General features: G+C 61.4%; 38 protein-coding genes, 1 tRNA gene and 1 pseudogene (1 of these 40 running past the window's edge). 25 read left to right on the top strand and 15 right to left on the bottom strand.

What is annotated here, in order from left to right:
- Both AB5Y53_RS07070 and AB5Y53_RS07065 read right to left on the bottom strand, forming a co-directional pair.
- Positions 1 to 358, bottom strand: the 5' portion of a protein-coding gene (locus AB5Y53_RS07070) for an ABC transporter transmembrane domain-containing protein (protein ID WP_368181468.1). 1,379 nt of this gene lie to the left of the window's left edge; the window shows 358 of its 1,737 coding nt (coding positions 1–358); the start codon lies at positions 356 to 358; the stop codon falls past the left edge of the window.
- 139 nt (positions 359 to 497) lie between these two features.
- Positions 498 to 3,296, bottom strand: coding sequence for a response regulator (locus AB5Y53_RS07065; protein WP_045524566.1), 2,799 nt, complete (start codon positions 3,294 to 3,296; stop codon positions 498 to 500).
- A gap of 153 nt (positions 3,297 to 3,449) precedes the next feature.
- Here AB5Y53_RS07065 and trxC point away from each other — a divergent pair, with 153 nt between their 5' ends.
- The 3 genes from trxC to AB5Y53_RS07050 all read left to right on the top strand — a co-directional run bounded on the left by trxC (position 3,450) and on the right by AB5Y53_RS07050 (position 6,201).
- Positions 3,450 to 3,890: a thioredoxin TrxC gene (gene trxC / locus AB5Y53_RS07060; protein ID WP_368181467.1), complete on the top strand. Its 441-nt coding sequence runs from the start codon at positions 3,450 to 3,452 to the stop codon at positions 3,888 to 3,890.
- A gap of 154 nt (positions 3,891 to 4,044) precedes the next feature.
- Entirely contained in the window at positions 4,045 to 5,433 is a 1,389-nt protein-coding gene (locus AB5Y53_RS07055) for a DASS family sodium-coupled anion symporter (RefSeq protein WP_045524563.1), read from the top strand.
- Positions 5,434 to 5,634: 201 nt separating this feature from the next.
- Positions 5,635 to 6,201, top strand: a complete 567-nt coding sequence (locus tag AB5Y53_RS07050; RefSeq protein WP_368181466.1) for a cytochrome b/b6 domain-containing protein — start codon at positions 5,635 to 5,637, stop codon at positions 6,199 to 6,201.
- A 64-nt stretch (positions 6,202 to 6,265) separates the two neighbouring features.
- Here the strand turns inward: AB5Y53_RS07050 and AB5Y53_RS07045 are convergent, their stop codons facing one another.
- The gene (locus tag AB5Y53_RS07045) at positions 6,266 to 8,740 is read right to left on the bottom strand and encodes a glycogen/starch/alpha-glucan phosphorylase (RefSeq protein WP_045524561.1); all 2,475 of its coding nucleotides are present in this window, start codon (positions 8,738 to 8,740) and stop codon (positions 6,266 to 6,268) included.
- Positions 8,741 to 9,133: 393 nt separating this feature from the next.
- Complete coding sequence (locus AB5Y53_RS07040) at positions 9,134 to 9,331, bottom strand: DUF4250 domain-containing protein (RefSeq protein WP_005323525.1); 198 nt, start codon at positions 9,329 to 9,331, stop codon at positions 9,134 to 9,136.
- Between the two features lie 235 nt (positions 9,332 to 9,566).
- On the opposite strand from AB5Y53_RS07040, the gene AB5Y53_RS07035 reads away from it, so the two are divergent.
- Positions 9,567 to 10,046, top strand: coding sequence for a cell division inhibitor (locus AB5Y53_RS07035; protein ID WP_113978767.1), 480 nt, complete (start codon positions 9,567 to 9,569; stop codon positions 10,044 to 10,046).
- Positions 10,047 to 10,119: 73 nt separating this feature from the next.
- On the top strand, positions 10,120 to 10,386 hold the full coding sequence (locus tag AB5Y53_RS07030) for a hypothetical protein (RefSeq protein WP_368181464.1): 267 nt from the start codon (positions 10,120 to 10,122) through the stop codon (positions 10,384 to 10,386).
- A 31-nt stretch (positions 10,387 to 10,417) separates the two neighbouring features.
- Here AB5Y53_RS07030 and AB5Y53_RS07025 read toward each other — a convergent pair whose 3' ends face one another.
- Positions 10,418 to 11,941, bottom strand: a complete 1,524-nt coding sequence (locus tag AB5Y53_RS07025; protein ID WP_039040872.1) for a fumarate hydratase — start codon at positions 11,939 to 11,941, stop codon at positions 10,418 to 10,420.
- Positions 11,942 to 12,151: 210 nt separating this feature from the next.
- Between AB5Y53_RS07025 and pabB the strand changes: the two genes are divergently transcribed.
- From pabB to AB5Y53_RS07010, 3 genes are all read left to right on the top strand, one after another.
- Complete coding sequence (pabB, locus tag AB5Y53_RS07020) at positions 12,152 to 13,522, top strand: aminodeoxychorismate synthase component I (RefSeq protein ID WP_368181462.1); 1,371 nt, start codon at positions 12,152 to 12,154, stop codon at positions 13,520 to 13,522.
- A gap of 43 nt (positions 13,523 to 13,565) precedes the next feature.
- Positions 13,566 to 14,132, top strand: coding sequence for a CoA pyrophosphatase (locus AB5Y53_RS07015; RefSeq protein ID WP_161469939.1), 567 nt, complete (start codon positions 13,566 to 13,568; stop codon positions 14,130 to 14,132).
- A 228-nt stretch (positions 14,133 to 14,360) separates the two neighbouring features.
- Entirely contained in the window at positions 14,361 to 15,659 is a 1,299-nt protein-coding gene (locus AB5Y53_RS07010) for a serine/threonine transporter (protein ID WP_029314600.1), read from the top strand.
- A 737-nt stretch (positions 15,660 to 16,396) separates the two neighbouring features.
- Here the strand turns inward: AB5Y53_RS07010 and sstT are convergent.
- Entirely contained in the window at positions 16,397 to 17,647 is a 1,251-nt protein-coding gene (gene sstT / locus AB5Y53_RS07005) for a serine/threonine transporter SstT (RefSeq protein WP_368181461.1), read from the bottom strand.
- A gap of 332 nt (positions 17,648 to 17,979) precedes the next feature.
- Between sstT and AB5Y53_RS07000 the strand changes: the two genes are divergently transcribed.
- The 4 genes from AB5Y53_RS07000 (at position 17,980) to AB5Y53_RS06985 (ending at position 25,224) form a co-directional block, all read left to right on the top strand.
- Positions 17,980 to 19,902: an ATP-dependent DNA helicase RecQ gene (locus AB5Y53_RS07000; RefSeq protein ID WP_368181460.1), complete on the top strand. Its 1,923-nt coding sequence runs from the start codon at positions 17,980 to 17,982 to the stop codon at positions 19,900 to 19,902.
- 572 nt (positions 19,903 to 20,474) lie between these two features.
- Positions 20,475 to 22,397: a PrkA family serine protein kinase gene (locus AB5Y53_RS06995; protein WP_010674903.1), complete on the top strand. Its 1,923-nt coding sequence runs from the start codon at positions 20,475 to 20,477 to the stop codon at positions 22,395 to 22,397.
- A 24-nt stretch (positions 22,398 to 22,421) separates the two neighbouring features.
- The gene (locus tag AB5Y53_RS06990) at positions 22,422 to 23,693 is read left to right on the top strand and encodes a YeaH/YhbH family protein (RefSeq protein WP_323908094.1); all 1,272 of its coding nucleotides are present in this window, start codon (positions 22,422 to 22,424) and stop codon (positions 23,691 to 23,693) included.
- A gap of 10 nt (positions 23,694 to 23,703) precedes the next feature.
- The gene (locus tag AB5Y53_RS06985) at positions 23,704 to 25,224 is read left to right on the top strand and encodes a SpoVR family protein (protein WP_042016549.1); all 1,521 of its coding nucleotides are present in this window, start codon (positions 23,704 to 23,706) and stop codon (positions 25,222 to 25,224) included.
- 59 nt (positions 25,225 to 25,283) lie between these two features.
- On the opposite strand, the gene fadR is transcribed toward AB5Y53_RS06985, so the two are convergent.
- Positions 25,284 to 25,997 (bottom strand): fatty acid metabolism transcriptional regulator FadR, encoded by a 714-nt coding sequence (gene fadR / locus AB5Y53_RS06980; RefSeq protein WP_010674906.1) that lies wholly within the window; start codon positions 25,995 to 25,997, stop codon positions 25,284 to 25,286.
- Positions 25,998 to 26,330: 333 nt separating this feature from the next.
- On the opposite strand from fadR, the gene nhaB reads away from it, so the two are divergent.
- Positions 26,331 to 27,905 carry a Na(+)/H(+) antiporter NhaB gene (gene nhaB, locus AB5Y53_RS06975; protein ID WP_010674907.1) on the top strand — a complete coding sequence of 525 codons (1,575 nt, stop codon included), beginning with the start codon at positions 26,331 to 26,333 and terminating at the stop codon, positions 27,903 to 27,905.
- 86 nt (positions 27,906 to 27,991) lie between these two features.
- Complete coding sequence (dsbB, locus tag AB5Y53_RS06970; RefSeq protein ID WP_010674908.1) at positions 27,992 to 28,513, top strand: disulfide bond formation protein DsbB; 522 nt, start codon at positions 27,992 to 27,994, stop codon at positions 28,511 to 28,513.
- A gap of 244 nt (positions 28,514 to 28,757) precedes the next feature.
- On the opposite strand, the gene AB5Y53_RS06965 is transcribed toward dsbB, so the two are convergent.
- The 3 genes from AB5Y53_RS06965 to uvrB form a co-directional block, all read right to left on the bottom strand.
- Positions 28,758 to 29,420 (bottom strand): DedA family protein, encoded by a 663-nt coding sequence (locus tag AB5Y53_RS06965; RefSeq protein WP_010674909.1) that lies wholly within the window; start codon positions 29,418 to 29,420, stop codon positions 28,758 to 28,760.
- Between the two features lie 147 nt (positions 29,421 to 29,567).
- Positions 29,568 to 29,825, bottom strand: coding sequence for a DUF1232 domain-containing protein (locus tag AB5Y53_RS06960; protein ID WP_010674910.1), 258 nt, complete (start codon positions 29,823 to 29,825; stop codon positions 29,568 to 29,570).
- Entirely contained in the window at positions 29,822 to 31,834 is a 2,013-nt protein-coding gene (gene uvrB / locus AB5Y53_RS06955; protein WP_368181458.1) for an excinuclease ABC subunit UvrB, read from the bottom strand. Before uvrB ends, AB5Y53_RS06960 begins: the two co-directional genes overlap by 4 nt.
- 132 nt (positions 31,835 to 31,966) lie before the next feature.
- Between uvrB and AB5Y53_RS06950 the strand changes: the two genes are divergently transcribed.
- The 6 genes from AB5Y53_RS06950 to AB5Y53_RS06925 all read left to right on the top strand — a co-directional run bounded on the left by AB5Y53_RS06950 (position 31,967) and on the right by AB5Y53_RS06925 (position 39,407).
- Positions 31,967 to 32,042: transfer RNA gene (locus AB5Y53_RS06950), tRNA-Asn, on the top strand.
- A gap of 771 nt (positions 32,043 to 32,813) precedes the next feature.
- Positions 32,814 to 34,499 (top strand): aspartate:alanine antiporter, encoded by a 1,686-nt coding sequence (locus AB5Y53_RS06945; protein WP_029314601.1) that lies wholly within the window; start codon positions 32,814 to 32,816, stop codon positions 34,497 to 34,499.
- A gap of 177 nt (positions 34,500 to 34,676) precedes the next feature.
- Positions 34,677 to 36,209 carry a transporter substrate-binding domain-containing protein gene (locus tag AB5Y53_RS06940; RefSeq protein ID WP_368181456.1) on the top strand — a complete coding sequence of 511 codons (1,533 nt, stop codon included), beginning with the start codon at positions 34,677 to 34,679 and terminating at the stop codon, positions 36,207 to 36,209.
- Positions 36,210 to 36,383: 174 nt separating this feature from the next.
- The gene (locus AB5Y53_RS06935; protein ID WP_010674916.1) at positions 36,384 to 37,349 is read left to right on the top strand and encodes a tripartite tricarboxylate transporter substrate binding protein; all 966 of its coding nucleotides are present in this window, start codon (positions 36,384 to 36,386) and stop codon (positions 37,347 to 37,349) included.
- A gap of 57 nt (positions 37,350 to 37,406) precedes the next feature.
- Positions 37,407 to 37,868: a tripartite tricarboxylate transporter TctB family protein gene (locus AB5Y53_RS06930; RefSeq protein WP_005300329.1), complete on the top strand. Its 462-nt coding sequence runs from the start codon at positions 37,407 to 37,409 to the stop codon at positions 37,866 to 37,868.
- A gap of 9 nt (positions 37,869 to 37,877) precedes the next feature.
- Positions 37,878 to 39,407 (top strand): tripartite tricarboxylate transporter permease, encoded by a 1,530-nt coding sequence (locus AB5Y53_RS06925; RefSeq protein ID WP_368181455.1) that lies wholly within the window; start codon positions 37,878 to 37,880, stop codon positions 39,405 to 39,407.
- Between the two features lie 137 nt (positions 39,408 to 39,544).
- On the opposite strand, the gene AB5Y53_RS06920 is transcribed toward AB5Y53_RS06925, so the two are convergent.
- The 4 genes from AB5Y53_RS06920 to AB5Y53_RS06905 all read right to left on the bottom strand — a co-directional run bounded on the left by AB5Y53_RS06920 (position 39,545) and on the right by AB5Y53_RS06905 (position 44,774).
- Positions 39,545 to 40,210 carry a response regulator gene (locus tag AB5Y53_RS06920; protein WP_368181453.1) on the bottom strand — a complete coding sequence of 222 codons (666 nt, stop codon included), beginning with the start codon at positions 40,208 to 40,210 and terminating at the stop codon, positions 39,545 to 39,547.
- Positions 40,211 to 41,794 carry a sensor histidine kinase gene (locus tag AB5Y53_RS06915; protein WP_043155894.1) on the bottom strand — a complete coding sequence of 528 codons (1,584 nt, stop codon included), beginning with the start codon at positions 41,792 to 41,794 and terminating at the stop codon, positions 40,211 to 40,213.
- The gene (locus AB5Y53_RS06910) at positions 41,791 to 43,002 is read right to left on the bottom strand and encodes an ROK family transcriptional regulator (protein WP_041215063.1); all 1,212 of its coding nucleotides are present in this window, start codon (positions 43,000 to 43,002) and stop codon (positions 41,791 to 41,793) included. The genes AB5Y53_RS06915 and AB5Y53_RS06910 overlap by 4 nt, the downstream gene beginning before the upstream one ends.
- Before the next feature lie 104 nt (positions 43,003 to 43,106).
- Positions 43,107 to 44,774, bottom strand: coding sequence for a methyl-accepting chemotaxis protein (locus tag AB5Y53_RS06905; RefSeq protein WP_103243044.1), 1,668 nt, complete (start codon positions 44,772 to 44,774; stop codon positions 43,107 to 43,109).
- Positions 44,775 to 44,902: 128 nt separating this feature from the next.
- Here AB5Y53_RS06905 and AB5Y53_RS06900 point away from each other — a divergent pair, with 128 nt between their 5' ends.
- The 5 genes from AB5Y53_RS06900 (at position 44,903) to glpC (ending at position 49,918) form a co-directional block, all read left to right on the top strand.
- Positions 44,903 to 45,358, top strand: coding sequence for a YchJ family protein (locus AB5Y53_RS06900; RefSeq protein ID WP_368181452.1), 456 nt, complete (start codon positions 44,903 to 44,905; stop codon positions 45,356 to 45,358).
- 220 nt (positions 45,359 to 45,578) lie between these two features.
- Positions 45,579 to 47,258, top strand: a complete 1,680-nt coding sequence (glpA, locus tag AB5Y53_RS06895) for an anaerobic glycerol-3-phosphate dehydrogenase subunit A (RefSeq protein ID WP_368181451.1) — start codon at positions 45,579 to 45,581, stop codon at positions 47,256 to 47,258.
- Positions 47,248 to 48,525 (top strand): glycerol-3-phosphate dehydrogenase subunit GlpB, encoded by a 1,278-nt coding sequence (glpB, locus tag AB5Y53_RS06890; protein WP_368181450.1) that lies wholly within the window; start codon positions 47,248 to 47,250, stop codon positions 48,523 to 48,525. Before glpA ends, glpB begins: the two co-directional genes overlap by 11 nt.
- Position 48,526: 1 nt before the next feature.
- On the top strand, positions 48,527 to 48,664 hold the full coding sequence (locus AB5Y53_RS06885; protein ID WP_158657322.1) for a hypothetical protein: 138 nt from the start codon (positions 48,527 to 48,529) through the stop codon (positions 48,662 to 48,664).
- Positions 48,665 to 48,715: 51 nt separating this feature from the next.
- Positions 48,716 to 49,918 (top strand): anaerobic glycerol-3-phosphate dehydrogenase subunit GlpC, encoded by a 1,203-nt coding sequence (gene glpC, locus AB5Y53_RS06880; RefSeq protein WP_368181448.1) that lies wholly within the window; start codon positions 48,716 to 48,718, stop codon positions 49,916 to 49,918.
- Between the two features lie 316 nt (positions 49,919 to 50,234).
- On the opposite strand, the pseudogene AB5Y53_RS06875 reads toward glpC, so the two are convergent.
- A pseudogene (locus AB5Y53_RS06875) lies at positions 50,235 to 57,668 on the bottom strand (type I secretion C-terminal target domain-containing protein); the annotation flags it as partial.
- Between the last annotated feature and the right edge of the window lie 3 nt (positions 57,669 to 57,671).

Below are 57,671 nucleotides of genomic sequence, written 5' to 3'. Positions count from 1 at the left end.
CGTGGGCCATCAGATCACCGGTGCGGTGGCGCTGGTAGAAATCCGGGCTCATGCGGGTGAAGTGGCTGAACAGCCGGTTGCGCAGCACGTAGGCGAGCCGGTAGGAGGCACCGAACAGCATGACCCGCCACACATAGCGCAGCAGGTAGATAAGCAGTCCCAGGCCAAAAAGCCCCGCCAGATAGCCGGTCAGGGTGCCGCTGTCCAGGTCACCCTTGGCGATGCCATCCACCACCCAGCCCACTACCTTGGGGGGGATCACGGTCAACAGGGCCACCAGCATCAGCAGGGAGATGGCCACCAGATAACGCCGCCACTGATCCTTGAAAAACCAGCCAAGCCGCAAAAATACGCTCACAGAGAAGTCCTTGGTCGCGGCGCGCTGCCGCGTGATCGTGAAGAGAAGCTCAATACAATCGCCCCCTGGCGGGGGCGAACGAGTGGGTCATCATAGCCTGAAGCGGGTGACTTGAGAACGATTGCTATCTTGCCCTCCCTCAGAGCCGCTTGTCGGGGGGCGAAAACGGGAAGGCGACCGACTCCTGCTGCTCCCCGGTGAGCAGGAAGTGGGAGACCTCCTCCCGGGTCTGGGTAAAGACCTGCTGCAACTGGTTGAGCTCCCCCTCGCTCAGCTCCTCCTGCAGCCGCAGCCGCCACTCCAGCTCCCCGGCCAGCAGTTGCAGGCGGGAAGCGGAGATGTTGGCCGAGACCCCCTTCAGGGTATGCAGCAACCGGCACGCCACTTCGGGCTGCTGGCGACGCAGGGCGGTGCGGATGTCCCACAGATCGTCCTTGTGCTCGGAGAGGAACAGCTTGAAGAGGATCTGCAGCGCCTCCCTGTCATGCTCCAGCCGGCGCAGGGCATCCTCCAGATCCAGCACGCCCATGAGGGCCGGCGGCTTGACCTCGATGGGCACCTTGGGCTCCCCGCCGCTGCTCTTCACCCATTGCAGCAGGTTGTTGTAGAGATCGAGCTTGCTCACCGGCTTGGTGACATAGCCGTTCATGCCGACGCCAAGGCAGCGCTCCCTGTCCCCCGGCATGGCGCTGGCGGTGAGGGCGATGATGGGCACATCGTGCTTGTCCACCATCTTGCGGATCTGGCGGGTGGCATCCAGCCCGTCCAGCACCGGCATCTGCAGATCCATCAGGATGACGTCGAACGGCTGCTCCGCCACCTGCTCCACCGCCTCGCGGCCGTTGTCCACCACGGTGACCTTGGCCTCCACCCGGCGCAGGTACTCCAGAATGAGCTGCTGGTTGACCCGGTTGTCCTCGGCCAGCAGCACCCGGGTACCACGCAGCAGCTCCCGGAACTGCTGCTGATCCCCCTGGGCCTCCGCCTGGCGGACCTTGCTGTCATGGGAGCTGCCGTTGAGCAGTTCGTCCACCTTGGCCAGCAAGGCGTTTTCGGTCATGGGCTTGGCCAGGAAATGGGTCAGTCCCATGCTCTCCATCCGCCCGTGCAGCCCCTCCCTGGACCAGGCGCTGGTCATCAGGACAGGCAGGCGCCGCCACTGGCTGTGCTGGTACATCTCGAGGGCCAAGTCCAGGCCATCCTCCTGACCCATGCGCCAGTCGAGGATGGCGAGGCGGATGTGATGCCCCTCTTCCCGCAGCACCTGACGGGCGCGGGAGAGGCTGTTGACCGTGATGACGGACGCCCCCGCCCGCCCCAGGATGTCCTTGGCCAGCTCCAGCACCAGCTCGTTGTCATCCATCATCAGGATCAGGGGCTGGTGATCGAAGAAGACCCGGCGCCCCGAGACCCCGTACACCGCTTGGGAGATGGGGATCTCGAACAGGAAGGTGGAGCCCACCCCGGGTTTGCTCTGCACGGTGATCTCCCCGCCCATCAGCCCCACCAGGCGCTGGGAGATGTTGAGGCCAAGCCCGGAGCCGCCATATTTGCGGGTATTGCCCGCCTCCAGCTGGGTAAAGGGCTGGAACAGCTGGGCCTGTTTCTCCGGGGCGATGCCGATGCCGGTATCCCGCACGCTGAAACAGACCCGCATGGGATGCTGGCTGGTGAGCGTAATGGCCACCTCCACCTCGCCCCGCTCGGTGAACTTGATGGCATTGTTCACCAGGTTGACCAGCACCTGACCGAGGCGCAGCGGATCCCCGCGCAGAAAGTCGGGCACGGCGGGAGACTTGTTGATGATGACCTCGATGTGCTTGCGCTCCGCCAGATCCGCGAACATGGCGGCGAGGGAGTCGAGCTGCTCGCTGAGATCGAAGTCGATCTCCTCCAGGGTCAGCTTGCCGGACTCCACCTTGGTGAGATCCAGGATGTCGTTGATGAGCAGCAGCAAGGTATCCGACGAGGATTTTATCTTGTTGAGATAGTCCCGCTGCTGGGGATCCAGACTGGTTTGCAGTGCCAGGGCGCTGAAGCCGATGATGGCATTCATGGGGGTGCGGATCTCGTGGCTCATGTTGGCCAGGAAGTCGCTCTTGGCCTGGGCCAGCAGCGCGGCATGGCGTGAGAGCTCGCTCAGCTTCTGGTTGCGACGCCACAGGGTCGCGGCCACCAGCGAGAAGCAGAGCAGCGCTCCCCCCAGCACCATCAGGTAGAAGCGGCTCTTGAGGGAGGAGGCCCGCTCCAGCTTGCTCTGCTTCCAGGCGGGCAGCGAGCTCAGCCCCTTCATCTCCACCACCTGATTGCGCAGGCGATGGTACTCCATCACCTGCTGATTGAACTCCTGGCCCAGCCGAACGAGGGCCGCGACCCTCGGCTGCTCGCCATAGCGGTCGAGCAGGTGCTGCTGGAGTTGCAGCAGTTGCCGCTGCTCGTTCTGATCCCAGCTGCGTCTGAGGTAGTGGTGCAGGCGCATGAGTTCGGTCAGGTCGCGGTACTGCGCCTCACCGACCGGCAGGGTGCCTTGCAACGCCTTGAGCTGGCCCTGGAAGCGGGGAGCCAGATACTCGATGGTCATCTCCATGGTGTAGAGCCTGGCGAGATCCAGCAGATAACCGTCGATGTCCCGCTGCAACGCCTGGGAGCCGGGGTCGTCCACCGACTCCGGATCCTCGTGCACCAGCCTGACGAACCTGTCCAGGTGACTGGAAAGCAGGCTCAGGCGTTGCTGTACGCTGCCATCGCTGGCCTTCTCGCGCCCCAGCAGATAGACGGTATCGGTATTGACCCGATTGAGCACCATCTCAGCCGCCACGCTCAAATCGAAGGCACGCTGCTGCTGGCTGAGCAACTGCCAGCAATAGGCAGAAAAGCCCACCAGCGATACGATGATAAGGCCAAAGACAACACGATTGCCCCGTGCAACACTCTTCATCCCGTCTCGATTCTCATGTCATGGTCGGCCATCCGGTGACATCAGGTCACGGCCGGAGGCCAACTGTGAAAAACCACTGAGTGCTATGTTACCGTTAGTCGGCGCTCTGATTGCAATAAAGATGTTGCCGGGCCATGAAATAAGGAAGCAATTATGTCACTTGTCACCACCTATTGTAGCCAATGCTTTACCCGCAACCGCCTGCCTGTCGAAAAAGCAGACTCAAACGCGAAGTGCGGCCGATGCCGTCACCCCCTCTTCGAACAAAGCCCGGTGGCGGGGCGTCAGGCCAGCTTCGATGCCCTGATCCAGTCCGACATCCCGGTGGTGGTGGACTTTTGGGCAAGCTGGTGTGGCCCCTGCCTGCAGTTTGCCCCCGTCTTTCAGGAGGTCGCCCGGGAGCTTGAGCCCCGCCTTCGCTTCGTGAAACTCGATACCGAGCAGGAGGCCGCCATCGCAGGTCGCTATGGCATTCGCAGCATTCCTACCCTGATGGTCTTCCAGCGGGGGGAGATCCTGGCACAGCGCAGCGGCGCCCTGCCCAAGAGCCTGTTCAAGGAGTGGCTGCTCTCCTTCACCTCCCCCGTCAAATGAAAATGAAATGTTTCATTTCTGTTTGATTGAAGATCCATTTTCACTTGACTCTGTGAGTCGCCACATGATTTGACCATATCCCCCTGTTTCAAACAGGGGGATATATGTAACCTCGGCATCACAACAACAACCATAAATTAACCGAGAGAACGTTATGCACACATCGGCTGTACCTCCGACTCCCCCCTCACGCTGGCTGGACATCAAGTCCGGGATCGTCATCCTGGATCTGCTCCTGCTCTGCGCCATGCTGGCATGGCTCCCGTTTGACCCCATGGTCAACAAGGGGCTGGCCATCCTGATCTTCATCGCCATCCTCTGGCTGACCGAGGCGGTGAACATCACCATCACTGCCATCTCCATCCCGGTGCTCGCCACCCTGCTCGGGGTGTTCGACATGAGCAAGTCGCTGACCGACTTTGCCAACCCCGTCCTGTTCCTCTTCTTTGGCGGCTTTGCCCTCGCTGCAGCCCTCTCCAAGCAGGGACTCGACACCCAGATCGCCGGCAAGGTGATGCAGCTCGCCAAGGGACACCTGGGCTGGGCTTCCATCGTGCTCTTCACCATCACGGCCGCCCTCTCCATGTGGATCAGCAACACTGCAACCGCGGCCATGATGATGCCGCTGGCCCTCGGCATGCTGAAAGGGCTGGACGTTCACAAGGAGCGCCGCACCCTGGTCTTCGTGCTGCTTGGCGTCGCCTATAGCGCCAGCATCGGTGGCATCGGCACACTGGTGGGCAGCCCCCCCAATGCCATCGCCGCCGCCCAGATGGGCTTGGGCTTCACCGACTGGCTGGAGTTCGGCATCCCCGTGGTGATCATCTTCATGCCGGTGGGCATCGGCCTGCTCTACTGGGTGACCCGTCCCAATCTCTCCCACCAGGTCAGCACCGAGCAGGTCACCATCGAGTGGACAGGTCAGCGCAAAGTGACCCTGGCCATCTTCCTGACCACGGTGCTGCTGTGGATTGGATCCCAGCCTCTTGCCAAGGCGCTGGGCGGCATTCCCCAGTTCGATACCCTGATCGCCATGGGCGCCATCCTGGCCATCGCCATCAGCCGCGTCGCCAGCTGGGATGACATCAACCAGAACACCGACTGGGGCGTGCTGCTGCTGTTCGGGGGTGGTCTCACCTTGAGCGCCATCCTCAAGCAGACCGGGGCCAACGCCTTCCTGGCGGAGCACCTCTCCAGCGGCCTCTCCTCCATGCCCATCTTCGTGATCCTGCTCTGCCTGGCCGCCTTCGTGGTGTTCCTGACCGAGCTGGTCTCCAACACCGCCACCGCCGCGCTGCTGGTGCCGCTGTTCGCCGGGGTGGCCGAGGCACTGGGGGTCTCCCCCATCGTGGTCTCCGTGCTGATCGCCGTCGGCGCCTCCTGTGCCTTCATGCTGCCGGTGGCCACGCCCCCCAACGCCATCGTCTTCGCCAGCGGCCATATCCAGCAGCGGGAGATGATGCGGGCCGGCCTGGTACTGAACCTGGTGTTCACCGTCATCCTGACCATGCTTGCCTATTTCATGGGGGATATCCTCCACTGAGGTTCGCCCCCTAATGCCCCTCCAAGCCCCGCATCGCCGGGGCTTTTTCTCGCCCCGAAGCCACCGCACTCCCTACCCGCGACATCACGGCGACATTAACTTGCACTTAAGAAATCGCCTCCATGATGCTGACAACGGCCATCACGCAGCCATGGCTGACGATGGCGATGATCATGAACATCACGACAAGGGGATCACCTCATGGGTAAGACGATGCAGAACAACCGTGAAATCAAGGTATGGGATCCGGTGGTCAGGGGATTTCACTGGGCCACTGTGCTGTTGTGCGTGCTGAATCTCTTCATCCTTGAAGAGGGGGCGCGCAACCACCGCTATGCGGGATATGCGCTGGCCGGACTGCTGGCACTGCGCATCGTATGGGGATTCATCGGCTCCTATCATGCCCGCTTCGCCCAGTGGCTGCCGACACCGGCCGGCGTCATCACCTATCTCAAGGAGACGATCAAGGGACGCCACCCCTACTATGCCGGTCACAATCCTTTGGGGTCCTTGATGATACTGCTGCTGTTGACCTGCCTTGTCGGCACCGCCGCCAGCGGGATCATGACCGAATACGGGCCGCTCTCCGGCACCCATCGCATGGAAGAGATCCACGAGTTCTTTGCCAAGGGGCTGCAGGTGACCATCTTCGTCCATGTACTGGCCGTCATCGCCCTGGATCGCCTGGTACGGGGCGATCTCGTCAGGGCGATGATCACCGGCAAGAAACGGGTGCCGGCAGACACCCGAGTGGTCAACAGGCCCTGAGCCTCCCTCAGCCCGACAGATGAAAAAAAACCCCGCATCGCGGGGTTTTTCACAGGAGCAGACATCAGCCGACGCTGCAGCTCGTCAGTTTCCAGATACGGTCTACGTAATCCTGGATGGAGCGGTCGGAGTTGAACTTGCCCATGGTGGCCGAGTTGATGATGGCTTTCTTCGCCCACAGGGCCGGATCCCGGTACCAGGCATCGATCAGCTTGTGCGCCTCGGAGTAGGACTCGAAATCGGCCAGGGTCAGGTAAGGGTCTCCCCCTTCCAGCAAGGAGCGCTTGATGGAGGCCAGCTCACCCGGACGACCCGGCGTGAAGTAGTCGGTATCAAACCAGTCCAGCACGGCTTTCAGTTCGGAGTTGGCGTAGTAGAAGTCATACGGGTTGTAGCCGCGCGCCTTCAGGGACTTCACCTCGTCCACATTCAGACCGAAGATGGCGCAGTTCTCGGCACCTGCCTCTTCGGCGATCTCGATGTTGGCTCCATCCAGCGTCCCGATGGTGATGGCACCGTTCAGCGCCATCTTCATGTTGCCGGTACCGGATGCTTCGTAACCTGCGGTGGAGATCTGCTCGGAGACATCCGCCGCCGGGATCAGCTTCTCGGCAAGGCTCACGCGGTAGTTCGGCATGAACACCACTTTCAGCTTGCCCTGGATACGGGCGTCGTTGTTCACCCGCTCCGCCAGCTTGTTGATGGCGTAGATGATGTCCTTGGCCAGCTTGTAGCCGGGCGCCGCCTTGGAGCCGAAGATGAACACCCGCGGATGCATGTCATAGTCCGGGTTCGCCAGCAGGCGACGGTAGAGCGCCATGATGTGGATGAGGTTCAGTTGCTGGCGCTTGTACTCGTGCAGACGCTTGATCTGGACGTCGAAGATCGCCTCCGCGCTCACGTCGATGCCGGTTTCCGCCTTGATGACCTTGACCAGCTTCTCCTTGTTGTGGCGCTTGATGGTCATGAACTGCTGCTGGAACGCCTTGTCGTCGGCAAACTTCACCACGCTGCGCAGCTTGTCGAGTTGCAGCGGCCACTCCTTGCCCACCACCTCGTTGTAGAGTTCGGCCAGTTCCGGGTTGCAGGCCAGCAGCCAGCGACGGGGAGTCACGCCGTTGGTGACGTTGCACATCTTCTCGGGCCACAGCTCGGCATACTCGGGGAAGAGATCTTCCTTCACCAGCTTGGAGTGGATCTCGGCCACACCGTTCACCTTGGAGGAGCCGATGACGCACAGGTTGCCCATGCGCACCTTGCGCACGTCACCCTCTTCGATGATGGAAAGCTTGGCCTTGATGGCATCGTTGCCCGGCCACTTGGGCTCCACCAGCTCGTTCAGGAAGCGGGCGTTGATTTCATAAATGATCTCGAGGTGACGGGGCAGTACCTTCTCGAACAGGCTGACGGACCACTTCTCCAGCGCTTCCGGCAGCAGGGTGTGGTTGGTGTAGGAGAAGACCTGATAGCAGATGCCCCAGGCGGTATCCCAGTTCAGCCCCTCTTCATCCACCAGCACGCGCATCAGCTCGGGGATGGCCACGGTGGGGTGGGTATCGTTGAGCTGAATGGCGATTTGCGCGGCAAAGTTGCTGAAGTCACTGCCATGCACCCGCTTGTAGCGACGCATGATGTCCTTGATGGAGCAGGCGCAGAAGAAGTACTGCTGGATCAGGCGCAGCTCCTTGCCGGCGTCGGTCTCATCGTTCGGGTAGAGCACCTTGGAGATGGTCTCGGCCTGGGCCTTCTCGGCCTGGGAGTCGATATAACCACCAGCGTTGAACACGTCCCAGTCGAAGAACTCGGAGGCACGGGATTCCCACAGACGCAGGATGTTGACGGTGTGACCACCGAAGCCGACCACCGGAATGTCCCAGGGCACCCCTTTGATCTTGCGACCGGCGTGCCACACCTTCTTCAGGCCACCCTTGTCACCAAAGACGGTCTCCACGTAGCCGTAGAGCGGAATCTCCTGCACCGATTCCGGGCGGCAGATCTCCCAGGGGTTGCCATATTCGCGCCAGGAGTCCGGACGCTCGATCTGGCGACCATCCTGAATTTCCTGACGGAACAGGCCGTGCTCGTAGTGGATGCCATAGCCCACCGCCGGGTAGTTCAGGGTGGCCAGGGAATCGATGAAGCAGGCAGCCAGACGACCCAGGCCACCGTTGCCAAGGGCCATGTCAGGCTCTTGTTCGCAAAGATCGGTCAGTTCCAGACCGAGTTCACCCAGCGCCTCTTCACAGACTTTGTAGAGGGAGAGGTTGTGCAGGTTGTTGGAGGTCAAACGCCCCATCAAAAATTCAGCAGAGAGATAGTGAATCGCACGAGTATCTTTCTTGAAGTGAGTCTGCTGAGTACGGGTCAGGCGCTCGTACACCTGTTCATTGACGGCGGCAGCGGTCGCTTTCCACCAGGCATCCGGAGAGGCTTTCTGTTCGCTTGTACCCAAGGTAGAACGCAGGTGACGCACGATACTCGCCTTGAGCTGATCTTTATCCAGTTGGAGATCCTGGTCTGTCTTCTTCTTGGTAGCCATAAACCATTTTCCTTCGTTACAAATAAAAAATGTCATCCCATCGGGGGGACCGGCGCTGTTGTTATCTCAGAATATGCTCCGGCGGGGGCATACTAGCTAAAGCCAAGGGTTTAAAAGTTAACGTGAGTCACACTTTAACGCATAAAAATGACAGTTTCACCATGAAAACCCTTTCCTTGAGCCAGCCTGAATGAAATATAAATTTCGTTTTAAATCATAGTGATACAAGAAAACAAAAAAGATAGTTTCATGAATAGGTTTTCAATGATTGCCTGTGACTGAAAATACGTGAAAATAACCGCCGACTAGGGCGAAATTGAAAGCGTTTTCAATTCACACCTCCTCGTCAGGTAATAAAAAGGATGCCCCAATCGGAGCACCCTTTGATTTCAATTAACCATGTGCCTTGAACTGATTGCTCATGGGGTCGTAGTGATACCCGATCTGTTGCAGACGGGTAGCCAGCTGATCTTCTGTCATGTCGTAGTAAGCCAGCAGCTCTTCCAGACCATCACACTCCAGCCGCAGCTTCTCGTTGATGATCCCGAGCAGAATGTTCGCATCCAGTCGTTGCAAGGTACTGACGTCCATCTCGCTCCCTCCTCTCCCTATACAGGACTGTATAACCATGAGCGCCGACCCGAAGTTTGTCTACAGGTTAAAAAAACACCCTGTATAAGGAAGATATAAATACCCTTTTTAATCATGTAGTTAAAATCATCCCCTGTTAATCGGCTCACACTTTTAGCCACAAATCACTTGTCACTCCTTGCGAACAGAACTACTGTATACACATACAGCATGGTTATTCATACAGGAACGACATATGAGCCAGCCCCTGAATCTTTGCCCCCCCTCCTCCTCTGCCGGTCTGATCACCACCTGGCCCACTCGCCATCAGAGCAAGATGGGACAAGAGCAGCGGCGCGGCCCTCTCCATCAGGAAGCGCCGCTGCTGGATGCCCTGGGGCAACTGAGTCAGTCCGACAGTGGCTGGATCCTGCTCGTCGCCCCGCCAGGCCTGCCCGCCGCCGCGCAATTGCAGGCCAGAGGGATCAATCCTGCCAGGGTGCTTGTCGTGCACGCCCCCAAGATCAAGAATTGGCAGCGCCTGCTGGAGCAGAGCCTGATCAATGGTCACTGTGCCGCCGTGCTGACCTGGCTGCCCGAACAGGTCGCCCTGGACCGGAGCACATTGAACACCCTGGGCCAGCGTGCCGGTGTCCTGACCCGCTTCTTCGAGCCCTCAACCCCTCTGGGTGGGGCACTGAGTTACGGCGGCCAGGATGTCTACCTGAACCACTGATCGCCCCTTCGGCGTGACAGCCAATGCGCCGGCATTGCCCACCGGGTTATCCAGGCTTCCGACCCGGGATGCCATGGCGACAAAGACAAAGCAGCACAGCAGCACAGCAGCACAGCAGCACAGCAGCACAGCAGCACAGCAGCACAGCAGCACAGCAGCACAGCAGCACAGCAGCACAGCAGCACAGCAGCACAGCAGCACAGCAGCACAGCAGCACAGCAGCACAGCAGCACAGCAGCACAGCAGCAGTAAATTTGCTCAGGCCCAGACCGTCAAATGGGGCCCGCAAAAAAAGGCGACCCGAAGGTCGCCTTTCAACATGCTGCTGTACGGGGGCTAATCGCTCTCCGTTTGCATCGAAGTCCGATTGATCAAGCCAGCTTGGTCTCCAGCTCGGCAATCTTGGCGGACCAGTAGGCCGGGCCGGTCTCGTGGATGTTGTTGCCCTGGGAGTCGACCGCCACGGTGACCGGCATGTCTTCCACCTCGAACTCGTAGATGGCCTCCATCCCCAGATCGGCAAAGGCCACCACGCGCGCCTTCTTGATGGCTTTCGCCACCAGATAGGCGGCGCCGCCCACCGCCATCAGGTAGACAGCCTGGTGCTGCTTGATGCTCTCGACCGTCTTGGGGCCGCGCTCGGACTTGCCGATCATGCCGATAAGGCCGGTTTCTCCCAGCATCATGTCGGTGAATTTGTCCATCCGGGTGGACGTGGTGGGGCCAGCCGGGCCGACCACCTCGTCACGTACCGCATCGACCGGGCCCACGTAATAGATGAAGCGGTTGGTGAAATCGACCCCTTCGGGCAGTCCTTCACCTTTTTTCAGCATGTCGGCGATGCGCTTGTGGGCGGCGTCGCGGCCGGTCAGGATCTTGCCGGAGAGCAGCACGGTATCACCGCTCTTCCAGCTGGCAAGCTCTGCCTTGGTGATGCCATCCACGTTGACCCGGCGCACATTGCCACCGGACTCACGGGTGATCTCCGGCCAGTCTTCCAGCCTGGGGGGTGTCAGCTCCGCCGGGCCGGAGCCATCGAGTTCGAAATGCACGTGACGGGTGGCGGCGCAGTTGGGGATCATCACCACGGGCTTGGAGGCGGCGTGGGTCGGTGCGGATTTCACCTTCACATCCAGCACCGTGGTCAGGCCGCCCAGCCCCTGGGCACCGATCCCGAGCTTGTTGACCTTGTCATAGAGCTCGACCCTCAGCTTCTCTTCGGTGGTCTCGGGACCACGGGCAATCAGCTCCTGGATGTCGATGTGCTCCATCAGGGCTTCCTTGGCGAGCACCGCCGCCTTCTCGGCGGTGCCGCCGATGCCGATGCCGAGCATGCCGGGCGGGCACCAGCCAGCCCCCATGGTCGGCACCGTCTTGAGCACCCACTCCACGATATCGTCGGAGGGGTTGAGCATCACCATCTTCGATTTGTTTTCGGAGCCGCCCCCCTTGGCCGCGATACTCACTTCCACCTTGTCGCCGGGGATCATGTCGATGTGCACGACAGCGGGGGCATTGTCTTTGGTGTTCTTGCGGCTGCCGGCCGGATCCGCCAGCACGGAGGCGCGCAGCGGGTTGTCCGGATTGGTATAGGCGCGGCGGGTGCCCTCATCCACCATCTCCTGGACCGTCATGTCGCTGTCCCACTGTACCTGCATGCCGATCTTGACGAAGCAGGTGACGATACCGGTATCCTGACAGAGCGGGCGATGACCTTCGGCAGACATGCGGGAGTTGATCAGGATCTGGGCCAGGGCATCCTTGGCGGCCGGGTTGATCTCGCGGTCATAGGCGGCCTTGGCGGCCTGCACGAAATCGAGGGGGTGGTAGAAGGAGATGTACTGCAGGGCGTCAGCAATGGAATCGATAAAGTCCTGTTTTCTAATGATGCTCATATCATCCTCACTGGTCCTTGTTATCGCTTGCGCGAGCAAGGGCTTCCATATGAGCCGGGCCTTCGGCAGGTGGCAAATGCACCTGGAGCCGGCAGACTGCGGCGTGTTTTTATAACGGTGTTTTTCTTAAAAATGCCGGCGGCCATGATACGCTTGACCACCCGAACCGGCTAGGGAGCCGGGCGCAAACTGTTGCCTATGTAACAAAAAATGAAACCAAGACTGCATATCCACCATTTCGACCCGCAGGCCTCGCTCCACACCTGGTTTGCCTGCCTGCAACACCAACCCTGGGCCATCCTGCTGGAATCCGCCGGCCCCCTGGGGGCTGACAACGGTTTTGACATCATCAGCGCCGATCCGCTTGCCACCCTGGAAACCCGGGGTACCAGCACCTGCCTCACCCGGGATAACCACCAGCACCATCATGACAGCGATCCCCTCGCCCTGCTCGCCAAGACCCAGCGAGCCCTGCTTGGGGAGCGCGTTGAGGATGACTCGGGATTGCCGTTCATCGGGGGAGCCCTGGGACTCTTTGGCTACGATCTGGGCCGACGATTCGAGCGTCTGCCCGCAGTGGCGCAACAGGACATCCAGGTGCCCGACATGGCGGTCGGGATCTACGACTGGGCGCTGCTGCGAAATGTCGCGACGGGACACTGGCAACTGGCCCACTGGGGTGATGAAGCCGGCCTCGCCCGCAGGCTCGACTGGCTGATGGCGCAGCGCGAACGAACCACCCTCCCCCTTCGCCTGACCGGCCCCTGGCAGAGCAACATGACGCGGGCCGAATACGGGGACAAGTTTGCCCGTATCCAGGCCTATCTGGCGGCGGGGGATTGTTACCAGATCAACCTGACCCAGCGCTTCAGCGCCCCTTATCAGGGGGATGAATGGTCCGCCTATCTCGCCCTGAGCGCCGCCAACAAGGCGCCGTTCTCCGCCTTTGTCCGCCTGCCGCAAAGCGCCATTCTGAGCCTCTCCCCGGAGCGTTTCCTGCTGCTCGACAAGCGCCATATCGAGACCAAGCCCATCAAGGGCACCCGGCCTCGCCACCCGGATCCCGCCCAGGATGCCAGGGTGGCCGAGTCACTCGCCAACGCCGACAAGGACAGATCGGAGAACCTGATGATCGTCGATCTGCTGCGCAACGACATCGGCCGGGTGAGCCGGCCGGGATCGGTCACTGTGCCGCATCTCTTTGCCGTGGAATCCTTCCCGGCGGTGCATCACCTGGTCTCCACCATTCACGGAGAGCTGGATGCGCGCTGGCAAGAAGTGGATCTGCTGCGGGCCTGCTTCCCCGGCGGCTCCATCACAGGGGCTCCCAAGATCCGGGCGATGGAGATCATCGAGGAGCTGGAGCCGGTGCGGCGCAATGCCTACTGCGGCAGCATCGGTTATCTGAGTCAGCACGGAAGGATGGATACCAGCATCTGTATCCGTACCCTGATCGCCGAAGCCGGCCAGCTGCACTGCTGGGCGGGGGGCGGCATCATCGCCGACTCCGATCCCGACGCCGAATATCAGGAAACCTACGACAAGGTGGCCCGCATCCTGCCATTGCTCGATACCCTTTGATCCCATCCGGCCCTGCGGGGCCGACACAAGGAGACCCATGGAGATGACGAGTGCCGAGCTGCTGACCCGCTTTTTGCTGCAGCGCCCCGCCCCCGCCCATCGCCTGGCACTGGCCGGGCTCAAACCTGCCGCCGTGTTGATCCCCCTGGTGGAGCGCCCCGAGGGCCTGCATCTGCTGCTGACGCGCCGCAGCGCCGCCCTGCGCCACCACCCGGGGCAGATCAGCTTTCCCGGCGGGCGTCAGGACCCGGAAGACCGGGACCTCATTCACACCGCGCTCAGGGAAACCGAGGAGGAGCTTGGCATTCCCCCCTCCCAGATCCGAATCATCGGCAGCCTCACCCCTCTCAATACCGTCTCGCGCTACGATGTGCTGCCGGTCCTCGCCATGCTCGACCCAGGCTACGGGCTGACCCTGAGCCAGGACGAGGTGGCCCAGGCCTTCGAAGTCCCCCTCGCCCACGTGCTGGATCCGGGGCAGCACATAGCCCTGAGCCTGCCAAGGGCGGACGGACGTCACACCATCTATTGGATCCCTTGGGAGCAATCTTTCATCTGGGGAGCCACTGCCAGCATGATCCGCCAGCTTGCCCAGCACATCTCGAAATAACATCTCGAAATAACATCTCGATAACATGATGAGGTGGGAAATTATCCAGTTAACATTCAAATAACACTGCATTTGATAAATAAATTTTGATTTTTTATTCTTTTGATCACATTTCCACAAGAAAGTACGGGTTTCGGCCGCACAAAGGTGAATTTGATCAACATTTTTGATTAAAAAGAAAGTATTCTTGCGCCGACTAATTAAAACCACACATTCGGGGTGAGACACATGTCCAATACTGTCACTGGCGCACAGGATGTTGCAGCCGCACAGGAGCAAGGAATCAGCTCGGTCCAATCTCGCGGTTGGAGTAAACAAGACACCACCTGGGTGATCAGCCTGTTCGGTACCGCCGTCGGTGCAGGCATCCTGTTCCTGCCCATCAACGCCGGTATGGGTGGCTTCTGGCCGCTGGTGGTGATGGCGCTGCTGGTCGGCCCCATGACTTACCTGGCACACCGTGGTCTGGCGCGCTTCGTGCTTTCCTCCAAGCAACCCAATGCCGACATCACCCAGGTGGTGGAAGAGCACTTCGGCGTGGGTGCCGGTAAATTGATCACCCTGCTCTACTTCTTCGCCATCTACCCCATCGTGCTGATCTACGGTGTGGGCATCACCAACACGGTGGAAAGCTTCCTGGTCAACCAGTTGCAGATGACGCCGCCCCCGCGCTGGATCCTCTCCATCGTGCTCATCATGGCCATGATGTCCGTGATGCTGGCTGGCGAGAAGCTGATGCTGAAAGTGACCGAGTTCCTGGTCTATCCGCTCATCGCCATTCTGGCGGGCATCTCCCTGTACCTGATCCCGGACTGGACCGGTGCGGCCCTGAATGAAATGCCGAGCACCAAGGACTTCGCCACCACACTGTGGCTGACCATCCCGGTGCTGGTCTTCTCCTTCAACCACAGCCCGGCCATCTCCAGCTTCGCCCTGGCTCAGCGCCGTGATCACGGTGAGCATGCCGTCGCCAAGTCCGACGCCATCCTCAAGCGCACCGCCATCATTCTGCTGGGCTTCGTGATGTTCTTCGTCTTCTCCTGCGTGATGAGCCTGACGCCGGCCCAGCTGGCAGAAGCCAAGTCCCAGAACATCGCCGTGCTCTCCTACCTGGCCAACCAGCATGCGAGCCCCATCATCTCCTACTTCGGTCCGCTGGTTGCCTTCGTGGCCATCGTCTCCTCCTTCTTCGGCCACTATCTGGGTGCCCGTGAAGGTCTGAAAGGGATGATCGTCCAGAACATGCGCAGCTCCGGCAAGGCACCGAACCACAAGAAGGTGGAGCTGTTCATCATCGCCTTCTTCATCCTGACCCTGTGGGGCGTTGCCGTGATCAACCCCTCCATCCTCGGGATGATCGAATCCCTGGGTGGCCCCATCATCGCCACCATCCTGTTCCTCATGCCCATGTACGCCATCAAGCGCGTTCCGGCCATGGCGAAATACCAGGGCCAGATCAGCAACGTCTTCGTGGCGACCATGGGCCTTATCGCCATCTCCGCCATCCTTTATCAACTGGTCGGCTAAGCCTTCCTGCGATACCGTCGGGCCAGCATCTGGCCCGGCGCCTCCCACAGCCCGGCAGATCTCCTCTGCCGGGCTGTGTTCGTTATGATCATCAGGTACTGGACTCAGATGATCAGAGCCCCCTGCCCTCAAATCAGAGACAGCCCTTTCACCCACTCTCTTTCCCCTTGGTGGCAGCTTGCCGCTCATATTCCTTCGCCCATGACACACGACCAAGGCGTGCTGCGTTATCCCATCATCTGTCGCCCTTCATCTGCCTTGCCAGGCAGGACACCAGAGCCCTTGTCCTTGCCAGGACGCCCGCTCTTCGGGATTTAGCCCAGAGAGCCGACATCCCCACCCAATGGGCCTTCCCTCAAAGCACTCAGGGAAAGTACCGGCCACAGGGCGCAGGCAAACCGCCGAGAGGGCCTTGACCGGGATTCTCGTGCAGCGACCGAAGAACAGATGACCCCTTCGGTCACCAGAGGGGATGCCACAAGCCGCCATGCTGACAGCACAAACAGCCCGATATGCCCGGCTGAATGCAGCGCCGGGCACGCGGGTACAGGGAATAGCTTGTTGGCGGTGGCGAGAACACGAAGGCGGCCAACGGCCCCTCCCGGGAAATCACACAGGGGGATCCGAGCACTGTCAGTGCCATGACACGGCGAGAAGGTGCAGGGCGCCTGACGCGCGCGCAAATAAAAAGCGCCCTCCGAAGAGGGCGCCTGTGCAGAGCGGAACGTCTGAGGGGATCAGGCTTCGCGGCTGGGGACCGGGGCGGCATCCAGCAGGCTCTCATCCTCGGCCATGCAGGCGGCCGCAGTGAACAGCACGTCGGTGGAGCTGTTGAGGGCCGTCTCGGCGGAATCCTGCAACACCCCGATGATGAAGCCAACGGCCACCACCTGCATGGCGATGTCGTTGCTGATACCGAACAGGCTGCACGCCAGCGGGATCAGCAGCAGGGAGCCGCCCGCCACACCGGAAGCGCCACAGGCACTGATGGTGGCGACGACGGAGAGCAGAATGGCGGTCGCCATGTCCACTTCCATCCCCAGGGTATGCACCGCCGCCATGGTGAGCACGGTAATGGTGATGGCGGCGCCAGCCATGTTGATGGTGGCCCCCAGCGGGATGGAGACCGCATAGGTGTCTTCCGGCAGGCGCAGCCTCTCGGCCAGGGCCATGTTGACCGGAATGTTGGCGGCGGAGCTGCGGGTGAAGAAGGCGGTCACACCGCTCTCTTTCAGGCAGGTCAGCACCAGGGGATAGGGGTTGCGCTTGATCTTCCAGAAGACGATGAGCGGATTGACCACGAAGGCGATGAACAGCATGCAGCCGATCAGTACCACCAGCAGTTGGGCATAGCCAAACAGCGCATCGAAGCCGGTTTCAGCCAGGGTGGAGGCAACCAGGCCCAGGATGCCGAGCGGAGCGCAACGGATCACGGCCTTGACGATGGCGGAAACCCCGTGAGACACATCGGAAATCAGTGATTTGGTGCTCTCATTGGCGTGACGCATGGCGATACCAAGGCCGATGGCCCAGGCCAGGATGCCGATATAGTTGGCTTCCAGCAGTGCTTTCACCGGGTTGGTCACCACGTTGAACAGCAGGGTCTGCAGCACTTCCGTGATGCCCCCCGGCGGCGTGATCTCGGTAGCGCCTGCCACCAGATGCAGGTTGGAGGGGAAGAGGAAGCTCGCCACCACTGCCACGGCAGCCGCCAGGAAGGTACCCAGCACATAGAGCAGCAGGATCGGTTTCATGTTGGTCTTCTGGCCGTGCTTGTGGCCGATGATCGCCGACATCACCAGCACGAAGACCAGCAGCGGCGCCACGGCCTTCAGGGCGCCGACGAACAGACTGCCGAGCAGACCCGCCGTCTTGGCCCACTCGGGCATGAACATCGCAAGAAGGATACCGAATACCAGACCGACCAGGATCTGGCTTACAAGACTGGTGCTGTTGACCAGTCGAATGAGGGGGTGTTGTTGTGTCATCAAGTAGTCCCTGTGCACTCATGGTGCGTGAATCATTAGTCCTGTTGGCAACCAGCCCCGCGCATTGGCACCGGTCGGTTGACGGTGACGCCGTGGGCAGCTCTTCTGGTGGATCTGTCCCGTTCGCGTGGGGTTGCGGACAGGAATATCCCATCTGCCATGGTTTTTTTCCACATAATCACTGAAAAATATCAGGGTTACCTCACAAAAAATCTACAACAATGTGATAACACAATATCAACCACGGTCAAAATGTCACCAAACCAGTCCGATCATCGGCCACCACTGGGCCAGAAGTGATATGATGACGCCCTTTTTCAGGGAGCCTTGCCATGATCACCTCTTTATTGACCCGACACTTCGGCTTTGATCGCTTGCGGCCCGGGCAGGAAGCGGTGATCAGTCGTCTGCTGGCTGGCAAGAGCGCCGCAGCCATCTTCCCGACTGGCGCGGGGAAATCCCTCTGTTATCAATTGCCCGCCCTCGCACTGCCCCACCTGACCCTGGTCATCTCTCCCCTGCTGGCCCTGATGCACGATCAGCTCGCCTTTTTGCGCAGCAAGGGGATCGCCGCCGCCACCCTGGACTCCAGCCAGACAGCGGAAGAGAGCCGGCGCGTGATGCAGCAGGCCAGCGATGGCCAGCTCAAGATCCTGATGATCTCGGTGGAGCGCCTCAAAAATGAGCGCTTTCGCCGCTTCATCGCCCACATCCCCCTGTCCCTGCTGGTAGTGGACGAGGCCCACTGCATCTCGGAGTGGGGCCACAACTTTCGCCCCGACTACCTCAAGCTGCCGGATCATCGCCGTGAACTGGCCATTCCCCAGGTGCTGTTGCTGACCGCCACCGCCACCCCGGCCGTCATGGCGGACATGCAGGCAAAATTTGCCATCGACCGGGACGATCTGGTGGTCACCGGTTTCTACAGACCCAATCTGGATCTGGCCGTCCTCCCGCTGGCCGGCAGTGCCCGCGATACCTGGCTGCGCGAGGAGCTGCACCGGGATCCGGCCGCCCCCACCATCGTCTACGTGACTCTGCAACACAGCGCAGAACAGTGCGCCGCGCAGTTACAGGCCAGCGGCATCCGGGCATGCGCCTACCATGCGGGGCTCGATCCCGCCCTGCGCAGCCAGATCCAGCACGACTTCATGGCTGGCAGACTCGACTGCATCGTGGCCACCATCGCCTTTGGCATGGGCATCGACAAGGCCGACATTCGCCGGGTCATTCACTACGACCTGCCCAAATCCATCGAGAACTACAGCCAGGAGATAGGTCGCGCCGGACGTGACGGGCTTCCCTCCCGCTGCACCGTGCTGGCGAGCTGCGCCCAGTTGCCGGTACTGGAAAACTTCGTCTATGGGGATACGCCGGACAGGGACGCCATCGCGCACTTGCTCGATATCGTGCGCCAGAGCGGCACCGAGTGGGAATTCAGCCTGCTGCGCCTCTCCAACGAGACCAACATTCGCCAACTGCCCCTCAAGACCCTGCTGGTCTATCTGGAGATGGCAGGGGTCATTGCACCGGCCTACAGCTACTTTGCCGAGTACCGTTTCAGGTTCGTACTGGAAAAACAGGCGATCCTCGCTCGTTTCAATTCCGAACGCCGCCTGTTCCTGGAGCAGGTCTTTGCCTGCGCCCCCCAGGCTCGCACCTGGTGCACCATGGACTTCGAAGCGCTGTGGCAGGGATACCAGGGGGAACGCCAGCGCGCCGCGACGGCGCTGGACTACCTGCAGCAGCAGGGTTGGATCGAACTTGAAAGCAAGCAGATGACCGAGGTCTATCGGGTGCTGAGCCAGCAAATCGATACCGCGACCCTGGCCGAAGAGCTGCATGGATTGTTTGAAAAGAAAGAGCAGAGCGAACTGGCCCGCCTTCAGGCGCTGCTGGCCTTTTTCACCTCGACCACCTGCCTCAGCCATGAGCTTGCCCGCTATTTTGCCGACGACGCGGCCCCCGAGCGGTGCGGGCACTGTTCCGTCTGCCGGGGAGAGATCGCCGTGTTGCCGCCGCTTGCATCACCGGGCTTGCCCAACGAGCACGGTTTGCGCGCCTGGTGCGATCCGCTGATCGCCCTCTGCCATCAGCGCCATCCCAGGATCCTGACCCGTTTCCTGTGTGGCATCGCCACCCCGCTGACGACCCGTATCAAGGCCAGGGATCTGGCCGGTTTTGGCCAGTTGGCGAACCATCCCTTCGCCGAGGTGCTGGCGGCGGTGTCAGCCCTCTATCCCGCCGAATCCTGAGCTTGCAGGTTTGGCGCCGTTCAGGCGCTGAAAAAATAAGACCCTCGCGGATGCGAGGGTCAAGCCAACGGAAACGTGCTTAAACAGAGCTTAGTATCTGCACAATCACCCACTCTCTTGCTAAAGCGATGACTGCTCGACACAGGGCCAATCTAGAGCAGCCAGAATGTAGCGTCAATGTAAAAATTAGAGCAAAAACACCAAACAAATAGCATTACGTTGACGTAAGCGACACGCCTTTTCACCCTCTATTCCCTGCCGCCCTTGCCCTTGCTGGCACCGCCCCCTGACAAAACAGAGCGTCACCATTTTCTCCCTCTGGCACACAAAGATTTATTTTTTATGTCTTTGACATTTGCATCACTGTCGTGGCAAAAATAATTTAACAGTCAGTAACATAGGTATGTCACTTACTGCTTCTTCCCGCACGAGGATCGGGAAGCTCCCGCACAAACTTAAACCAATGATGGCGATGGATTACTGGGGGCTGTTGACTAGGCTTAAGAGGTAAACAGAACAAAAGTAGTGATCCACTCTTTTTCAGGGCAAGCGACTATAACGAGGGCTAAGTTATGGGCATCTTCGAGCACTATCAACAGCGGTATGAGAAGGCCAGAGAGGAGGAGTACAGCATCCAGGAGTTTCTGGATATGTGCAAACAGGACAAATCCTGCTACGCCTCTGCCGCCGAACGTCTGCTGACCGCCATCGGCGAGCCGGAAATGATCGACACCTCGACCAATCCACGTCTCAGCCGTCTCTTTTCCAACCGCGTCGTCGCGCGTTATCCCGCTTTCAAAGACTTCTATGGCATGGAAGAGGCCATCGAACAGATTGTCTCCTATCTCAAACATTCCGCTCAGGGTCTGGAAGAGAAGAAACAGATCCTCTATCTGCTCGGACCGGTTGGCGGCGGTAAATCCTCGCTGGCAGAGAAACTCAAATCCCTGATGCAAAAAGTGCCCATCTATCGCATCAAGGGCTCACCGGTGAACGATCACCCCTTCTGCCTGTTTGACATCGACGAAGATGGCGAAATCCTCGAGAAGGAGTACGGCATCCCTCGCCGTTATCTGCGCCCCATCATGTCTCCCTGGGTCGCCAAGCGCCTTCACGAGTTTGGCGGCGACATCACCAAGTTCAAGGTGGAGAAGGTAAACCCCTCCATCCTCGATCAGATCGCCATCGCCAAGACCGAACCGGGGGACGACAACAACCAGGACATCTCCTCCCTGGTCGGCAAGGTCGATATCCGCATGCTGGAACACTTCGCCCAGGATGATGCCGATGCCTACTCCTACTCCGGTGCGCTGTGCAAGGCAAACCAGGGGATGATGGAGTTCGTCGAGATGTTCAAGGCGCCCATCAAGGTGCTGCACCCGCTGCTGACGGCGACGCAAGAGGGGAACTACAACGGTACCGAGGGGCTCTCCGCCCTCCCCTTCGACGGCATCCTGCTGGCCCACTCCAACGAATCCGAGTGGCAGCAGTTCCGCAACAACAAGAACAACGAAGCCTTCCTAGACCGGGTTTACATCGTCAAGGTGCCCTACTGCCTGCGCGTCTCGGAAGAGGTGAAGATCTATGAAAAACTGCTGTTCAACAGCGAGCTGACCGAGGCCAAATGCGCACCGGGTACTCTGGAGCTGCTGGGTCAGTTCTCGGTGCTGTCGCGACTCAAAGAGCCGGAAAACTCCAGCCTCTATTCCAAGATGCGGGTCTATGACGGCGAGAGTCTCAAGGACACGGATCCCAAGGCGAAGAGCTACCAGGAGTATCGCGACTATGCCGGTGTCGACGAGGGCATGAACGGCCTCTCCACCCGCTTCGCGTTCAAGATCCTCTCCCGCGTCTTCAACTTCGACCACGCGGAAGTGGCTGCCAACCCGGTGCACCTCTTCTACGTGCTGGAGCAGCAGATAGAGCGCGAGCAGTTCCCGCAAGAGCTGCACGATCGCTATCTGGAGTTCATCAAGGGTTACCTGACTCCGCGCTACGTCGAGTTCATCGGCAAGGAGATCCAGACCGCCTACCTCGAGTCGTATTCAGAGTACGGTCAGAACATCTTCGATCGCTACGTCACCTACGCCGACTTCTGGATCCAGGATCAGGAGTATCGTGACCCCGAAACCGGCCAGCTGTTTGACAGAGCGTCTCTCAACAGCGAGCTGGAGAAAATTGAAAAACCTGCCGGGATCAGCAACCCGAAAGATTTCCGTAACGAAATCGTCAACTTCGTGCTGCGTGCCCGGGCCAACAATGCAGGCCGTAACCCCAACTGGACCAGTTACGAGAAGCTGCGCACCGTGATCGAGAAAAAGATGTTCTCCAACACGGAAGAGCTGCTGCCGGTTATCTCCTTCAACAGCAAAACCTCGGCCGAGGAGCAGAAGAAGCACGATAACTTTGTCGAACGGATGATGGAGAAAGGCTACACCCGCAAACAGGTGCGACTGCTCTCCGAATGGTATCTCAGGGTACGCAAGTCATCCTGACCCTGCCGTGTTCAAGGGGGAGTTATGGCGCATTTTATCGACCGCAGGCTCAACGGCAAAAACAAAAGCGCTGTCAATCGGCAGCGCTTCATCCGCCGCTACAAGAAGCAGATAAAACAAGCGGTCTCGGATGCTGTCTCCAAGCGCAGCATTCAGGACGTGGACAAGGGTGAGAGCATCAGCATCCCGACCAAGGACATCGGGGAACCCCATTTTCATCAGGGTCATGGCGGCAAACGGGAGATGGTGCATCCGGGCAACGACCAGTTCGTATCTGGTGACAAGATTGACCGGCCCAAAGGGGGTGGCGGCGGCCAGGGGAGTGGCGAGGGCCAGGCCTCGGATCAAGGAGAGGGCGTCGATGATTTCGTCTTCCAGATCTCCAAGGACGAGTACCTGGACTTGCTGTTCGAGGATCTGGAACTGCCGCGGCTGCAAAAGACCCAGCTCAACCAGCTGATGGAGATGAAGACCTACCGGGCCGGCTACACCTCCAACGGGGTGCCTGCCAACATCAACGTGGTGCGCTCCCTGCAAAATTCGCTGGCGCGGCGCATGGCGCTGCAGGCAGGCAAGAAACGTCAGTTGCGTGAACTGGAGGAGCGCCTGGCCCAGCTGGCTTGCGAGCCCAACGACCATTTCGCCGAAATGGCGCAACTTGAAAAAGAGATCAGGGAGCTGAAACGGCGGATCGATGCGGTCCCCTTTATCGACACCTTCGACCTCAAATTCAACAACTTTGTCAAACGGCCCGTCCCCTCGAGCCAGGCGGTAATGTTCTGCCTGATGGACGTCTCCGGTTCCATGGATCAGGCTACCAAGGAGATGGCCAAGCGTTTCTATATCCTGCTTTATCTATTCCTGAGCCGGACTTACAAGAATGTCGAGGTGGTCTACATCCGCCACCACACCCAGGCCAAGGAGGTGGACGAGCACGAGTTCTTCTACTCCCAGGAGACCGGCGGCACCATCGTCTCCAGTGCGCTCAAGATGATGAACGACATCATCAACGAACGTTATCCCGCCAACCAGTGGAACATCTACGCGGCGCAGGCATCGGACGGTGACAACTGGGCCGATGACTCACCGCAGTGCAGGGAGATCCTGGCGCGGGACATCATGCCAAGGGTGCGCTACTACTCCTACATCGAGATCACTACCCGCGCCCACCAGACCCTGTGGCACGAATATGAGGCGGTGGCAGAGCAATACACCCACTTCGCCATGGAGCACATTCGCAAGGTCGAGGACATCTATCCGGTGTTCCGGGAATTGTTCAAGAAGCAAGCGGCTTGAGGGTTCACATATGGTAGAAACCGCAAGAAAGATAGCGCCACTGGATGACGGGCCTGACTGGAACTTCGATCTGCTGGAGACATATCACCAAGAGATCGCACGGGTCGCCCGCTTCTACAAGCTGGACACCTACCCCAACCAGATCGAGGTGATCACCGCAGAGCAGATGATGGATGCCTACTCCAGTGTCGGCATGCCCATCGGTTATCAACACTGGTCATTCGGCAAGCGCTTCATCCACACCGAGCGCAACTACAAGCGCGGCCAGATGGGACTGGCCTACGAGATCGTCATCAACTCGGACCCCTGCATCGCCTATCTGATGGAAGAGAACACCATGCCGATGCAGGCGCTAGTCATGGCCCACGCCTGCTATGGTCACAACTCCTTCTTCAAGAACAACTATCTGTTCAAGGCCTGGACAGATGCCTCCTCCATCATCGACTACCTGTTGTTTGCCAAGAACTACATCACCGAGTGCGAGGAAAAACACGGCATCGATGCGGTGGAGAAACTGCTCGACTCCTGCCATGCCCTGATGAACTTCGGGGTGGATCGTTACAAGCGGCCCCAGAAGATCTCTCTGGCCGAGGAGAAGCGACGCCAGAAGGCACGGGAAGATTATCTGCAAACCCAGGTCAACGAGCTGTGGCGTACCCTGCCCAAGCAGCACAAGATAGCCGGGGTGGAAGACAGGCGCTATCCTGCCGAGCCTCAGGAGAACATCCTCTATTTCATCGAAAAGAATGCCCCCCTGCTCGAGCCCTGGCAGCGCGAGGTAGTGCGTATCGTGCGCAAGATCAGTCAGTACTTCTACCCGCAGAAGCAGACGCAGGTGATGAACGAGGGCTGGGCCACCTTCTGGCACTACACCATTCTCAACCACCTCTATGACGAGGGAAAAATCAGCGATCGCTTCATGCTGGAGGTGCTGCACAGCCACACCAACGTGGTCTATCAGCCCCCCTACAACAGCCGGTATTACTCGGGGATCAACCCCTACGCCCTTGGCTTTGCCATGTTCACCGACCTGCGTCGCATCTGCGAACACCCGACCGAGGAGGACAGATACTGGTTCCCCGATTACGCTGGCACCAACTGGGTCGAGACATTGCATTTCGCCATGCAGAACTTCAAGGACGAAAGCTTCATCAGCCAGTTCCTCAGTCCCAAGGTGATGCGCGACATGAAGCTCTTTGCCATCGATGACGACGATCTGAAGAACTACCTCAAGGTGTCCGCCATTCACAATGAAGAGGGCTACCGGCTGGTGCGTAGCACCCTGTCCGCTCAATACAACCTGAGCAACCTGGAGCCCAACATTCAGGTCTACAACGTGGCAGTGAAAGGCGATCGCTCCCTGACCCTGCGCTATGTTCCCCACAACCGCATCCCCCTTGGCGAGTCACGTCACGAGGTGCTCAAGCATTTGCATCAGCTGTGGGGCTTCGATGTGGTGCTGGAGCAGGACAATGGCGAGCTATCCGCAGATATCATCGGCCGTTGTCCGGACCGCAAGAGCATGACCTGACGTCAGTGCCGGGCATAAAAAAACGCGCCATCAGGCGCGTTTTTCTTGGATCAGGGCAATCAGTTGTCACACAGGTTGCTTGGCATGTCCTGACGCAGACGGGTCCAAAGCTTGCCAGACTCGATGCCGTACTGGCGTACCGTCATGAACACGGCTTCGTGATCCTTGGTTTCGGCCAGCTTGCGCAGCGTCTTGTAGTAGGCATCTGCGGTTTCGCGCGCCTGCTTGTCCGAGAAGTAGTAGCGGCCAACCCGGCTGTACAAGCCCTTGAAACCATTGAGGATCAAGGCATAGATGGGGTTGCCCGAGGCAAACGAAAGCTGGTGATGCAAACGGTAGTCGAAGTCCGCATAGGCCTCGGCCGTGTTCTCCACATCATCGGCACCCCGCAAGATCTCGGCGGCCTGTTCCGGGTTGTTGCGAATGGCGCCACGGATGAAGATGGTGCAGATGTTGGTCCGGGCGGAGAGCAGCTGTGCCACCAGATCCGGCACCTTGTCCTGATCGAGACGCGCCAGGGTCTCCAGGATGTTGAGACCGGAGGTTTCCCAGAAATTGTTGACCTTGGTCGGTTTGCCATGCTGGATGGTGAGCCAGCCATCACGGGCAAGGCGCTGCAACACTTCACGCAAGGTAGTGCGAGTCACGCCGATCAATTCGGACAGCTCGCGCTCCGCCGGCAGAATGGATCCAGGAGGAAAGCGATTGTTCCAGATGGACTCGATGATGTATTCCTCGGCAAACCCGGCAGGGCTTTGCGCTTTAATGACCATGTAATGACTCTGTTGTAGTGCGTAAAAAGGCCCCCGAATAATAGCAAAGCCGGTCATGCTGGCAAGCAGAAGGTCGGTCCTCTGCTCACATTACCCCGATCTTTTTGTTAAAAATATGTATGCGCCAACAAGTGGGGAGTCAACCAACACCAAATGATGGGGATATAAGCGTTTGCTCGCTGGGCAAGTTCAGCGAGCTTATTTATAGTTATCGCTCCCTTGATTAAAATCATGTGCAATCAATCTGATACAGGTGAATATCCGGATGTTCGGCTCGGGTCGGGCTCGACTGCATAGACGCAGATATCAACAACAGAACAGAGAACCATCATTATGCCAATCAGCCTAGGGCGCGCGTTTACAAAGAACTTTTTGGGCAATGCTCCGCGATGGTACAAAATTGCCATCGTGCTATTCCTGCTGATCAACCCGATCATTTTCTACGTTGATCCCTTCCTGGCCGGCTGGCTGCTGGTTGTCGAGTTCATTTTCACCCTGGCCATGGCCCTCAAGTGCTATCCGCTGCAACCAGGCGGACTCCTGGCCATCGAAGCCGTGCTCATCGGCATGACCTCCGCCAACCAGATAAAGCATGAGCTGGTGGCCAATATCGAAGTACTTCTGCTGCTGGTCTTCATGGTGGCCGGCATCTACTTCATGAAGCAGTTGCTGCTCTACGTCTTTACCAAGATGCTGGTACGCATTCACTCCAAGACGTTGCTTTCTCTCGCCTTCTGCCTGGTGTCTGCCTTCCTCTCCGCGTTCCTTGATGCCCTGACCGTGATCGCCGTGGTCATCAGCGTCGCAACCGGCTTCTACGCCATCTACCACAAGGTGGCCTCCCGGGATGAGTCCGGCAATCTGCATCATGATGACGAAGAGATTGACGAGCTCTCCCGCCAGCATCTGAACGAATTTCGTGCCTTCCTGCGCAGCCTGATGATGCACGCCGCCATCGGTACCGCCCTGGGGGGCGTCTGCACCCTGGTCGGCGAACCCCAGAACCTCATCATCGGTGAACAGGCGGGGTGGCACTTCGGTGAATTTGCCATTCGCATGGCACCAGTCACCATCCCGGTCTTCATCTGCGGCCTGCTGACCTGCATCCTGGTCGAAAAATTCCGCTGGTTCGGTTATGGCGCCCGCTTGCCCGAGCCCGTGCGTCACATCATGGAATCCTACGAGCGCGACGAAGACGCACAACGTACCCCGCAGGACAAGGCCAAGCTGATCGTCCAGGCGCTGATTGCCACCTGGCTTATCACGGGTCTTGCCCTCCATCTGGCTGCAGTCGGGCTGATCGGCCTGACGGTCATCGTGCTCGCGACGGCGTTCACCGGCGTGACCGAAGAACACGCGCTTGGCAAGGCATTCCAGGAGGCTTTGCCGTTCACCGCCCTGCTCACCGTCTTTTTCAGCGTGGTGGCGGTCATCATCGATCAACAGCTGTTCAAGCCGGTGATCCAGTGGGTACTGGCGGCCAAGCCGGAGGATCAACTTGCCCTCTTCTACCTGGCAAACGGTCTGCTCTCCATGGTCAGTGACAACGTCTTCGTCGGCACCGTCTACATCAACGAGGTGAAGACCGCCCTGATCAACGGCGCCATCAGCCGGGAGCATTTTGATCTGCTGGCCGTGGCCATCAACACCGGCACCAACCTGCCGTCGGTCGCCACCCCCAATGGCCAGGCCGCATTCCTGTTCATGCTCACCTCGGCCCTCGCACCCCTGCTGCGCCTCTCTTATGGCCGCATGGTCTGGATGGCGCTGCCCTATACCCTGGTGCTGGGGCTTGTCGGCTTTTTCTCCGTGGAACTGCTCCTCGGTCCTGCAACCGAATGGTTCTATCAGGCAGGGTGGTTGCTGGATCATGGGGCACTGCCACTGCCCACCCCGTCCACACACTGATCATGAAAGGGGCTGTTCGGCCCCTTTCTTTTCAGATGGGGCTCTGCTCTAATTCAGCCACTATTTTTCTCTGAGAGATCAATCAGATGATCGAGTATCTTCGCCGCATTGCCAGTCATCGTCTGGCCTGGGGATTGCTGGCAGCCTCCGCTTTCGCGCTGGAACTCTGCGCCCTCTTCTTCCAGCACGTGCTGGGTTTGCACCCTTGCGTGATGTGCATCTATGAACGTATCGCCCTCCTCGGCGTGCTCACCGCCGGGCTCCTCGGCATGGTCGCGCCAGAGCGCTGGTACCTGCGCTGGAGTGCCATGCTCCTGTGGGGTTACAGCGCCTTCTGGGGCCTGAAACTGGCGCTCAAGCACGTGGATTACCAGATGAACCCCTCCCCCTTCAACGTATGCGAAGGGTTTGTTGACTTCCCTGCCTGGGCACCACTGGATAAATGGGTTCCCTGGATGTTCTACCCGGACGGCGACTGCAGCGAGATCAGCTGGCAGTTCCTCGGTTTCTCCATGCCGCAGTGGCTCGTGGTCATCTTTGCCGCCTACCTGCTGGTGTTCGTCATCGTGGCTGCTGGCAACCTGATAAAAGGGCGCTGCTGCAACTAGTCGTTCACTCGACCATAAAAGGGAGCCCGTGGCTCCCTTTTTATCTCCTCTTATCGCCTCACGACCCCATGCCCAGGAGGCCGGATCTCCTTCTCCCTGTTCTGCCAATGAAGTGGCTGCCTGCGGGTGTGCATCATCGTAACAGGCCACAAGCGGGTCAAAGGGCGCAGCGGCGACCTGCCACTCAACCTACCAACAACAAGGGAGCCATCGGCTCCCTTGTTTCATGTCGTGCACGGCGATGTCACGCGCCTTCGGAGGTAGCCTTGCTGGCACTTCTCCTGGCCTTCACCATGCCGATCACCATGGGCAGCAAGGAGACCGCGATGATGCCGAAGATGAGCAGGGTAAAGTTGTGGCGCACTACCGGCAGATTGCCAAAGAAGTGGCCGGCATAGACGAAGGAGAGCACCCACAAGAGCCCCCCCACCAGGTTGAACGCCAGGAAGCGGGGATAGGTCATAGCCCCCATGCCCGCCACGAAGGGGGCGAAGGTCCGCACTATGGGCAGGAAACGGGTGATGATGATGGTCTTGCCGCCATGCTTGGCATAAAAAGCATGGGTCTTGACCAGATAGTCCCGACGAAAGATTTTGGAATCGGGGTTGCGAAACAGCTGCTCACCGAAGAAGTGGCCTATGGTGTAGTTCACCACGTTGCCGAGCACCGCGGCGATGATCAGCACGGCGGCCAGGGTGTGCACGTCCAGCACGCTGCCCACTGTGAGGGCACCTGCAGCAAAAAGCAGGGAGTCCCCCGGCAGGAAGGGAGTCACCACCAGCCCGGTTTCACAGAAGATGATGAGAAACAGGATGGCGTATACCCAGACGCCATAATTCTCGAACAGCTCTTTCAGATGCACGTCAACGTGCAGAATAAAGTCGATGGCAAAGAGGATCAGATCCATTTTTTGGTACCCATGAAGTGAACGGCGTGGAGTCTACGCCAATGAGACCTGGCTCACAATCTCCCCATGGTCCCCTTTTTCGAACCCCATGAAGGGAGTCATTCAATCCCCCCTTCTTTTCCCCTTTCCCTGAACGTAGGCTTCTGCTCACTCGGCCTTGTCCAGAGCGGCCAGCACCTCGCCGGGCAGGCATTTCTCCCAGCCCCACAAGAGGAGCAGCAACAGGGTCGCGTCGTCGAGCCAGCCAAGGAGAGGCACCACATCGGGGACAACGTCCACCGGGCTGATGCCATAGAGCAGGATAAGGATCACCAGCCCCTTCGCCCACCAGGGTGTGCCTGGGTGGCGAAAGCCCTGATAGAGGCGGCGCAAACGCCGCCAGATGAGCCAGCGTCTGGCGCTCATGACGCGATCAGCTCGCCGCGCAGCCGCTGGATCTGATCCCGCAGCGCCGCCGCCTGTTCGAACTCCAGATCCCGCGCATGCTGGAACATCTGCTCTTCCATCCGCTTGATCTCCTTGCTGATCTCGCTGGCAGAGCGGGCATGGTACTCCCCTTGCGGTTCGGCAGCCTTGCGACTCCCCTTGCCGGCCTTGCCCGCCGTGCGGCTGCCCCCCATGTCCATCACATCGCCGATGGCCTTGTTGAGCCCCTTCGGCACGATGCCGTGTTCCAGGTTGTGGGCGTGTTGCAGGGCGCGGCGCCGCTCGGTCTCTTCAATCGCGACCTTCATGGAGTTGGTGATGGTATCGCCGTAGAGGATCACCTTGCCATTGAGGTTGCGTGCCGCCCGGCCGATGGTCTGGATGAGGGAGCGGGTGGATCGCAGGAAGCCCTCTTTATCTGCATCCAGAATGGCCACCAGGGAGACTTCCGGCATGTCGAGGCCTTCGCGCAGCAGGTTGATGCCCACCAGGACGTCGAACTTGCCAAGGCGCAGGTCGCGGATGATTTCCACCCGCTCCACGGTATCAATGTCCGAGTGCAGATAGCGCACCCGTACCTCGTGATCTGCCAGGTATTCGGTCAAGTCCTCCGCCATCCGCTTGGTCAGTGTCGTGACCAGCACCCGCTCCTCCACGGCGACCCGCTTGCGGATCTCCGAGAGCAGATCGTCCACCTGGGTGCTGACCGACCGCACTTCCACCTCGGGATCGAGCAGGCCGGTGGGACGCACCACCTGCTGCACCACGTCACCGCCGGACTTCTCCAGCTCGTAGGGGCCCGGGGTCGCCGAGACGAACACCGTCTGCGGCATCAGCGCCTCGAACTCGTCGAACTTGAGGGGCCGGTTGTCCAGCGCCGAGGGAAGGCGGAAGCCGTACTCCACCAGGGTCTCCTTGCGGGATCTGTCCCCTTTGAACATGGCGCCGATCTGCGGCACCGTGACGTGGGATTCGTCGATGATGAGCAGGCCGTCCCCCGGCAGGTAGTCAAACAGGGTGGGCGGCGGCTCACCCGGCGCGCGACCGGAGAGGTAGCGGCTGTAGTTCTCGATACCCGAGCAGTAACCCAGCTCCTGCATCATCTCCATGTCGAACTGGGTGCGCTGGCTGATGCGCTGCTCCTCCACCAGCTTGTTGAGGCTCATCAGCTGCTCGCGCCGCCCCTTGAGCTCCTCCTTGATGTGCTCGATGGCACCCAGGATGGTCTCCCGCGGGGTGGCGTAGTGGGTCTTGGGGTAGATGGTGTAGCGCACCACCGTCTGCTCGATGGCGCCGGTCAGGGGATCGAACAGGGAGAGGCGTTCTACCTCTTCATCAAACAGCTCCACCCGCAGGGCCAGCTTGTCCGATTCGGCGGGGTAGATGTCGATCACCTCCCCCCGCACCCGGAAGGTGCCGCGCTGGAAGGCCATGTCGTTGCGGGTGTACTGCAGTTCGGCGAGGCGGCGCAGGATATCCCGCTGATTGATCACGTCCCCCACTTTGAGGTGCAGCATCATGCTGAGGTAGGCCTGGGGATCCCCCAGACCATAGATGGCCGATACCGAGGCGACGATCACCACGTCACGCCGCTCCAGCAGCGCCTTGGTGGCTGACAGCCGCATCTGCTCGATGTGATCGTTGATGGAGGCATCCTTCTCGATGAAGGTGTCCGTGGTCGGCACATAGGCTTCGGGCTGGTAGTAGTCGTAATAAGAGACGAAATACTCCACCGCGTTGTCGGGGAAGAACTCCTTCATCTCCCCGTAAAGCTGAGCCGCCAGGGTCTTGTTGGGCGCCAGGATCATGGTGGGACGATTGAGGGTCGCGATGACGTTGGCCATGGTAAAGGTCTTGCCCGAACCGGTCACCCCGAGCAGGGTCTGGTGGGCCAGTCCCGACTCGATGCCATCGAGCAGTTGGGCGATGGCCCTCGGCTGATCCCCGGCGGGTTGAAACTGGCTGGCCAACTGGAATAACTTGCTCATGACGACTCCCGGCAAAAAACGGCAAGGGAGCAGTGTACCCCGAGTTGAAGAAGCTGGGTATCCGCTCACCCTCCCTGATGGCTATTGACCCCGAAATACGACCTCTGTATGATGCACCTCCTTGCCTGATGTTCCCCCGTAGTTCAGTCGGTAGAACGGCGGACTGTTAATCCGTATGTCACTGGTTCAAGTCCAGTCGGGGGAGCCAATTCCTCACCATCTCGGTGCAAGTTATCCACTTTAGTGCTTTCCTCTTCCAATTTTAATGCACAAGCCCTCCCCTGCGGCCTGACTCCCTTTTGATCTCCCGTTACTGACCAGCAGCGTTTTGTTCTGCTGCGCATAACTATTTGATTTTTATAGAAACAATTTATTGCAGGTATTTTTTGAACAGTCCCTGCAGCCCAGTATTGGCGCGGCTTTCAGCCTGATCGCCAAGTTTCATAAACAGGGTTATCCACAGTTTCTGTGGGTAACTTGACCAAAGCCACGGTTCATCTGGGCTGGCAGCCATTGTCCCCGGTTTGCGCTGGCTGCCCCCGCTCTTCCCCATTTTCTGCTGTTTTTCCCTTCCCCCCTAAATGGGATGAATCGACTCGCGGTGCTGCCTGCGGGAGATTTTTTTTCGCTATGCCGCGTCCTGCGGGTCAGCCCTTGCCGGATGAGTCATGAGTCTCTTTTGTCACCCTTCAATTTCCTCAGTGGAAAATGCTGAAAAACGTGCCCGTTTGCTCCCCATACAGCAGGTAATAAATTGTCCACAGGAGCGTCATCCTCTCCCTGCTCGACAGCATATTTCACTCATTGACAGCGGGCCTTGCAGCGTAAAATAGAGGTGTTTTCCCCAGCCCGCCCTCGCATCCCTACCTTCACCGAAGAGACCAGCACTTAACTGGCTGTTAATCCGCTTTGGCGCTTCTTTCTTGATACAGGATCCGGCACAATATCGGCCCCACTTTTTTCCTCGGTTTTTCCGGGCATGACCATAGATTTCGTGACACTGCTACATCAAAGCGACTCCCTGCTGCTGTTCGTGGTACTGGCCTTCGGGCTGCTGCTGGGCAAGGTACGCATCGGCAACTTCCAGATAGGCAACACCATAGGCGTGCTCTTCACCGCCCTGCTGTTTGGCCAGATGGGATTCCAGTTTTCCACCTCCACTGAAAACGTCGGCTTCATGCTGTTCATCTTCTGCGTGGGGATTGAAGCGGGGCCGCACTTTTTCAGCGTCTTCCTTCGCGACGGCATCCACTACATCACCCTGACCCTGGTGATCCTGCTGTCGGCCCTGCTGCTGACCGTGGGGCTCGCCAAGTTCTTCAATCTGGGGCCCGGCATGGCCGCCGGCATTCTGGCAGGTTCTCTCACCTCCACGCCGGCCCTGGTGGGGGCCCAGGACGCCCTGCGAAGCGGATTGCTCAACCTGCCCCACCAGACCGACATGCAGTCGGTGCTCGACAACATGGGGATAGGCTACGCCCTGACCTACCTGGTGGGCCTGGTGGGCCTGATGCTGGTGGTGCGCTACCTTCCTTCCCTGGCCAGGCTGGATCTCAACACCGAGGCCCAGAAGATCGCCCGCGAGCGGGGGCTCTCCGACAGCGAGAGCCGCAAGACCTATCTGCCCATCATCCGCGCCTATCGGGTCGGCCCGGAGCTCGCCGCCTGGATCGGCGGTCGCACCCTGCGCGAAACCGGCATCTATCCCCACACAGGCTGCTATGTGGAGCGCATTCGCCGCAACGGCATTCTGGCCAGCCCCGATGGTGACGCCGTCATTCAGGAAGGGGACGAGATCGCCCTGGTGGGCTACCCCGAGAGCCATGAGAAGCTCGACGTCAACTACCGCAACGGCAAGGAGGTGTTCGATCGCAACCTTCTTGACCTGCAGATCGTCACCGAAGAGATCGTGGTGAAGAATGACGCCGTGGTGGGTCGCCATCTGGTGGAGCTCAACCTCACCGAGAAGGGATGCTTCCTCAACCGGGTGGTGCGCTCCCAGATAGAGATGCCGTTCGATCGCAACATCATGCTGCAAAAGGGCGACGTGCTGCAGATCAGCGGCGAGAAGCAGCGAGTCAAGCTGCTGGCCAACAAGATAGGCTTCATCAGCATCCACAGCCAGACCACGGATCTGGTGGCCTTCGCCACCTTCTTCGTGCTGGGCCTGCTCATCGGCTCCGTCTCCCTGGTGTTCGGCCAGATAGAGTTCGGCCTCGGCAATGCCGTCGGCCTGCTGCTGGCGGGGATCCTGATGGGCTACCTGCGGGCCAACCACCCCACGGTGGGCTATGTGCCACCAGGCGCCCTGCGTCTTGCCAAGGATCTCGGGCTCGCCGTCTTCATGGTGAGCACCGGCCTCAAGGCGGGGGGCGGCATCCTCGATCACCTGAGCGAAGTGGGGATGGTGGTGCTCTTCTCCGGCATGCTGGTGACCACCTTGCCGGTGCTGGTAGGCTACCTGTTCGGTGTCTGGGTGCTCAAAATGAACCCGGCCCTGCTGCTCGGTGCCATCACCGGGGCTCGTACCTGCGCCCCGGCCATGGACGTAGTGAACGAGGCGGCCAACAGCTCCATCCCGGCGCTCGGCTACGCCGGCACCTATGCGGTGGCCAACGTGATGCTGACCCTGGCGGGCTCCTTCATCATCGGCTTCTGGTTCTAGCCATACGGGCCCGCAGCACGCAGAAAAAGAGGAGCCTCGGGGCTCCTTTTTTCATGGGCAGGCACTCCTGGATGGAATAGTGAAAATCGTGCTATGGGGACGGGTCTATCAAACCCAATAAGCTAAATCCTCTACAAGGTGCCACTTACACTCAATAAAACGAGCGAGGTGTAAGTGATGAAACGCGCATGGATGATTGTGATCTGGTGGTTCTGCTCCCTGACGCCAGCCTGGGGGGCCGAATCCGGCAAGCAGGTGGCCCCCGAAGCAGAGACGGAGAAAAGCGCCCTGAGCTTTGAAAACGACGAGCTTGCCAAACCCAGGCTGGGAGATCTCGACGTCATGCTGGAGCAGCGCACCATCCGAGTGCTCACCACCTACAACAAGACGGGATTTTTCATCACCAAGGGCGTGCAGCGGGGCGTCACCTACGATGCCTTCATGCAGGTGGAGCAGCGCCTCAACGAACAGTTGCGCAAGCAAAAGGCGATCAAACGCCACCTCAAGGTGCACTTCGTCTTCATTCCCGTGGCCCGGGAAGCCCTGCTGACCTCCCTCATCGAGGGCAAAGGCGACATCGCCGCCGCCAATCTCACCATCACGGACAAGCGCAAGAAGCAGGGTATCGCCTTCACCGATCCCCTGCTTGAAAACGTGCGGGAGCTGCTCGTCTCCGGCCCCCTCTCCCCCAAGGTGGAAAGCGCCGCCGATCTCGAGGGCCAGCGCGTCTTCGTGCGCCCCTCATCCAGCTACTACGAGAGCCTGCTCGCCTACAACCAGGCCCGCAAGTCGGCGGGAGAGCCCCTCATCGACCTCCAACCCGCCTCGGAGGTGCTCGAAGATGAAGACCTGGTGGAGATGGTGAACGCAGGCCTGCTCCCCTTCATCGTCATGGACGAGCACAAGGCCCGCTTCTGGAAAAAGATTTTCCCCAGGATCACCATTCACGACACCCCCGTGTTCCGGGAGGGGGGCGTCATCGCCTGGGCGGTGCGCAAGGAGAGCCCCCAGTTGCTCGCCATGCTCAACGAGCAGATAAAGGCGCTGCGCGGCAAGGCGACGGGGGACGAGATCCTGGCCCGTTATCTCAAGCAGAACAAGTTCGTCAAAAGCGCCGCCGCCGAGGCGGAGCGCAAGAAATTCCTGCAGGTGGTCGAGCTGTTCCGTGAATATGGCGAACGCTATGACATGGACTGGCTGCTGATGGCGGCCCAGGGCTACCAGGAGTCCGCCCTCAACCACCAGGCCCGCAGCCATGTGGGCGCCATCGGCATCATGCAGATCATGCCCGCCACCGGCAAGGGGCTGAAGGTCGGCGACATCCGCAAGCTCGAGCCCAATATTCACGGCGGCGTCAAATACATGCGCTGGATGATCGATCACTACTATGCGGACGAGCCCATGACCGCCCTCGACAAGGCCCTCTTCTCGTTCGCCTCCTACAATGCCGGCCCCGCCCGGGTGGCGCGGCTCCGTGCCGAGGCCAGAAAACGGGGGCTGGATCCCAACGTCTGGTTCCACAATGTCGAGTACGTGGCGGCGGAGAAAATCGGCCCCGAGACGGTCACCTATGTGGGCAACATCTACAAGTACTACATCGCCTACAAGCTGGTGATGGAGCAGGTGGCTCTGCGCCAGCAGGCGAGCGAGGCCCTGAAACAGGAGGCGAAGGAGGACGTCAGCACCTCAGCGGCGAAACCGACCCAGTGATCCTTGCCGGACAAGGCGCTCACGGGCGCCTCGTTTCTATGCGCGCGCCCCTCTTCGGCCCATGACCAGAATGAACACAATGGTCACAACAGCCTTAATAGCCATTACGGTCAGATTGTTTTCCAGCCAGACATGATTAATTAACCTTCTTGCAACAATCACAAGGAGAGCACCATGTTGCAAGGAACCCTCAAACGCACCCTGATCGGTAGCCTGCTCGCACTGAGCGTCGGCGCCCACGCCCAGATCAACGAAGTCCACTTCCTGATCCCGGGCGGCGCTGGCGGCGGCTGGGATACCACGGCCCGCGGCACCGGTGAAGTGCTGGCCAAGTCCGGTCTGGTCAAGACCGTCTCCTACCAGAACATGTCCGCCGGTGGCGGCGCCAAGGCCATCGCCCACCTCATCGAGACCTCGGCCCAGTCAGACAAGACCCTGATGGTCAACTCCACCCCCATCATCGTCAAATCCCTCTCCAAGGAGCTGCCCCAGTCCTTCCGTGACCTGACGCCAGTGGCCGCCATCATCGCCGACTACCAGGCCCTGGCGGTGAAAGCGGACTCCCCCTATCAGAACTGGGCCCAGCTGCTGGCAGCCTACGAGGAGAACCCGGCCAAGGTGAAGATCGCCGGGGGCTCCGCCCGTGGCAGTCTGGATCACCTGGTCGCCGCCCTGACCTTCAAGAACGCCGGGGCTGACGCCAGCAAGCTGCGCTACGTCGCCTACGATGCCGGTGGCAGCGCCATGGCCGCCGTGCTGGCCGGAGAGACCCAGGCCATCTCCACCGGCTTTGGCGAGGCGATGGAAGCGGTCAAGTCAGGCCAGATGCGGATCCTCGGGGTCACTTCCGACAAACGCCTGCCGGGGGCGGAGCAGATCCCCACCTTCAGCGAGCAGAACAACCCCACCGTCTTCGCCAACTGGCGCGGTTACTTCGCCTCCCCCACCATCAGCCCGGAGAAATCCGCCGAGTTTGCCGCCCTGCTCAAGCAGATGTACGACAAGCCGGAGTGGGAAGTGGTCCGCAGCCGCAACAGCTGGACCAACCTCTACCAGTCCGGTCCCGAGTTCACCGCCTTCCTTGACGGCCAGGAGCAGCAGATCGGCGGCCTGATGCGCGAGCTCGGCTTCATCAAATAACCCTCGCAGTCCCATCGCAGGCGGGCGCAGGCCCGCCGCTCATGTTGGAGTCAAAAGATGAACATTACCAAGGAGCGACTGGGGGGTCTGCTGTTTCTGCTGCTCTCCCTCGCCTATGGCTACTACGCCACCGAGATACCGGGCTACCCCGGCGACGAATACGAACCCTTCACCGCCAGCACCCTGCCCTATGCCCTGGCCGGGATCGGGGCGCTGCTCTCCCTGCTGCTGGTGCTCTTCCCCGGGGGCGAGCCCCTGCGCCGGGAAGAGGGGGACTGGCGCCGGGTCTTCATCCTGCTCGGGCTCATGGTCATCTACGGACTGGGGCTCACCTGGTTTGGCTTCGTGCTCTCGACCATCGCCTTCCTGAGCGTGGGCATCCGGGTGCTCGGTGAGCCCAGCCTGCGCTACGGCCTGATGATCAGCGTCCCCTTCTCCATCGGCTTCTGGGCCCTGCTCACCAAGGGGCTCAACGTCTATCTGGAGCCGGGTCGCCTGTTCACCCTGCTCGGTTTCTAAGGAGTCACCATGTTAGACGGAATCTTGCAAGGACTCGGCACCGCACTGCTGCCGGTCAACCTGATGATGGTGGTGCTTGGCTGCTTCATCGGCACCTTTATCGGCATGTTGCCGGGCCTTGGCCCGGTCACCGCCATCGCCTTGATGATCCCCATCACCTATGGCTTGGATCCGGCCTCCGGCATCATCTTGATGGCGGGGGTCTATTACGGCGCCATCTTCGGGGGCTCCACCTCCTCCATCCTGATCAACGCCCCCGGCTGCTCCGCCACCGTGGTCACCGCCTTCGACGGCTATCCCCTGGCCTGCAAGGGACAGGCGGGCAAGGCGCTGGCCATCGCCGCCTACGCCTCCTTCACCGGCGGCACCCTCTCCGCCATCATGCTGATGGTGGCGGCGCCCCTGCTCGCCAAGGTCTCCCTCTCCTTCCAGTCGGCGGATTACTTCGCCCTCATGGTGCTGGGGCTCTCCGCCGTGGCGGCCTTTGCCGGCAAGGGGCAGGTGCTCAAGGCGCTGATCATGGCGCTGTTCGGCATCATGATCTCCACCATCGGCATCGACCGCAGTGTCGGAGTAGACAGGTTTACCTTCGGCCTGCCGGATCTGCGTGATGGTTTCTCCTTCCTGCTGCTGGCCATGGCCACCTTCGCCCTGGCAGAGATCCTGATGACGGTGCTGCGCCCGGGCAAGGACAACAGCGAGGAAGAGGCCAGGCAGATGCAGCAGCTCGGCAGCCTCAAGCTCAGCAAGGAAGAGGTCAGAGAAATCGCGCCTCCCATCGCCCGCTCCTCGGTGCTGGGCTTTCTCATCGGCGTGCTGCCGGGAGCCGGCGCCACCATCGCCGCCTTCATGGCCTATGGCGCCGAGCGCAACATCGCCGGCAAGCAGCGCCAGGAGCAGTTCGGCAAGGGCAGCCTGCGCGGCCTGGCCGCCCCGGAAGCGGCCAACAACGCCGCCTCCACCGGCTCCTTCGTGCCCCTGCTGACCCTGGGGATCCCGGGCTCCGGCACCACGGCCCTCATCCTGGGCGCCCTGGTGGCCTACGGCATCCAGCCGGGCCCGCGTCTGTTCATGGAGCATCCGGACGTCTTCTGGTCGGTGATCATCTCCATGTATCTGGGCAACGTGGTGCTGTTGATCCTGAACCTCCCCCTCATCCCCTACCTGGCCCGGGTACTGGCGGTTCCGCGCCCCGTGCTCATCCCCATGGTGCTGCTGTTCTCCCTGACCGGGGTCTATCTGGTCTCCTTCAACACCATGGACATCCATGTGATGGCCATCGTTGCACTGATCGCCATCGGCCTGCGCCTGCTCACCTTCCCCATGGCCCCCATGCTGCTCGGCTTCATCCTGGGGGGCATGCTGGAGGACAACCTGCGCCGGGCCCTGGTGATCAACGACGGTAGCCTGAGCTTCCTGTGGGAGCGCCCCATCACCCTCGCCTTTACGGTGATCACCCTGACCATGTTGCTGCTGCCCGTCTGGCAGTGGTGGCAGGCTCGCCGGGCCCCCAAGGGGGAGCCTGCCACCAGCCACTGAATCGATGATCCTCTGCCACCTCTGAACCCTGACCATCACGCGCAGAGACCTTGATGCCCACGGGAAGCAAATCCTGATAAAAAGAGCGCCGAAAGGCGCTCTTTTCTTGTCTGGACAACAGGCTCCGGGCGACCGGATCACGGCTTGCGGTAACGCCGCTCCGGCCGCCCGACGGTGCCATATTCGAGCTCGGGGCTCGCCAGTTGCTGCCCCACCAGAAATTCCAGATAGCGGCGCGCCGTGGTCCGGCTCACCCCTATCCGGCTGCCTATCTCCTCGGCACTCGCGGCCTCCGGAGTCAGGGCCGTCAGCACCCGCTGCAGGGTGAGAGCATCGATGCCCTTGGGCAGTCCCTCTGCCACCACCTGCTGCAACGGCGTACCGAACAGGGTGTCCACCGCCTGCTGGTCGATGTCGGCCAACGCCGCCAGGGCGGCGATGCTCTGACGGTACTTCTCCAGGGTGTCGCGCAGCCGCTCGAACACCACGGGCTTCAAGATGAAATCCACCACCCCGAGGCGCATCGCCTCCTGCAGGGCAGCGGCTTCCCGCGCCGCGGTGAGCAGGATCACATCCAGACTCGCCCCCGCCTGGCGCAGCTCTCTCAATAGCGAGAACCCCTCTCCATCGGGCAACCAGACATCCAGCAGCACCAGATCGGGCCGGAGGATCCCTATCTGCTCCCTGGCATCGAACAGGGTCAACGCCACCCCCAGCACCTCGAAACCGGCGAGGCGCTGCACGAAGCGGCGGTGGATCTCGGCAATGGCGGGATCATCCTCGACGATCAGGATCTTGATCACTCACACCTCCTTGGGAATGTAACAGACGACGCAACTTCCCTGCGTCGTGGCTTCGATGGTGATCTCCCCCTGCAGGGCATCCAGGGTCTTGCGCACCAGGGAGAGCCCGATACCGTGTCCTGGCTCGGGCTTGCTGCTGACCCCCTGTTCGAACAACCTGTCCGCCAACTGCGGGTCGATGCCGCCAGCCCCGTCCTCCACCTCCAGCACCAGATCCTGCCCCAGATCGCTCAGGGAAACCCGGATGGGCTGATAGGGCGCACCGTGGCGGCGGGTCGCCTCGAAGGCGTTGTCGATGAGGTTGCCCAGCACCGTTACCAGCTGGGAACCGCTGACACGGGCAGGAATGTCGTGCAGACGGGCATCGGGATCGATCACGAGCTCAAGACCGAGCTCGTGGGCCCTGTGGTATTTGCCGAGCAGCAACCCCGCCACCTTGGGTTTGGCGATGGCCCCCATCAGGAAGCCGAGCAGGGTCTGCTCGGTGGCCGCCTCCCGCCCGATGAAGGCGAGCGCCTCCCGGGTGGCACCGAGCTCAATGAGGCCGGCGATGGTCCCGAGCTGGTTGTTGTGCTCGTGGGTCTGAACCCGCAGCAGATCGCTGTAGGCCTGCACCTGGGAGAGCTGGGCACTGAGTTCCGCCAGCTCGTCCTTGCGCCGAAAACTCGACACGGCGCCGATCAGCTTGCCCTCGCGCACCAGCGGCAAGCGGTTGACGATGAGGGACTGGCCGTTGAGCACTATCTCCTCGTCAAACTGGGGGGTCTGCTCTTGCAGGATGGAGAGCATGCGACTGCCCGGCAGCAGGTGACCGATGGGCTGGCCGATGGCGCTCCTGGCGGTGGTGTCGTCCAGGCGCAGCAGCTTGATGCCGTTGGGGTTGAGGGAGGTGAGGCGCCCTTGCTCGTCGATGGTGAGGATCCCCTCGCGCACCGTGCGCAGGGTACAGTCGAGCTCCGCATAGAGACGCCCCATCTGCTCGGGTTCAAAGCCGAATATCGCCTTCTTGTAGCGCCGGGCCAGCCAGGCGGCGGCGACACTGTTGAGCACCACGATGAGCAATGTCATGGCCAGACCGAAGCGCAAATAGCCCTGCAGATCCGCATCGATGTCCCGCACCAGATAGCCGACCGACACCACCCCGATGATCTTGCCCATCTCGTCCCGGATGGGCCCCTTGCCGCGCACCGAGACCCCAAGGGACCCTTGGGCCCTGGAGATATAGGCTTCCCCCTGCAGGGCACGCTCGGGATCATCCCCCACCATGGCTTTGCCAATCCGGTCCGCATTGGGGTGCACCAGGCGGCGTGCCTGCCTGTCCCCGATGACGATGTAGCTGGCCCCGACCTCGGCGCGGATCCGCTCCACCAGGGCATTGAGGCGGACCGTATCCGCCCGCTTCACCCCGGCGATGACGCCGGACTCCCGCGCCACCAGCCGTGCCACATCCAGGGCCTGATCCCCCACCTCCCGGTAGCGCTGCTCGGCGACATAGTAGTAGCTGGCCCCGCTCAGCAGCACCAGTTGCAACAGACTGACCAGACAGAGAATGAGCAGGAAGCGTCCTTGCAACCCGAGTCTCATGCCTCCTTGTCGCCTCGCAACAAGTCGAGCAGCAGACTGCCATCGCGCAGGGCCTTGTGCACCTGCACCGAGGTGGGTTTGGTGGGATCTTCGTAAAAGTGGGTGGATTCAATCTGCAGGCGCACCAGGTACTCGGCGGGCAACTGGCTTGCCAGGGACTGGTGCAACATGGGGAAGAGCAGTCGATCGGCCCGGGTGATCTCCCCCCCGAGCAGCAGCTTGCCCGGATTGAGCAGGCAGATGAGGTTCGCCAGCACCCGGGAGAGGCGGCCTGCTGCCTGGTGCAGGATGTCCTGACACAGGCTGTTGCCAGCCAGCGCCAGCTCGCACAGCTCGCGGATGGTGACGCTTTCGGGCAGATCGAACTCCTGCATCCGTTCGCGCAGCTCCCGATATTGCGCCTCCAGCGCCTGATTGGTCACCAGGGTGCAGGCGCAGCCGAAGCCACCGCAGTAGCAGCGCTGGCCATAGGGTTCGAGCTGCAGGTGGCTGAGATCCCCGAGCAGAGCCGACTCGCTCTCGATGAGCTGGCCATTGACCACCATGCCGACCCCGATGTCGTTGTGCACGAACACCAGCACCGCATCCGAGCAGTTCCTGGCGGCCCCCCACTCACGTTCGGCCTGGATCCAGGTGCGCACGTCGCCGCTCACCAGCACGGGTACCGAGAAGGCTTCCTGCAGGGTGGGACCGAGGGGCCAGTTGCGCAGATCGTAATAGGGAAAATGCTTGACCATGCCGGAGTGGCGCTCCACCTGACCGGGCAGGCAAAGGGCGATGCAGGCCAGACGCAGCGCCTTCTTGGGCAAAAAGCCCTCGATGGCCCGCACCAGGCTGGCCAGCAGCTCGGCACGCTCCGCCTCGTTGAAGACATGGCGATGGCGTGCCAGGGAGTGACCCGCGAGATCGAACAGGGCCATGTCCACATAGCCGCGCCCCAGGCGCATGGAGAGAAACTGGAAGCGGCGCTCGTTGATGCGCAGCAGGGTCTGGCGACGGCCACGCCCCACCGAGCTCTCGCCGCAGGTGATCACCAGGCCGCCGTCCAGCAGCTCGCGGGTGATCTTGGTGATGCTGGCCGGCGACAGGCCGGTCAGACGGGACAGATCGGTACGGGACAGCTCCTTGTGCTCCTCCAGGCTGGCATAGACCAGGCCGTAGTTGAGCTGACGGATCAAATCGATACTGCCTTTCACGATCTCATTCATAGGGTTGGGGCTAACGAAAGGAACGAATGGCGCGATTTTCACACATTCTGCGCCGATCCCCAAATTTGCCGTCTGGAAATCCTGTCCAGACGGCAAAAATGTGATTAGTAACGGAAGCGGGAGACGAGTTGGCGCAATTTGTCACCCGTGCCTGCCAGGGCGCGGGTGGTGGTGCTGGACTCCCCGGACGCCTCGGTCAGCTCGCTGACGATCTGCTGGATGGCCACCAGGTTCTTGTTGATCTCCTCGGAGACCGCGTGCTGCTCCTCGGCGGCCGTGGCGATCTGGATGTTCATGTCGTTGATGGTGCCGACCGCCGCCACCATGCTGTCCAGGGAGCTGGCGATGTGGCTCGCCTCCTGCACCGTCTCCTGGCTGCGTGCCTCGCTGGCCTGCATCACCTCCACCGCCTGCTTCACCCCGCCCTGCAAGCGCTGGAGCATCTCGTTGATCTCCTTGGTGCTCTGCTGGGTACGGCCCGCAAGGGATCGCACCTCATCCGCCACCACCGCAAAGCCGCGCCCCTGCTCGCCCGCCCGGGCCGCCTCGATGGCGGCGTTGAGGGCCAGCAGGTTGGTCTGATCGGCGATGCCGCGAATGACCTCCACCACGGAGCCTATCTTGCCGGTCTCGTGGGCGAGCTGCTCGATGACCCCGGCCGCCACATGCACTTCGTCCACCAGCCGGTTGATGCTGCCGATGGCGCTGTTCACCACCCCCCGGGCCGCATCGGACTCGCGGGCCGCATCGCTGGTGGCGCTGGCGGCGTTGGAAGCGCTCGCCGCCACCTCCTGGGCGGTGGAGCTCATCTCGGTCACCGCGGTCACCACCTGATCCGTCTCCTTGCCATGGCCCTGCATCTGCCTGTCCGCATGCTCGCTCAGGCTATGCAGCCGATCCACGGCCCCCAGCAACTGGTGGCTGGTCTCCCCCACCTGGCTCACCACCGACTGGATCCGCTCGACGAAGCGGTTGAAGGCGGCAGCCAGCTGCCCCACCTCGTCCTTGCTCTGCACCTTGAGGCGCTGGGTCAGATCCCCGTCCCCGTCGGCGATGTCGTTGAGGGCTGCGACCGCATCCGCCAGCGGGCGGGTGACCCGGTTGCCGATCACCACGGTGGCCGCCAGGGTCACCCCCAGGATCACCAGGATGAACAGCACCCCGGTTTTCAGGGAGCCATACATGGTCTCCTCCCGCTCGCTGCGCAGGGTGGCCAGCTCATTGTCGATGTCGTCGATGTAGAAGCCCGTGCCCATGACCCACTGATATTTGTCGAGCACCAGGTTGAAGGAGAGCTTGGGGGCATCCCGCCCGATAGAGGGCTTATTGGTCCAGTACTCCGAGAAGCCATCTCCTTCCCGCGCCGACTTGATGATCCCCTGAATGAGGAAGGCACCCTTGGTATCCTTGTCCTGCCAGCGGTTCTTCCCCTCCATCTCGGGCCGAGTCGGCAGCAGCACGGTATTGCCCTGATAGTCGTAGACGAAGAAGTAGCCGTCGCTGCCATAGCGCAGCGGCCGCAATATCTCCTTCACCTGCTGGCGCACTTCGGGGCTGTCAGGCTTGCCGTAACTGCCCTCGATGGCCGTCTTGGCCAGCATCAGATAACTGCTGAGCAGCGCCTTGCGCTCCTTGATTGCCCTCTCCCTCGCCACCACCAGATCCGATTCCAGATCGCTCCTGGCCACCAGGTAGTTGCTGAGATTGACCACCAGGGCCATCAGCAGCACGGGGATGGCCCCCAGTAACAGGATCTTCTGCTTAAGTGTCATTGTGTCACCCTTTGTGCTGTGTTCATTGCTGCATGATGTCTGCCTAAACGGCATGGGAAGCTGGCCGAAAGGGAAGTGCGTTCGCTACAATCCCGCCACCTTTAATTATCGACCAGATGAGCTGACTCATGAACCTATGTCCTTGCGGTTCCTCTCTTTTTCTTGCCAAGTGCTGCGGTGTACTCCACGCAGGTCAGCCCGCCGCCACCCCGGAGCAGCTGATGCGATCCCGCTACAGCGCCTTCGTGCTGGGATTGGGAGAATATCTGGTACACAGCTGGCACCCGGACTATCTGAACGGGTTGACCGCGGCCGACCTCTCATCGACCGACACCCGCTGGGATGGCCTCGAGATCCTCGCCAGCCAGGGCGGCCCCGATGACACCCTCGGCATGGTGGAATTCAAAGCCTGGTTCCTGGAAGGGGACGAACGTCACTGCCTCCATGAGCGCTCCCGCTTCGTGCGCCATCAGGGGCACTGGGTCTACACCGACGGCGAGCAGGATCCGGCGCCGCTGCGGGTCGGGCGAAACGACCCCTGCCCCTGTGGCAGCGGCAAGAAGTTCAAGAAGTGCTGCGGCTGAGGTTTCCCCCACGCCGCCCTCTGGCCAGCCCCCGGGCTGGCCTTCTTTTCCCCGCCATGCTTCCCCCTGCCCGCCTCGACGGTGACGTGAGGTTCATCACATTTCGCTCATCCCCTCACACTAAATGAGCGTTTACGAACATTAATTTGGCCCATATCAAACATTTTACGTCGTTAAGGCGCCACACTGGCCTCATCTGGAAGAGATGAGACGGGCAAGAATGAAAAGAATCACCACACAAGTCGTCATCATAGGGGGGGGCGCCACCGGCGCCGGCATCATGCGCGATTGCGCGCTGCGCGGCATCGACTGCATCCTGCTTGAGCGGGACGACATCGCCGCCGGCACCACGGGCCGCAACCATGGCCTGCTCCACTCCGGCGCCCGCTACGCGGTGACGGATCAGGAGTCCGCCCGCGAATGCATTCAGGAGAACCGCATCCTCAAGCGGATCGCCAGCCACTGCGTCGAGGACACCGGCGGCCTCTTCATCACCCTGCCGGAAGATGACATCCATTTTCAAAATACCTTCATAGACGCCTGCGCCCTGGCAGGCATCGACGCCCGCCAGCTGGATCCCGCCGAGGCGCTGCGCCTTGAACCCAACGTCAACCCGGCGCTGATCGGTGCCATCCAGGTGCCGGACGGCACGGTCGACCCCTTCCGCCTGGCCGCTGCCAACGTGCTGGACGCCAAGGAGCACGGCGCCCGCATCTTCACTCACAGCAAGGTGCTGGGGCTTTTGCGCACCCAGGATCGAGTGCACGGGGTCAAGGCCATCAACACCCGCACCGGCGAAGCGTTCGAGGTGGAGTGCCAGGAGGTGATCAACGCCGCCGGCATCTGGGGCCAGCAGATCTGCGAGTATGCCGACCTCGGCATCCGCATGTTCCCGGCCAAGGGTTCCCTGCTCATCATGGATTACCGCCTCAACCAGCTGGTGCTCAACCGCTGCCGCAAACCGGCGGACGCGGACATTCTGGTGCCGGGCGATACCATCTCCCTCATCGGCACCACGTCGAGTCGCATCGATTACCACAAGATTGACCAGCTCACCGTCGAGCCCGAAGAGGTGGAGGTGCTGCTGCGCGAGGGGATAAAACTGGCCCCCATCATGGCCCGCACCCGATTGCTGCGCGCCTACGCCGGCGTTCGCCCCCTGGTGGCGGTGGATGGCGACGAGTCCGGCCGCAACATCAGCCGCGGCATCGTGCTGCTGGATCACGCCGAACGAGACGGCCTCCAGGGGTTCAACACCATCACAGGCGGCAAGCTGATGACCTACCGGCTGATGGCCGAATGGGCCACCGACTTGCTTGCCAAAAAGCTTGGCAACAGCAAGCCCTGCCGCACCGCCGAGCTGAGCCTGCCCGGCTCGCGGGATCCGGAGAAGGTCTCCGCCCCCGGTCTCTCGGTACCCGCCGAAGGCTCGGCCCAGTACCGCCACGGCGAGCGGGTCATCGCCTTTTTCCGCGACAATCCCAAGGCCAACGCCCTCATCTGCGAGTGCGAGATGGTGACCGCGGGCGAGATTGAATACGCCCTGCGGGAGCTCGACGTGGACAACCTGGTGGATCTGCGCCGCCGCACCCGCCTCGGCATGGGCCCCTGTCAGGGGGAGCTGTGCGCCTATCGCGCCGCCGGTCTGATGCAGGAGTATGGCAAGGCCGACGGCCGTCAGGCCTGCGTCATGCTGCGCCAGTTCCTGGAGGAGCGCTACAAGGGCACCCGGCCGGTGCTGTGGGGCGATGCCCTGCGGGAAGCCGAATTTACCTACTGGATCTACGAGGGGCTGTTCGGCCTTGGCGAGTGGACGGCCCCCCACCTGGTGGCCGAGCCCCCCTTCCCGCTCGATGCCAGCACCGCAAATCCCACCAAGGAGCGCAGCCATGAAATTTGACAGCATCGTGATCGGCGGCGGCATGGCGGGCCTCTCGGCGGCCCTGCGCCTGGCCGAAGCCGGCCAGAAGACCCTGCTGATGGCCTCCGGCCAGAGCGCCCTGCACTTCTCCTCCGGCTCGGTGGATCTGCTGGAGAGCGACGGGGATCCCCGCGCCGCCCTGCCCGCCTTTATGGCCGCCAACCCCGAGCATCCCTACAACAAGGTGGGGCTGACCCATATCGCGGCAAGCCTCGATGATCTGCAGCGCCACTGCGCCGCGCAGGGATTGCCGCTGTTTCGCCAGGAGCGCAACCACCAGCGGCTGACCCCCATCGGCACCCTCAAAGCCACCTGGCTCTCCCCCGACACTTGCGCCTGCGTGACGGATGCCCCCGCCCCGAACGCCATCCTGCTCGCCACCCTGGAAGGGTTTCGCGATTTTCACCCGGCGCTCGCGGCGGCGAATCTCGCGACCCACGCCCGTTTTGCCCACAGCCGCATTCTGACCGGGGAAATTCGCCTGCCCCAGCTCGCCCAGTTCAGCCGCAATCCCCACGAGTTTCGCTCCGCCGACATCGCCCGCCTGTTCGACAAGCAGGGGCCTGGCCAGCAGGACCTGCTGGCGGATCTGGCCCGCGAGATCAGCCGCATGGTGCAGGGATGCGGCGTGCCCGGCTGTCGCCATATCGTGCTGCCCGCCTGCCTGTCGCTGGGGCTAGTCGGCCCGCGTCTGAGCGAGCTGGAACGGCGCACCGGCTGCACCATCAAGGAGGTGGCCACCATGCCGCCGTCCCTCATCGGCATGCGGATGCAGGAGGCCCTCAAGCGCCGCTTCATGGCCCTTGGCGGCACCTTCCTCACCAGCGAGCGGGTGCTGGGCGCCCGCTATGACGGCGACAAGGTGATCGGGGTGCACAGCCAGCACGGGGAGGATCAGCTGTTCGAGGCGGACCACTTCGTGCTCGCCTCCGGCAGCTTCTTCAGCCGCGGGCTGGAGTCGCGCCTCGGGGGCATTCGTGAACCCATCTTCGATGCCGACGTACTGAGCCTTGCCGAGCGCGACGCCTGGGCCGGCCGCCGCCTGTTCGACCACCACCCCTTCATGGGCTTCGGGGTCAAGACCGACGAGCGGCTGCGGGTGCTGCGCGGCGGCAGGCCCCTCACCAACCTTTACGGCGCCGGCAGCGTGCTCGCGCACTATGACCCCATTAAAGAAGGTTCCGGCTCCGGCGTGGCCGTTGCCACCGGCTGGCAAGCCGCTGGCCATATTCTGGCGGAGGGCTGAGATGAATCACATATTCCCACTCCAACGACACGGCGTGCTGGCCCACGACGATGCCCAATCCAAGGAGGGCTCTGGCTCAGGTGTCGCTGTCGCCACCGGCTGGCAGGCTGCCGGTCACATTTTGAGTTCAGCCCAATGATGATTTCGCCCCATATCCCGTACCTTCACACCCAACGGGAGGAGAATTGACATGCTACTGGATCATGCCAACCAGACTTTCGATCAGTGCATCAAATGCACCGTCTGTACCGCCTACTGCCCGGTGGCCAAGGCCAACCCGGCCTACCCCGGCCCCAAGCAGGCGGGCCCGGATGGGGAGCGGCTGCGCATCAAGAGTCCCGAGCTCTTTGACAGCGCCCTCAAATACTGCACCAACTGCAAGCGCTGCGAAGTGGCTTGCCCGAGCGGGGTGCGCATCGGCGACATCATCGCCAAGGCCAAGCACCAGTACAGCGGCTTCAAACCGGGGATCCGCGAGTTCGTGCTCTCCCACACGGATCTGATGGGCAGCATGTCCACCCTGATGGCCCCGGTGGTCAACTTCACCACCGGCCTCAAGCCGATGAAGCAGGTGCTGGACAAGGCGCTGGGGGTCTCCTCCCACCGGGACTTGCCCAAATATTCACAAGGCACCTTCCGCGGCTGGTACAAGAAGCAGAAAACGACTCAGGCCCGCTTTGCGCGCCAGATCGCCTACTTCCACGGTTGCTATGTGAACTACAACCACCCTCAGCTCGGCAAGGAGCTGGTGCAGGTGCTCAATGCCATGAACATCGGTGTCCAGCTGCTTGCGCGGGAGAAGTGCTGCGGCGTGCCGCTGATTGCCAACGGCTTCATGGACAAGGCCAAGCAGCAGGCGGCCTTCAACATCAAGCAGCTGGAGAACACCCTGCTTGGCAACGAGATGCCGCTCTTGGCCACCTCCTCCACCTGCGGCTTCACCCTGCGGAACGAATATCCCCACCTGCTGGAGCAGGACAACCACAAGGTGCGGGATCGCATCTCCCTGGTGACCCGCTTCCTGTGGAATGAGTTCGATCGGGGCAACAAACCGGCCATGAAGCCCCTCAATCTGCACATCGCCTACCACACCCCCTGCCACCTGGAGAAGATGGGGGGGGTCATCTATACCCTCGAACTGCTGCGGGCCATCCCCGGGGTCAAGGTGACGGTGCTGGACTCCCAGTGCTGCGGCATCGCCGGCACCTACGGTTTCAAGTCGGAGAACTACGACACCAGCCAGGCCATCGGTCAGGGGCTGTTTGATCAGATAAACCGGCTCAAACCCGATCTGGTCATCACCGACTGCGAAACCTGCAAGTGGCAGATCGAGATGAGCACGGCGTTTCGCTGCGAACACCCGGTGCACCTGCTGGCACGGGCGCTGGCCTGACCGCCATCCCCCCGGTCCTCCCATCATCACGGGCACCGGCTTGGAAGCGACACGCCCCGGTCAATGCCTGCACCCCCTCTGGCCGGCATTGACCGGGATCGGCGCGGCAAGGCCCTGACGCCGCCCGGGCAGCCCGATGGGAGGCCCGGGCGGCGAATTCCTTTGGTTGTTTGAACCACCAACACAGTAAAAAGCAGCAACAACACCCACTCTGTTAAAAACCATCTCCCATTACCACCACCGGGAAATATCAAGCCAGCATATTCAGCCAAAAAAAGAGCCGGCATTCGCCGGCTCTTTGCATCATCTCACCCCATCAGGGGTGCTGGATGATCAGGCTGTGCTGATCCAGCATGGATTGCAGGATGTCGTGAGAGGAGGAGCCGCTCAGGTTCCAGCCACTCAGATCCACGTCCTTCAGGGTGATCTGCTGGGTGACATTGCCATCCCCCGCCGGGGAGACCGACAGGCTCACGTCACTCAGGCCGTTGCCGGTGCTGGTCACCGATGCCTGGAGATGACCCAGCAGGCCATCCACGCTGTTGTCGGTCACCCCCTTGAGCAGGTCCGCCAGATCGATCCTGTCCCCCTCCTGGGGACGGAAGTCGGTGATGGTGTCTATCGCCGGAGAGGCCGTCGTCCCCTCGTCACCACTGCCCCACACGAAGAGATCGCTGCCGGCGCCACCGGTCAGGATGTCGTTGCCCTGACCGCCCCGCAGCACATCATCCCCCATGCCGCCCAGGAGGCGATCATTGCCGGAGGAGCCGAACAGCCAGTCCCCCTGATCCGAGCCCAGCAGATCGTGGCCGCTCTGGCTGTGGATGGTGATGGTCTCCGTGGTCGAGCTCAGGGTGCCGCCACCCAGGCTGGATTCGGCACTCAGGGTGAGGGCATGATCCCCCGCCGGCAGATCCTTGAGGTAGATGGGCACGGACTGGTCCATCGGCAGCAACCAGTCGTTGCCATCCGCGTGGCCGACGCTCTGGCCGTGCTCGTCCACCACCTGGGCGCTGCCGAGGTTCTGGATCCGCACCGACAGCTCACCCGGGGCCGGATTGACCACGCTGGCGCTGAGGTTGAGCGGCACCCAGGCCCCTTGCAACGCAAGGATATCGTGGGTGCCGACCCCCAATTGGGGATCGTCCGGCTCGGCCGTCACCTGGATGGCAATCTGGGCGCTGTCGGTCAGGACGCCACCGGCACCGGTATTACCCTGATCCGAGGTGGTGATGCTCAGGTTGTCCTGACCCCAGAAGTCCCTGGCCGGCTCGTAGTGTAGGTTGCCTGCCAGCAGGCCGTTGAGATCATCGAGCGACCCGACCAGGGTCACCACGCTGGTCCCCGCCCCCTGCACCGAGACGGCGCCTGCCGCCCCCAGCAGGGTCAGCACACCGTGCTCCACCCGCAGCACCATGGAGATGGGCGCACTGCCCGCATCCACGTCCTTCACGCTGATCCCGGTGAGCGACAGGGAGCCATCCTCTTTCACCTGCAATGAGCCCGGCACCTGGGTGACAGGGGCATCATTGACTGGCTCGACCTCGATGGGCAGCACGTCGGTATCGCTCAGGGGGCCACCGCTGCCGGTGTTGCCAAGATCATTGGTCACCATGGTCAGGGCATCCTGGCCATTGAAGTCCTGCTCGCCCTGATAGGTCACGCCCCCTGAGAGCAAGGCATTGATGGCATCCTGGGAACCGCTCAGCACCAGGGTGTTGCTGCCGCTGCCGCTCACCGTCACGCCACTGCCCGCCGCCAGTTCCAGGGTACCGTGCAGCACGGAGAGGGTGACAGAGAGGGGGCTGTTGCCCGCATCCACATCGCTCACCTGCAGCCCGTGAATGGTGAAGGGCTGATCTTCCTGCGCCACCTGGGGCGTCGTTGGCAGCTGGTTGACGGGGGCATCGTTGACCGGTTGTACCAGGATGGGCAGCACATCGGTGTCACTCAGGGCGCCACCGCTGCCGGTATTGCCCCTATCGTCCGTCACCATGGTCAAGGCGTCATTGCCATGGAAGTCCGGGTCGCCCTGATAGGTGACGCCGCCCGAGAGCAGGGCATTGAGATCCGCCAGCGTGCCGGTCAGCACCACATCGCCGGTACCGTTGCCGGTCAGGGTCACGCCGCTCCCGGCCGGCAGGGTCAGGGTGCCGTGCTCCACCGAGAGGCGCACTTCCATGATGCCGTTGCCCGCATCCACGTCCTTGACCTGCAAACCCTGGATGACGAACGGCTCGTCCTCCTGGGCCACCTGGGGATCATCGGGCAGCACGTTGACGGGGGCGTCGTTGACCGGGCTCACATCGAGATGGATGGTGCCGTTCACTTCGGGGCCGAGGGCGCCGTTGTCCAGGCTCTGGGCCGTCACCTTGATCGCCATGGCGCCGTTGGCGTCGTTGGTCACGAGCTCCACCGCGTCGAGCTTGCCCCCATCCGTGGTGACCTGCCAGCGGCCACCGCCGAGATCCACCACGGTACCGCTCACGCCGCTCGGCAGGCGGATTTCTGCCCCGTCCGGCACCCCTTCCAGGGTGACGCGCACCTGCTCGGGTCCGTTCTCGTGCACATTGCCGGCATTGCCGCCGGTGGCATGGGTATCCCGGGTCTCCACCCCCAGGTTCAGGGTGATCACATCCCCTTCGGTGCCGCTCGCCTGCTCCTGCATGTCGGTGATGACCGCATCCCCCACCGGATTGACGGTGACAGTGAAGCCCGCACTGGTTTCAAGGGGCAGGGTCAGCCCTTTGTCCAGAGTGAAGGCGCTCAGGGTCAGACTCACGGTGCCGCTGAAGTCCGCAGGCGGGATCAGGGTCAGCTTGGAGAAGTCGGTGCCCACAGGCACCTGCCACACCCCGCCGCCGTTGTTGACCGCCGGGGCGGACAGGGTGAAGCCATCCGGCACCCCCTTGATCTGCAACCCGACGATCTGCTCGGAGCCATCGTTGTCGATGAGGCTGGCCCCCAGCCCCCCCAGGCTCACGCTGCCATCTTCCTGGCCCGTGACGTTCTGGACCGTGAGGTTGGCCGGATCGTTCACCGGCAGCACCTCGAAGTTCACGTTGCCGCTCCAGCTCCCCCGATCCGTGCCCGTGGTGGCGGTATCGAGAATATCCACCGTCACCGCCAGCGGCACCTTGCCGCTGAAGTGCTCCTTGGGCACGAACACCAGATCCTTGAGGTCCGCCGGGTCGTTCACCGTGAGGGTGGCGGCCGGCTGGCCGTTCTTGTCGAGGAAGTGACCATATTGAGGATCCACGGTCACGACCACCCGCTCCACGGTCTCGAGACCGCCATCGGCCACCGAGGGGCTGATGTCAGCGAGCTTGACCGAGAGATCGAGGTGGATCTCGGTGTCTTCCAGGTTGTCAGGCTGGCCGTCGCCGTTTACGTCCTTCACGTTCAGTTGCAGCTCGGGCAGGCCATCCGCCCCGCCGTTGATGTCCACCTCCGGGGTGATGGAGAGAGTGACGTCCTTCTCCACCATCTTGGTGTCACCGCTCACGGTGTCGGTGTTGACCAGGCGCACATTGAAGTGCAGACCGTCACCGGCATAGTCTTGCGGCAGGGTCAGGGTCAGGCGGTCGAGATCATCGAGGCCGCCCGGCAGCTTGATGAGGTACTCGCCATTGACGAAGTCGAAGGTGAGCCCCTGCACGTTGACGCCCGGGGGGAGACCTGTGATGACGATGCTGAGCTCGTCATCCCCGCTGTCCGCCGTGCCCAGGGTCACCATCTGCTTGAGCTGGCTGCCGAAGTTGACGCCGTGATCCTCCACCCCGGTGATGGGGGTACTGTTGTCAAAATCGACATCGGCGGCCACCTGACCCGAGTGGGTCGCGCCATGGAAGTCGGCGCTGGCGGTGATCTCCCGATAGGCCGGGGCGCTCACATCCCCCTCGTTGTTGTCACCAAGGTCGACCACCCTGGCGCTCACCTTGAAGGTGACGGTGCCGGTGAAGCCATCCGGCGAGCGCAAGGCATAACTGCCGAGGGCGTCGTGGGGCACCGTCCAGTTGCCCTTGCCATCGTTGATGCCGCCCACCACCACGAAGCCGGGGGGCAGATCGCTGATCACCAGGTAGTCGATGACCTCATCGCTGCTGGGGTCCAGATCCTCGAACACGAAGACGCCGTCCAGCGGGATGTCGTGCCCGTCCGGGCTCTCCAGCTGACCGGTCTGCACCAGGTTGGCATCAGGCTCCACCACCGCCTGGATATCCACATGCAGGGTGCCGTCGATCACCTTCTGGGCAGTGGCGCTGGAGTCCACATCCACTTGTGTCACCGTGACATGGCTCTGGAGGGTGGTGTCCCTGTCGCTGTCTTCGGGCCCTTTCACCAGCAGCTGGCCACCGCCGAGCAGGCTTTGCAGCTCGGCGTCGCTCAACTCCACGGCGCCGCCGCTCACGGTCAGCTGGGTCTCGACCCCACCCACGCGGATCCAGACTTCATACCCAGGTTCGATACCGGAGAGGCTGAGGTGAGTCACCTTCTCGGCGCCGTCTGTCAGGTCAGGCTGCCAGTCGAGGACGGTGAACTGATCCTCCAGGCCATGGCTGGTCTTGGCATAGTCGGTAGCGTCGATGGCCGGCTCCACCTTGATGGTGAGGGGCACGTCGAAGCTCTTGTGATCGCCGTCGTTCTCGGTCACCACCACGTGGCCGACCAGGTGCAGATCGGCGGTGCTGTTGGGGGGCGGCTGGATCTGCAGGTTGCCAAGGCTGGTCACATCCACCTGATAGAGAGGATTGCCCTTGCCATCGAGCCCGGCGAAGGTCAGGGTCAGCTCCTTGCCACTGCCGTCGAATACCCTGGCCCCTTCCGGCAGCCCTTCCAGCACCAGGTTGAGGGTTTCCGAGTGATCGAGCGGGGTATCCGTCCACTCCCCCGAGGTGAGCTTGAAGTCCAGCGGTGCCCGGCCATCCTCCTGGATGGTGATGCTGTAGCCGTTGCCATCCTGGGTCCAGTCGGTGGTATTGAGATCGAAATGAGGTTCATCCACTACCCCCACCAGATCCACGTGCAGGCTCTGGCTGCCGGTCTCCTTCTCGTTCACCACAGTGTGGGTCTGGCCGCTGGCATCGGTCAGGATGGCGGTGTCCTTCACCACCCCCTTGATGGTGAGATCGAAATCGACGTTGCTGTTTTTGGGCGGCAGCAGCTTGAGGTCATTGATGCGGTCATAGGGCACCTCGTAGTAGCCGTTGGCATCCAGAGTGACCGCCACCCCGCCAAGCAGCAGGGTGGCACCGGCGGGCAGGCCGCTGATGCGCACGAACAGCTGCTCGGAGCCATCCGTGGTGTCTCCCAGATGGGCGAGCCCAATCTTGCTGCCCAGATCGATCAGGGTATCTTCCTTGCCCTGGATCTCGCGCACCGTCAGCTTGGCGTCGTCCGCCAGCGGGTTTACGTTGACAATCACCTCCAGCGGATCGCCGAGGGCCGTCTCCTTGCCGGTCACCACCGGGGTCTTCTCCGTGCTCACCGGGGTCACAATGAGCTTGATGTCACCGCTGTAGTCCTTGCCGGGCACCACGGTCACCTTGTTGATATCGCCACCGGCCACCGTATAGAGGCCGTTCGCCCCCGGAGTGAGCACCTTGCCATTCAGGGTCAGCGTGCCCTGGCCGGAGGCCCACTCTATCTGGTAGCTCAGGGTCTCGGAGCCGTCCGTATCGGTGAGGCCCGCCTTGACGTTGAGGGCGATGCCGCTGCTGTCCTCGTCCGCGGTGTAGTGCTGGTGCGTGTTGCCCGCATCCCACAGGGGTTTGTCGGCAATGCCCTGCACCGTGATGTCCAGATTGCCGGTCAGCACCGGGGGCTTGCTCCCCTCGGTGACCCCCACCTGCAACTGCATCGGGAAGCGCAGCGCAGCGCCTCCGTTGTTGTAGCTCGAGTAGTCGTGGTTTGGCACAAAAGTGACACCGGTGAGCTGGAACTTGTCATCGGTGTTGGCCACCGCCACCATGGCCGCGGGCGGCACCTCATACCAGGTCTTGCCCCCCTGGGTGATGGTGGTCAGTGCGACGCCGTTGAAATAGAAGGTGCCCTGGGCGTTGGCTGGCGCCTGGATAAGCAACTGCTCCACATGCTCGCCCCGATCGAAATCCCCCACATCCAGGTTCATGGTGATGGGGATCCCCTGGCTCGGATCGCTCGCCCCCGCATCCTCCTGGCCGGTTACGGCGCTCACGGTGAGCTTGCCCGCCTCGTCCCGGATGGTCAGGGTCAGAAGACCGTCGTCGGTATCCCCGTCGCCATCCACCAGGTGGAAGCCTATCTGCTGTACCAGGGTGCTGTTGCTGTGATCGATGCCCGATTTGGCGGTGAAGCTGTAGTCACCCTCGGCATTGATCACCAGGGTGCCGATGATCTGCCCCGTGCCGTCTGTCACCGAGATGGTGGTGTTGCCCGTGGCGGCGATGGGGTGCTCGGTGCCATTGATGGTCACCGCTCTCACCACCGCATCATCCGCCCCCTCGCTGGCAGTGGCCAGCAGATCGCCGGTCACTTTCGCCCCTTCATTCAGGGTCTTGCTCGCGTCCACGGCCACCGGCACGTCGTCCTGCACGCTCACATGACCGATCACTTCGGCGCTCAGATCCCCGTCACTGTCCCGTGACTGCAATGGCAGCTGGATATCCAGCAGATCCTTGCCCTGGACGCTGTGATCCAGGTTGCCGGTCAGCTCGAAGGTGTAGCGGCCGGACACATCCAGGGTCAGCTTGAAGATGAGCTTGCCTGCGCTGTCCTTGCCAAGGTAGACACCCGGCTGGCTGTCTGCCCCAATGGTGACCGCCTTGCCCCCCGACGTCAGGGTATTGAGGGCGTTGAAGCGGGCTACATCCAGTTGCAGGGAAACCACCCGGTCACTCCCGGCGGCGATCGTCACCTGGCCGATGGCAACCTCTCCCGTGCCTGACGGGCTGGTGCCCCCATGCTGGCCACTGCCCCCGTTGAGGTCCGACTCCTTGACGGTCACCCCCTCGATGGCTGTGATCACGGGATCCGCCGCATCGGTGATCACCGCCGTGGTGCTGCCGGTGATCACGCTGCCATCGCTGTCAGTCACCTTCACCGGCAGGCTCAGGTTGAGCTTGTCGTCGGCACCGTGATCCAGGTTGGTGTGTACCGTCACCTGGTAGTCCAGGGTTGCCTGGGTATGGGCTTCGATGCGCCCCGGTACGCTCGGCAGGGTCACCGTCAGCACCAGGGTGCCGCTCGCAGTCACTGCCTGGAAACCGTGGCCGTTGCTGCCCGCCACCTCTTGCCAGGTGAGGGTCTCGCCGTTGTGGGTGATGGCCTTGCCACTCCCATCCACGACTTGGCCCGAGAGGGTCAGCCGCACGTCCACCACGGGATCGGAGTCTGCAGTGATGGTCAGGGTGCCGGTGGCATGCTGATCATCGCCGGTCTGGTTGTTGCCGGCGCCATCGAAGCGCCCTTCACTCACCGTCACACCGGTCAGGATGAGGGTCGGGTTGGCCCCTTCCGAAATGCGGATGTTGAGGGTGCCCGTGGCGCTATCGTTGTTGCCCGCCCCCTTGTCGCTGTCGACGATATTGAGCTTGAACGGCAGGTCGGTCGCGGTGCCACCGCTCTGGTGAACCCCCTCGAACAGGGTCACCTTGTAGTCAAAACCGTTGCTGGCGGCATTGTCCAGCTTGCCCACCAGTTCGACCTGAAGCACCTCGACGCGCTGGCCATTGACTTCCACATAGCCCTTCAGCACCTGGTTGCCCGGGATGCT

Source organism: Aeromonas sp. R7-5, assembly GCF_040908015.1.
Classification (GTDB): domain Bacteria; phylum Pseudomonadota; class Gammaproteobacteria; order Enterobacterales; family Aeromonadaceae; genus Aeromonas; species Aeromonas caviae.
Note: the sequence above shows the minus strand (reverse complement) of the source record. Positions and strands in the feature narration are given on the sequence as shown.

What these genes read in the sequence shown, in the direction of transcription:
- AB5Y53_RS07040 (WP_005323525.1), bottom strand. Translation starts at nt 9,331, where the DNA reads ATGGACGTCAGTACCTTGCAACGACTGGATGCGAACATTCTGCTCGGG.
- AB5Y53_RS06940 (WP_368181456.1), top strand. Translation starts at nt 34,677, where the DNA reads ATGAAACGCGCATGGATGATTGTGATCTGGTGGTTCTGCTCCCTGACG.
- AB5Y53_RS06885 (WP_158657322.1), top strand. Translation starts at nt 48,527, where the DNA reads ATGAATCACATATTCCCACTCCAACGACACGGCGTGCTGGCCCACGAC.
- AB5Y53_RS07010 (WP_029314600.1), top strand. Translation starts at nt 14,361, where the DNA reads ATGTCCAATACTGTCACTGGCGCACAGGATGTTGCAGCCGCACAGGAG.
- sstT (WP_368181461.1), bottom strand. Translation starts at nt 17,647, where the DNA reads ATGACACAACAACACCCCCTCATTCGACTGGTCAACAGCACCAGTCTT.
- AB5Y53_RS07035 (WP_113978767.1), top strand. Translation starts at nt 9,567, where the DNA reads ATGAGCCAGCCCCTGAATCTTTGCCCCCCCTCCTCCTCTGCCGGTCTG.
- AB5Y53_RS06905 (WP_103243044.1), bottom strand. Translation starts at nt 44,774, where the DNA reads ATGACACTTAAGCAGAAGATCCTGTTACTGGGGGCCATCCCCGTGCTG.
- AB5Y53_RS06925 (WP_368181455.1), top strand. Translation starts at nt 37,878, where the DNA reads ATGTTAGACGGAATCTTGCAAGGACTCGGCACCGCACTGCTGCCGGTC.
- AB5Y53_RS06995 (WP_010674903.1), top strand. Translation starts at nt 20,475, where the DNA reads ATGGGCATCTTCGAGCACTATCAACAGCGGTATGAGAAGGCCAGAGAG.
- AB5Y53_RS06930 (WP_005300329.1), top strand. Translation starts at nt 37,407, where the DNA reads ATGAACATTACCAAGGAGCGACTGGGGGGTCTGCTGTTTCTGCTGCTC.
- AB5Y53_RS07025 (WP_039040872.1), bottom strand. Translation starts at nt 11,941, where the DNA reads ATGAGCATCATTAGAAAACAGGACTTTATCGATTCCATTGCTGACGCC.
- AB5Y53_RS07000 (WP_368181460.1), top strand. Translation starts at nt 17,980, where the DNA reads ATGATCACCTCTTTATTGACCCGACACTTCGGCTTTGATCGCTTGCGG.
- AB5Y53_RS07065 (WP_045524566.1), bottom strand. Translation starts at nt 3,296, where the DNA reads ATGAAGAGTGTTGCACGGGGCAATCGTGTTGTCTTTGGCCTTATCATC.
- nhaB (WP_010674907.1), top strand. Translation starts at nt 26,331, where the DNA reads ATGCCAATCAGCCTAGGGCGCGCGTTTACAAAGAACTTTTTGGGCAAT.
- dsbB (WP_010674908.1), top strand. Translation starts at nt 27,992, where the DNA reads ATGATCGAGTATCTTCGCCGCATTGCCAGTCATCGTCTGGCCTGGGGA.
- trxC (WP_368181467.1), top strand. Translation starts at nt 3,450, where the DNA reads ATGTCACTTGTCACCACCTATTGTAGCCAATGCTTTACCCGCAACCGC.
- AB5Y53_RS06910 (WP_041215063.1), bottom strand. Translation starts at nt 43,002, where the DNA reads ATGAATGAGATCGTGAAAGGCAGTATCGATTTGATCCGTCAGCTCAAC.
- fadR (WP_010674906.1), bottom strand. Translation starts at nt 25,997, where the DNA reads ATGGTCATTAAAGCGCAAAGCCCTGCCGGGTTTGCCGAGGAATACATC.
- AB5Y53_RS06990 (WP_323908094.1), top strand. Translation starts at nt 22,422, where the DNA reads ATGGCGCATTTTATCGACCGCAGGCTCAACGGCAAAAACAAAAGCGCT.
- AB5Y53_RS06945 (WP_029314601.1), top strand. Translation starts at nt 32,814, where the DNA reads ATGACCATAGATTTCGTGACACTGCTACATCAAAGCGACTCCCTGCTG.
- AB5Y53_RS06985 (WP_042016549.1), top strand. Translation starts at nt 23,704, where the DNA reads ATGGTAGAAACCGCAAGAAAGATAGCGCCACTGGATGACGGGCCTGAC.
- AB5Y53_RS06960 (WP_010674910.1), bottom strand. Translation starts at nt 29,825, where the DNA reads ATGAGCGCCAGACGCTGGCTCATCTGGCGGCGTTTGCGCCGCCTCTAT.
- AB5Y53_RS06900 (WP_368181452.1), top strand. Translation starts at nt 44,903, where the DNA reads ATGAACCTATGTCCTTGCGGTTCCTCTCTTTTTCTTGCCAAGTGCTGC.
- glpC (WP_368181448.1), top strand. Translation starts at nt 48,716, where the DNA reads ATGCTACTGGATCATGCCAACCAGACTTTCGATCAGTGCATCAAATGC.
- AB5Y53_RS07030 (WP_368181464.1), top strand. Translation starts at nt 10,120, where the DNA reads ATGGCGACAAAGACAAAGCAGCACAGCAGCACAGCAGCACAGCAGCAC.
- AB5Y53_RS07055 (WP_045524563.1), top strand. Translation starts at nt 4,045, where the DNA reads ATGCACACATCGGCTGTACCTCCGACTCCCCCCTCACGCTGGCTGGAC.
- AB5Y53_RS06935 (WP_010674916.1), top strand. Translation starts at nt 36,384, where the DNA reads ATGTTGCAAGGAACCCTCAAACGCACCCTGATCGGTAGCCTGCTCGCA.
- AB5Y53_RS06965 (WP_010674909.1), bottom strand. Translation starts at nt 29,420, where the DNA reads ATGGATCTGATCCTCTTTGCCATCGACTTTATTCTGCACGTTGACGTG.
- AB5Y53_RS07045 (WP_045524561.1), bottom strand. Translation starts at nt 8,740, where the DNA reads ATGGCTACCAAGAAGAAGACAGACCAGGATCTCCAACTGGATAAAGAT.
- pabB (WP_368181462.1), top strand. Translation starts at nt 12,152, where the DNA reads ATGAAACCAAGACTGCATATCCACCATTTCGACCCGCAGGCCTCGCTC.
- AB5Y53_RS06915 (WP_043155894.1), bottom strand. Translation starts at nt 41,794, where the DNA reads ATGAGACTCGGGTTGCAAGGACGCTTCCTGCTCATTCTCTGTCTGGTC.
- uvrB (WP_368181458.1), bottom strand. Translation starts at nt 31,834, where the DNA reads ATGAGCAAGTTATTCCAGTTGGCCAGCCAGTTTCAACCCGCCGGGGAT.
- glpB (WP_368181450.1), top strand. Translation starts at nt 47,248, where the DNA reads ATGAAATTTGACAGCATCGTGATCGGCGGCGGCATGGCGGGCCTCTCG.
- AB5Y53_RS07050 (WP_368181466.1), top strand. Translation starts at nt 5,635, where the DNA reads ATGGGTAAGACGATGCAGAACAACCGTGAAATCAAGGTATGGGATCCG.
- glpA (WP_368181451.1), top strand. Translation starts at nt 45,579, where the DNA reads ATGAAAAGAATCACCACACAAGTCGTCATCATAGGGGGGGGCGCCACC.
- AB5Y53_RS07015 (WP_161469939.1), top strand. Translation starts at nt 13,566, where the DNA reads ATGACGAGTGCCGAGCTGCTGACCCGCTTTTTGCTGCAGCGCCCCGCC.